Below are 57,671 nucleotides of genomic sequence, written 5' to 3' on the forward strand. Positions count from 1 at the left end.
TCTGAAGAATGTAAATATCTCAGTTGGTCACGGCAAGACGGTTGCGGTTGTGGGGGAGTCCGGATCGGGCAAGTCGACGACGGCGCGGGCGATTACCGGGCTGTTACCGCCGCTTGAGGGGGAGATCCTCTACAAGGGGGAGGCTCTGCCAGCGAAGCTGAAGGACCGGAGCAAGGATCAGCTGCGCAAGCTGCAGATGATTTACCAACTGCCGGATGTTGCGATGAACCCGCGTCAGACGATTGGCGAGATTATCGGTCGTCCACTGACGTTTTATTTCAACATGGGTCTTTCGGAGCGCAACGCGCGAGTGAAGGAGCTGCTGCAGCTGATTGATCTGCCGGAGGACTATATCACACGTTTCCCGCAGGAGCTTTCCGGTGGTCAGAAGCAGCGTGTCTGTATTGCGCGGGCTTTGGCGGCGGAGCCTGAGCTTGTGATCTGTGACGAGGTGACCTCTGCGCTTGATCCGCTGGTTGCGGAAGAGATTCTTGCTTTGCTGGATCGTCTGCAGCGGGAGCTTGGAGTTGCCTATCTCTTTATCACGCATGATCTGGCGACGGTGGAGAACATTGCCGACGAGGTTGTTGTAATGCAGCTGGGGGAGGTTAAGGACTCCGGAGCGAAGGTGGATATGTTCAAGCCGCCACACCACCCCTACACCGATCTGCTGCTGTCGTCGAAGCCGGAGATGCGCACGGACTGGCTTGATGATCTGTTGGCTGCACGTGAACGTGGGGATGCCGTCTCGGGCAAGGATCTCGGCATCGAACACTAGGGGGGCTGGGCTCCCAACCAAAAGACCAGATCCTGCCCGAAAACGAGGGGACGGATCTAAAAACAAAAAGCCCCGCGATCCAGCCGGAAAGCGGGGCTTTTATTATGCGTGAGATCTACCTCAGGTAAGGGCGGTGGCCTGCCAGGGCGCAAAATTTTGCCACAAATAAACTACAACTGACCTGTCGTAGTTCAGGGTATTGTCCAGGCAATATTTTTACCATTGAGGCTTTAACATGCGCCAGAGAGTTTCACTTTTTCCTGTTGTTATTACGATCGCCCTTTTGTTGGGGGCGTGCAGTGATATGTCTAAAACCCAGCAACGTGTTTTGAGTGGTGGTGCTATTGGCGCAGGTGTTGGTGTCGCCGGAACTGCTCTGACAGGGGGCTGTGTTACCTGTGGTGCTGTCATCGGCGGGGCTGTGGGGGCAGGTGCGGGATATCTCGTCGATCTCCATAACAAATAAGCAGGATAAATCTCTGCGCATTCCGGCAGGCAGGCCTGCTGGAATGCGACAGTAGCAACTTATTGGTAAAATTTAAGGCTTCCTGATTAGTACAGGAGCCTTTTTTATCTGCTGTTACTCACTTGACGAAAGGGGGTTTCCGCCTTCAGTTTCAGGTTGAGGCGTTGAATCTCCTGCATATACAATGCGCAGCGATTTTCAAAATCATCTCCTCCCTTTTCACAGAGCTGAAAGAATTCTTCGACAAACTGGTCTCTTATTTTCATAACCTGAAAATAATTGAGTTTACGCATGACTCATCTCCCAAATTTTTAATGAAGAAGAGATGAGGATTGCATTGCTGTTACAATTTCAGCTTGTGAAAATTTGACCTTGCTCAAATGAAGTTCTGTTGAAATGGCTGATACAGGGAGAAGATGAGCGCCCACAGCGAATTGTGGCAATATGAAATTGTTTTTAAAGTTTGAAGGAAGATGTGTTTGGGGAGAATGGCGGAAGGTCAGGGATTCGAACCCTGGAAGGGCTCGCACCCTTGCCGGTTTTCAAGACCGGTGCATTCAACCGCTCTGCCAACCTTCCGCATGCGAATGACATTTCGTCATTCGTCTGTTGAAACAGTTAGATCGCGTCCGACTGTTTCGCCGGGCATTGAATTATCTTTATTCACTTCGCCTGTCAAATGCTTAGATTATAAAAAGCTATTATTTTTGATGGAAAGGCCAGAAGGGGGGGATTTTATAACCTTGAAATTTATTTCTCTGCTGGTTTCTCGGCAGTTTTTTTCTGCCGCTTGTTACCAGTACGCTTGATCATTTCAGTAATCTCGACACAAAGTCGGTCGTCTTTGATCATGACTTCTCCGCGGGCAATCATTTGGTCATTGATGCTGATGTCAATGGTATCACCAATGTATTTGTCCAGTTCAACAACCGCACCTCGACCCATTTTCAACAGCTGACTTACCGGCATTTGGGCCGTGCCGAGTATTGCGGAAACTTCCAGCCCGACGCCATGAATTGCGGGGGGATCGATGTCTGAGCGATTTTTAGCAACATCATCGACAGAATTTTTCGGGGTTTCTTCGCCAGGCATAAAGCGAGCTCTCTAACTATGTGATCTGAAACGTTTTACAGGATACGCCTGCTTCTAGAAGTTAGCTATCAAAATAATTCGCAAGTTTCACGCGGGTCTCTTTGTCCATCTCGACAAAGGCACCGGCAAGTATTTGTTTTTCCTCGTCAACGCGCACGATGATAGCGCTGCATTGGAAGTCTAATGTGGCATCATTAAGTTGCAAATGGAACTCAATGCTTGGCCTGTCACCGCGTAAAAGAGGTCCACGGTAACCTGTAACGGCAAAACCACTCGAGCTCCAGTTCTCAAGCACATAGGTATAGCCATCAAGCGTAATATGACCTATCAAGCCAAATTCACGTCCTTCACGCCTGACTTCCGGTTTTCCGAAGAGCTTATCCAGCAGGGTTTTGAGCATGCTGAGGTTGATCCTTAAAAGTAAGCGGTAGAGACTTTATTCAATCATCAGTCCTAAAGTCCCACAAAAGAGAAAACAAGTTGTTAACTGTATGTTTGTTTTTCGCCCTTATCATCAGTTGTTGATAGAGTTTAGGGTTGCTGTGACATTATGACTGTAAAGACAACAAACAAATGGATGGCTGCTCTGTTCTGTGCGCTGATTTCAAGTGTGTCAGTAATAGTCGTTCCTGCAACCGCCTATGCCCAGTCAGCTTATATGACGCCCAACAGCATTGTCAGGAAGCCGCTCCTGAAGCCGGGCCTCAATTCGTCTCTTCCCAAAAATGAACCCTATTTGGGGAGCCGGCTCATTTATAAATCTGCGGATACGCTGGACAAACTTTTTACCAATGATGCCGGTCTCAGTCGGGCATGTCAGCGCGGGCGGTTTCTTCAGGTCAAGGAGATGCAGTATATAGCGGTTGTTGATGGGCGAAAGTATGGTGCGGCGCTTTATCGCCCGAATATGATTCATGATCCCAAAAAACTGGCAGACAAGGACCGGATTTATCTGTTCAAGTCCCAGGGGACATCGAACTGCCAGGTTTTTCACAAGCTGATATAATTTTGACACAATCTTTTGGGATTGCTTTGGGTAATTCATGATGGAGTTTACCTGACACAATCGTCTAAGGTTGGGCCGTCAAAGATTTCTTGTCAGTAACTTCCTGCGATTCGGAGCCTGTTTTGTTTCCATCCCTGCGTCATGTTATCCGCCCTGCTCTCTCAGGCGGAGTTTTTATCGCTTTGGCCGTTTCGACAGCGGTTTTTGCTGAAGGGGTATCTGCCGTAGTGCCTGTCTCCGAATCTGTTCAGACACAGTCATTCGACCAGTGGCTCAGCGAGTTCAAACGTGAAGCCAGAACAAAAGGCATATCGGACAAGACGCTTGAGGAAAGTTTCCAGGGCGTTCAGCCAATCCCTAAAATTATTGAATATGATCGTCGGCAGCCGGAATTTACACGGACATTCTGGTCATACCTTGATCGGGCAGTCGATCCGACCCGGATAAAAAAAGCCCAGGAACTGGAACAGAAACATCGAGTACTGCTGGATCAAATCAGCCAGAAATACGGTGTTCAAAAACGATTCCTGTTGGCATTTTGGGGGCTCGAAAGCAATTTTGGCGAACACACAGGCGGATTTTCTGTCATCGCAGCAAATGCGACCCTGGCCTATGATACTCGCAGAAGTGATTTTTTCCGTACCCAGTTGCTTGAAGCTTTGAAAATTGTTCAGGGGGGGCATATCTCGGCAGAAAAAATGACGGGGTCCTGGGCTGGAGCGATGGGGCATCTGCAATTTATTCCCTCGACCTATACCATGTACGCTGTTGATGAGAACGGGGACGGACGGCAGGATATCTGGCAAAGTTTACCTGATGTTTTTGGCTCGGCTGCAAATTATCTGGGACAAATAGGCTGGACGGATAAATACACCTGGGGCAGGGAGGTGCGAATTCCCTCTGATTTTAACTGGGATCTTGCGGGGCTGGAAACAAATTTACCCCTGGCAGAATGGCAGATTCAGGGGGTGAGAAGTATCGATGGAACCAATTTGCCAGATGCCATGATTGAAGCCTCTTTGATTCTTCCTGCGGGACACAAGGGGCCAGCATTCCTAGTGTACAGCAACTATAGAAAAATACTGAACTGGAACCGGTCAATACTATACGCCATAGCCGTTGGGCATCTTTCGGATAGAATTGCAGGAGCTGGCCCCTTGCAAACTGTTCGTCAGCAGGATGAGCGGGCCTTGCACCGAACTGAAGTCGAAGAAATTCAAAGCTTATTGGTAAAACAGGGATTCGATGTCGGTGAACCAGATGGTATTGTCGGGCAAAAAACCCGGGAGGGGATACGGGCATACCAGAAAAAGGTTGGTCTTCCCGGGGATGGCTATCCAGATGAAGACCTGTTAAACAGGCTTCGGGCTTCATGACAGTTGGACGGTTTAAAAAACAACTCAACTATGCCAGACTGATGGAAATGTCAGGCTGGTCTGAATGGAAGTGATGAAAACTGACAAAAGAATTGCAGTGTTACGGGGGGCTCAATGCGCTTTGCTAAATTACATATCATAAGTGGCTTTTTTATTGCTCTGGCAGTAGGCCTTGCAGGGTGTGCTGAGATTGAGCTGGCGTCACATGCAACAAAACAGCTTGGTAAACCTGATACGGTCAAACCAGTCGGGCGCTACAAGGTCGGATCGCCGTATCAGGTGAAAAATCTCTGGTACTATCCGGCGGTGGATTATGACTACAGCGAGACAGGGATTGCTTCCTGGTATGGCCCCGGATTTGACGGCAAGCTGACAGCTAATGGAGAGCAGTACGACCAAGAAGCCCTGACAGCGGCGCATCGCACCTTGCCAATGCCGTCATTAATCCGGGTAACAAACCTTGGTAACGGGCGTTCGATCAAACTCAGGGTTAATGATCGGGGACCTTTTTCCAACAGCCGTATTCTTGATGTTTCCCGTCGTGCAGCTCAACTGTTAGGTTTTGAGCTGGCTGGGACCGCAAAGGTTCGGGTTGAAATCCTTGAAGAAGAAAGCCGCCAACTGGCTGCTCTTTCCCAGGATAAAGATCTTACTGCCTATAAAACAGAGATCGCTTCAAGTGACACATCAACGCGCGGCGCACCGACAGAGGCTGTTGTCGCGGAACCACTTGACGCGCCAGCTGCGGGAGGAACCGTTGCACAGCAGCCCCAATCTCCTCCTCCACCTCAGATAAAAGCAGAGCCAGTTGCTTATAATCCCGCCTATAACCCTGATGGAGTTGTTACACAAATTCCGGTCGCTGAGACCGGAATTTTTGTTCAGGCGGGGTCTTTCTTGCAGATGCATAATGCGGACCGTCTCCGTGTGAAGCTTTCTTCGCTTGGAACGGCACAGGTTGCCAATGCGGCAGTTAATCAGCAGACTTTTTACCGGGTAAGGCTGGGACCACTGACAACGGTGGATGAAGCGGACAAGCTGCTTCAGGTCTTGCATGATAACGGCTATACAGATGCTCGGGTTGTGGTCGAATAATAATAACCATTGATATCAGCCCTATTCACGGCATATTTTCTCATTATTGATGATCTGGAGATTGATTCTCTATAGGTCGGACTTTCAAAATATCAGGTGCTAACTGTGCTCATGAAAAACAGAACAAATTTCCACAAAATAAATTTTCGTCGCGCGATGAAGTCTCTGTTGCTGGGGTCGGCCTGCTTGCTTGCTGCAATCCAGCCGGGACAGGCACTGGACACCCTGGCACGAGAAGCTTATCTGATTGATTACACAACAAAAACAGTGCTGCTTGATAAAAATGGTGACCAGTCGATGCCACCGGCTTCGATGAGTAAGATCATGACGGCATATATGGTTTTTGAACGTCTGAAAGATGGCCGATTATCCCTGGACGACAAGCTTGCTGTCAGCGAAAAAGCCTGGCGCAAGGGCGGTTCGAAAATGTTTGTTGAAGTCGGCAACCAGGTTTCGATCCATGATCTTTTGCGTGGAATTATTGTTCAGTCCGGTAACGATGCCTGTATCGTTGTTGCTGAAGGACTTGGGGGATCAGAAGAGAATTTTGCCGCAGAGATGACAACAAAAGGCAGAGAGATCGGCCTGGAAAACAGTAGTTTTGTGAATGCCACCGGCTGGCCTGATCCAAACCAAAGAATGACTGCCAAGGATCTAGCAACACTCGCTGACCGGATTATTACCGACTTTCCCGAATATTATGATGTCTATTCCGAAAAATCTTTTACTTGGGCGGGGATAACCCAGGGCAATCGCAATCCCCTTCTTTATAAAAACATCGGATCGGACGGGCTGAAAACAGGTCACACTGAAGAAGCCGGATACGGATTGACGGCATCTGCTGTACAGGGCGATCGACGGATCATTCTTGTGGTAAACGGCTTGTCCAGTTTAAAGGAAAGAGCAGAAGAGTCCGAACGGCTCGTTTCCTGGGCATTTCGCGAGTTTGATAATTTTAACCTGTTTAAGGCAGGTGAAGTGGTCGAGACTGCTGATGTCTGGCTGGGTAAAGAAGAAAGCATTGACCTGGTGCCGCAGGAAGACCTTTTGCTCACTCTGCCACGGAATGCCAAAAACAGTATGAAGGCAACTGTCAATTATCTTGGCCCTATCCAAACGCCGATTGAAAAAGGCGAGCGTCTCGCGACACTCCGCATTGAAGCAGCTGATATTGAACCCGTTGAAATTCCTTTGGTTGCGGCAAACTCTGTGGAAAGACAGGGCGGTTTTGGCCGGATTATGTCGGCCTTGAATTATCTGGTATTTGGCAAGTCATAGGGATGCAACAGGGGATTTTTATCTCGCTTGAAGGCGGTGAGGGCGCGGGGAAAAGCACCCAGTTGCGCAGTCTGTCCAATCGTTTGCGGGATGCCGGTATTAAAAACATCTGCACACGTGAACCCGGCGGTACAGCGGGAGCCGAGGAAATCAGGAACCTTTTGGTCCGGGGCGATGCGGCCCGCTGGACCCCGAAAACTGAAGCTCTTTTGATGTATGCTGCGCGACAGGAGCATGTCGAGGAGGTGATAAAACCCGCTCTCAAAAAAGGGGTGTGGGTACTTTGTGACAGGTTTGCTGATTCCTCCATGGCGTATCAGGGGATTGGGCATGGTCTGGGAGTTGACAAGATTGCTGCCTTGAATCACTGGGTTCTTGGGGATTTTCGACCTGATCTGACGCTTGTTCTGGATCTGCCGGTATCGGTTGGCTTGTCGAGAACACAGGGGCATTCGGTCGGGGAAAACCGCTTTGAGGGGATGGACACGGCGTTTCACGAAAGAATGCGTCAGGGCTTTCTCTCGATTGCCAAGGCAAATTCAGAACGCTGTATTGTGATTGATGCAACGGCTTCAGCGGACGTGGTGGCGGAGAATATCTGGAAGGCGGTCATCGCCAAAACAACAAAACCTGATCCTGAAGCGGGGAGTTGATCTGTGGCTAAATCCACCAAACCTCGTGCAGAAGAACTCGGTCCATCCCCGCTTCATCCCCGTAACAGCAATGAATTTTTCGGCCACAGTGGGGCAGAAGAGGTGTTGTTGCAGGCCTATAGTTCAGGCCGCCTGCCCCATGCCTGGATGCTGACTGGTCCTCGGGGTATTGGCAAAGCTACACTGGCATACCGTTTCGCCCGCTTTTTAATGAATGAGAATCCTGACGGGGGAGGTGGTGGACTTTTTGGAGAAAATATAGCCCCGACCTCTCTTGTTGTAAGTGCAGAGAATCCCGTATCACGGAGAGTGGCCGCAGGATCTCATGGTGATCTGGTCACGCTGGAGCTCAGTCCGGATGACAAAGGGAAGATGCGCTCTAACATTCCTGTCGAGGATGTGCGCAAGATTGTCAACTTTACCCATAAAACCTCTATCGAAGGGGGCTGGCGCGTCGTTATTGTCGATGCCGTTGAGGAAATGAATAACAGCGCGGCCAATGCCTTGCTCAAAGTTCTCGAAGAGCCGCCTGAAAAAACCGTTCTGCTTTTGATCAGCCATCTGCCAGGCCAGATCCTGCAAACGATCCATTCCCGCTGTTGTCACCTGCCGCTTACTGTTCTGGACGAAAAGCAGGTTGTCGCTCTGTTACAGGAGAAAGCGCCGGAAGTTTCTGACGCAGACGCTCTACAACTTGCCCGACTTGCCGAAGGAAGTGTCGGGAAGGCTCTGGATCTGTGGCAGAGCGGGGGGCTGGATTTTTATCGCGAGATGATCGAACTACTGGGGACATTGCCGCGGCTTGATATTGCACGTCTTTATGCTTTTGCAGATAAACTGTCTGTTGCTGACCCTCTGGCTTTCAAAACAGGGATGGAGCTTTTTCTCTGGTGGCTGGCTCGATTGATCAAACTTGCTGGTAAGGGCAAGGTTGCCGAGATGGTGCTGCCCGGCGAAGGAAAACTGGTTGCATCATTAATTGAAAGGCATGGTCTTGCGCAATGGCTCGGCCTGTGGGAGAAGTGCTCGACAAATTATGCCCGTGCCACACGTGCTAATCTGGACAAGAAGCAAGTGGTTGTGACAACCTTTATGGAGCTCCAATCCCGGCTGTCCTGATAACTCCTGTGCGGCCGGCTGTGCTGGTATCAGGAGTTTTTGATGAGCGGATCTGACAAAGGGGCCTTCTATATTACGACCCCCATCTATTATGTGAATGACAAGCCACATATTGGTCACGCTTACACAACGCTTGCCTGTGATGTTTTGGCGCGTTTCAAACGGCTGGACGGTTTTGATGTGAACTTCCTGACCGGGACAGATGAACATGGCCAGAAGGTTGAAGCCTCTGCCGAGAAAGCAGGGATTGATCCGCAGCTTTTCACCGATCGTGTCTCGCAGAATTTCCGTGATCTGACTGAAATCTGTAATTACTCGAATGATGACTTTATTCGAACAACAGAAGAGCGTCATAAAATTGCTTGTCAAAAACTGTGGCAGGTTCTTGAAGATAAAGGTTTTATCTATCTTGGAAGCTATGCAGGCTGGTATGCAGTCCGGGATGAGGCATTCTATACCGAGACTGAATTAACAAAATCTGCTGAAGGCAAGTTCATCGCGCCAACTGGCGCAGAGGTTGAGTGGGTCGAAGAGCCGTCCTATTTTTTCAAGCTGTCTGCTTTTGAAGAACCCTTGCTCAAACTTTACCAGGAACAACCTGATTTTATCGGCCCCGACAGCCGACGTAATGAAGTCATCAGCTTTGTTAAAGGCGGGTTGCGGGATCTGTCAGTCAGCCGAACGACCTTCAAGTGGGGCATTTCAGTTCCAGGTAACGATGAGCACATCATGTATGTCTGGCTTGATGCCCTGACAAATTATCTGACAGCTGTGGGCTATCCGGATGAAGATGTTGTTTCTTACAAGAAGTTCTGGCCCGCAGATCTTCACATGGTCGGAAAAGATATTGTACGCTTTCATGCTGTTTACTGGCCTGCGTTTCTGATGGCGGCTGACCTGCCGCTGCCGAAGAGGGTTTTTGCTCATGGCTGGTGGACCAATGAAGGGCAGAAGATCTCCAAATCCCTTGGCAACACGATTGATCCTTTGGCCCTGATTGAACAGTTCGGGCTGGATCAGGTACGATACTTTATGTTGCGCGAGGTTCCGTTTGGGAAGGATGGAGACTATTCGACCCGGGCTATGATCTCCCGCGTGAACGGTGATCTCGCCAACGATATTGGTAATCTTGCCCAGCGGGTCCTTTCCATGGTTTTCAAAAACTGTGACGGGAAAATTCCGGAACATGGCACCTTTTCTGCAGAAGATCAGGAGCTTCTCGCAAAAGCGGGGGGACTGCTGGAAAAGATGCGGAACGATTTTGACAAACAGAGTTTCCATCGGGGGCTTGAGTCTGTTTGGGAAGTCATCTCGACTGCGAATAAATATGTTGATGAACAGGCTCCCTGGACTCTGCGCAAAACCGATCCTCCCCGTATGGGAACAGTCCTGTATGTCCTGAGTGAAGTCATTCGACAGATTGCTGTCTTGCTCCAGCCAGTGATGCCTCAGTCTATGGAAAAGATGCTTGGTCAGTTAAGCTTGTCTGCGGATCAACGCGGATTTCAGACATTGGGAACTCCGCTGGTTTCAGGTACAGAGATAAGCAAGCCTGAGGGCGTTTTCCCTAGGTATGTGGAAGAAGAGTGATGATTGTCGATTCTCATTGCCATCTTGATTATTTTCTTCGGGATGGAGATCTGGAAGAAACCCTGGATCGAGCCCGCAATGCCGGGATCGGATGTATGGTGACTATTGGCACCAAAATCTCAACGTTTGAGACGATTCAATCCATTGCTGAAGCACATGATGACATCTATTGCACTGTTGGGGTTCATCCGCACGAAGCCGGTACCGAAGGCCTATCCTCACCTGATATTCTGATTGAAAAAGCACAACATGCCAAGGTCATCGGGCTTGGGGAAAGTGGCCTTGATTATTACTATGATCATGCTCCACGTGCGGAACAGGCGATAAGCTTTCGGGCTCATATTGCTGCGGCGAGAGAGACCGGATTACCCCTGGTGGTCCACACCCGTGATGCTGATGATGACACTGTCTCAATCATGCGTGATGAATATGAAAAAGGGGCATATCCGGCTTTGATACACTGCTTTACTGCAGGTCCGGATTTAGCCAGGGCAGCGCTGGAAATGGGCTTCTATATTTCCCTTTCCGGGGTGATTACTTTCAAGTCGGCCGAAGAAATTCGGCAAACTGTTGCGGAAGCTCCTCTTGACAGGCTCTTGATAGAAACCGACAGTCCCTATTTGGCGCCCATTCCTTTCCGGGGAAAGCGGAACGAACCAGCTTACGTTCGTCACACGGCTGAAGCATTGGCTAATGTGAAGAATGTAAGCTTGTCACAAATACATACTGCGACGACAGATAATTTTTATCGTCTGTTTTCAAAGGCAAAACGACCAACGACTGACTGATCTTATGAAAATCACAATGCTTGGCTGTGGCGGTTCCGGAGGCGTTCCGATCTGTTCCGGAACACCCGGAGGGAACTGGGGCAACTGCAATCCGAATAATCCCAAAAATCGGCGACGTCGTGTTTCAATTTTGGTTGAACACGAGGGGACAACTATTCTGGTTGATACAGGCCCAGATCTGAGAGTCCAGTTGCTGGATTCTGGTGTGGAATGTATTGACGCTGTTCTCTATACCCACGACCATGCGGACCATACTCACGGACTGGATGAACTCCGCTATCTTGCCTATAAGGCTGGGGGGCCGATAGAAACCTACATGGATGAGGCTGACAGGAATACAATTATTAAACGCTTCCCCTATGCTTTCACGTCTTCCTGTGACCCGGAAAGCAGCTATACACCCATGATGAACGACCAATTGATTGAGGGGCCGTTTTCAGTTGGGGCAATCGATATTACCCCGTTTTATCAGGACCACGGGTCTGTACAATCGCTTGGGTTCCGTTTCGGTGATTTTGCCTATTCAACTGATGTTGTTGACCTTGATGAGCGAGCATTTGAAACCTTAGCTGGTATCAAATACTGGATTGTCGGTTGCCTGCGATATGAGCCGCATCCATCCCATGCACATTTTGAAAAAACCCTGAGCTGGATCGAGCGGCTTAAACCCGAGCGGGCTGTCTTAACGCATCTTAATCAGCAGGTAGACTATGATGATCTGCTTTCAAAATGTCCTGAAGGTGTTGAACCGGGATATGATGGTTTGATTATTGAGTGCTAAGGTTTTTCTCGTTTCTGAGTAACCAAAAAGTACTTTAGCACCTTTATTCCTTGATCTTACTCGAACCAGAAACCATCCGGTTTATAAACCCCGAAAAGTGACCCGGGTTCCCAGTTATAAAAACCTTCCAGTGGCAGGTTTTTAAGGTTTGCAGATAAAACCACTGGCTGGGGGATTTCTGCGACCAAGCCAATGGAAAAAGTTTCTTCTGAGTTGATTTCCAGAATGCGGTTCCAGATAGCTTTCTTTTCAGCAGTGCTGTGTGACTTAAGCCACAAGACATAGAGATTGCTTAGCTCTAGAGCCTCGGGCATGTCGACCTCTTCTCCGGCATTGCCTTTGGTTTCGACAAACTGTCCCCATTTGGGCCACTGGAATGACTGCTGCATTCGTGGCGTAAATTCTTCTGGTGAAGAATGAGACGTGAGCAGGGCATTCTGATTACCAAACCAGAGCGACAAGATTGTTTCGCCTGCAAAAATTCTGTTTCTCAGAACCTCGCGTTGGGACGGTTTGGGGAATATTTTTATCCCGATTTTGAGCCAGGAATCGTGGATAAGCTCCAGAGTATCGATTTCTTCGCTGCTCTCTCCTGCAGTCTCAACAATGATCTGCATCGGGCGGCCATCGGGAAGAAGGCGCAGCCCCTCATCATTGCGAGTGGTCAGGCCGATTTCATCAAGGAGAAGATTAGCCTGCTTTAGATCATAACTGGTCCAACGTTTAAAATAGTCTTCCTTGTAGAGGCTGCTGTCAGGCAAAACATTATTGTTCCCCTCAAGCCCGAGGCCGTAAAAAAGAACCTGGTTCAGTTCACGTCGATTTACGGCAAGTGAGAGCGCATGGCGAAAACGTTTGTCCCGATTAAGCGCCCGCCACTCAGGATCATTTACATTCAGGTTAGGGTAAAGAGCATAGTGAGAACCGCGAACAGTCTTCCATAACCTGACGAGATAATTGTTCTGTTTTTCACCGCGTTTGAGAAAGGTGTAGTCAGAAAAACTGAGTTCTCTGGCCTGAATATTGGCATCACCTGCGCCTACTTTGGCCGGTATCAACCCGCCCCCAGCGACAGAGAGTATCATTTCATCTGCATAGGGGAGTTGTTGTCCCAGTTCATCAACCCGGTGATAAAAAGGATTGCGCACACCGATAAAGCGCGTGGAAGGTGGCTTGACTGTATTGACCCACGGCTGCAGTGAAGGAAGTTTCGGGTTGGTGTATTTATACTGACTGGCACGGCGGTTGTGCAGCTGAACCCAGTTGCGCGCATCAGCTTTCTGGACTTTCTTTTCCAGTTCGTCCGCTGGATTATAACGCACATGGAACTGCTTCATATAATGAGCAGGCTGGTAGATAAAAATTGGGGCCGTTGAAGCCAGTTGGGATAGGAAAAAAGGATTTGGGACAGGCCAGCTGTAACGGACTGTAACTTCGTCAATGATTTCTACGGTTGGCAGGTGGCCGTCAATCATGAGTTCTGCCGGAGGACCAAAGGGCTGCAACTCGGCATTATTGGCAACATCTTCCCAGTAGTAGCGGAAATCTTCCGAGGTAAAGGGGGCGCCATCAGACCATCTATGCCCCTTGCGAAGCGTCATTGTGAAGACCCGGCCGTCCTCTACCTCCATTTTCTCGAGGATATCGGGCGTAAACTCCAGCTCAGGGGTGTAGCCAACTAAACGGGCATAGCCATAAACAACGAACAGGCGGACATCTTTGGCTTTCCCAATCAGGCTGTTGATGGTGCCTCCATGTTTGCCGGGTTCCCAGGAGTGACTTTGCTTTACAACAAAAGGAGCTAGAGGCAGTCGCTCGATTACCGGGGGGAGTTTCCCACTGGCAACCTGATCAAGCAAACTGGGTGTTTCCTGGAAGACAAGAGAAGACAAATCAGCAACAGGTGACTGGTAGCTGTCAGCCCGAGCGGTCACATGGTAAAACAGAGCCGCTATACTGGCGGCTGCAAGAAAGAATTTTTGCAGCCCTGATCTTGATTTCATTCTGCCCTCATTGTCTTGACTGACTCCGCCCAGGTGGCGGGCGGGTTATCTTGATCCAAATCGCCACCCCCGAAGCTTTTGTTATTATATCAGAAAACCTTGATGGTTACCTTAGATCATCTATCAAACGATAGAGCGGATCAAGGCTGCTTGCACCAAGCTTGATGGATCGGTCAGGGGACCAGCCTTCAAACTCGTCTGGATTATCAGCCGTATCCTTGAAAGGCATTTCCAGTGTCATCGACAGGCAGTCATGTGTCTCGGCTGTATTGTTCCCGCACATGGTAAGGTTCCCCTGCCCAGGGGCGTTTTGGGGGTAGCCATGAGTCGTCTGGAAATCAGGATTGGCTTCCCTGTAATAGGCCTTGAAGCGGTCGAGAAGATTCAGAAGACGATCATCAAAAGATGGGATTCCATGGGTACCAGCAATGAAGTTGTGTGGAATTGCCTCATCGCCATGGATGTCAAACAGGAAATCAACCCCGGTTTCCATCATGCGTTTGCGGACATAGTAGACTTCCGGGCTCTTTTCCGGTGAGGGGGCCTGCCATTCCCGATTGAGGTTGGCGCCGCTTGCGTTGACACGAAGGTTCCCGCGTCGGCTGCCATCCGGGTTCATATTGGGAACGATATAAAAGACTGCTTTTTTCAGTAACTCCCGGGCGACGGGGTCATTCTCATCCAGCAAGCGATCCAGAAATCCTTCCATCCAGTATTCTGTCATACTTTCACCAGGATGCTGGCGAGCAATGATCCAGCATGCTTTTTTATCTCCGTCACTCTCACCGACAGTTAGAAGATCTATGTCCTGTCCATCAATCGTTTTTCCCAGAATTTCCAGAGAGGCAAGACTTGAATGTTGGGCATCAGCGATAAGGTCGGCATGCCGTTCCATGGAATAGGGGGCAAAATAGGCAAAATAAATTGAATTATAGGCCGGGGTGATTTCGATGTTCAGGATCTGCCCGTCAAAGCTTGTGTTGGGAACACGAAACCAGGTTTCCCGATCATAGGACGCAACCGCTTGATATCCTTCCCAACCTGCCGGGTAAGCGGCGCCACCCGCATTGAGAATTTTCAAATGGCAACTCTGGTCTTGTGCCCCGGTTAATCTGAAATAAAACCATTGATAAAAATGGGAGTTGCTGTCGGCTTCAATTTCCAGCTGGATATCTGTTGAGGTGTCACAGGCAAGGCAACGGATGTTACCAGCATCAAAATTACTGGAAATTCGGATCATGAAACAGGTCACTCATTTGTTGAAAATCGAAATGAGCTACAGCATACCCTAACAAGATCAGTCGGCAAGAACTCTTGTTTCAAAGCGTTGCAACCGAAAAAAGGAGAGGGGAATCTGGTTGGGGTAAATGGAAATAAATTCATTTAAATCAAATGGATGAAAATAAGTAGTTATACCAAGATGATCTTTTAAATGAGTGATGTATTATTGTTAACAGTACGTTAATATATGCTATCGTTTAGCTACCAAGGGTAGTTTTTCGGATGAGCTACAAGTTTGATGTATCAGTAACAGGTAAGAGCAGAAGAAAAATAAGGATAGTTTTCTTTCTGTAAGGCTATGTTTTTAAATCTTATTTGTTGCTTTTGAAGCTGTAATGGGAATGTGTTCTTTTTGTTTCTGCCAAAGAAAACGGTAACAGAGCCGTGTCAGGTTGTGCTACTATTTTCAACTAACCGTGGATGCGCTTGGAACACTATTGTTTTGGTCTGGTTGTCATTTGGCTCGTGTTCTACTGATGTCAAAACCTTCTATGGAGGATCTAATGCAGGGTTTAAAATTTATTCTGGTCGCTGGTGTAGCATCCGTTACTCTCTCGGCTTGTGCTGATTTATACAAAGATGCTTCGAATGCAGAACCTACTGGTTCTTCTTTTACCCGTGAACTCTACAAGGGATATGTCGGCCTTGCTGGCGATGAACGTGCTGAGCAGGACTGGACTGATTCGGATCTTTTTGCCAACAAGGCTCTTGCTGCTGCTGACGGCAACGCCGTTGCACCCGAAGAACTTGCTAACTGGGATCTGGATGCTGCCTTTGTTGATGAACTGGGTTCCGCTCGGGGACGCTTGATGAATGCACTGAACAACGGCGCCGCAGATCAGGCTCCTTCGTCTGCTGCAACTGCGCAGGTGATGTTTGACTGCTGGATTCAGGAACAGGAAGAAAACATCCAGCCGGATCATATTGCTGGCTGCCGCGATGGCTTCCTTGCCGCAATGGAAAAAGTAGATGCAGCTCTGGCTCCGAAAGCTGCTGCTCCTGCGCCAGCCCCGGCTCCAGTTGCGATGCCTGACCCATATTTCATCTATTTTGATTTCAATTCTGCCGATCTGACCGACGATGCACAGGTTGAGGTTTCCGTGGTTGCTGCGACAATCCAGAAACTTTCTCCTTCGAAGGTCATTGTCGCTGGTCATGCTGATACATCAGGTGATGCAGATTACAACCAGACACTGGCTGGAAAACGTGCTGCTGCCGTTGCTGCGGCCCTGGCAGGGCACGGTGTCTCTGCTGATCACATCCAGAGCCATGTTCTTGGTGAGAATGCTCCGGCTGTAAATACCGGCGACGGTGTTGCCGAGGTTAAAAACCGCCGCGTGGTTGTTACCCTCGTCAAATAACGGGAAGATCAACTGATCCTGGATCAGTAACCATTTCAAGGCGGTATCGACAGGGTGTCGGCACCGCCTTGAATCTTTAAAAACGAGAATCTTTAAAAAATGATTTTGAGGCTGCGTGGTGTGCTGATGACTGCTGCGTAAGGGAGATCGAAATGAAGAAAATTCTGATCATTATTGGGGGGCTTGTCGTTCTTGTTATTGCGGCACTGTTAATCGTCCCGATGTTTATCTCGCTGGAAGATCAAAAGCCTCTTATTGCTGAAAAAGTAAAAGAAGCAACTGGTCGGGATCTGGTGATAGGTGGAGAAATTTCTCTCAGCCTGTTCCCGAGTGTGGCGATTGAAGTAAATGATGTTTCCCTGTCCAACTATGCACAGGGACAAAACAAGGAAATGGTTTCTCTGGACCAAATGGCACTGGAACTCCAGGTAATGCCTCTCTTGTCAAAAGAAGTCGTGATTGACCGTTTTGTTCTGGTAAAGCCCGTCATTAATCTTGAGGTCGACAAGGCTGGAAAACCTAACTGGGTATTCGAGCAGGCTGCCGCGCCATCTGCTCCGGCAACGGATAGCGGAACAACACCGGGCGACAGTGATGAGGGGATGGCTCTCGCTGGTCTTTCCCTTGGCGATGTTCGTATTGTTGATGGAGAGCTGCACTATGTCGATCTTGCCTCAGGTGCTTCAGAAGATCTGAGTGCGATCAATCTGGAAATTGCCCTTAAAGCCCTGGACCAGCCTCTGGCTCTGGATGGCAAGCTTGACTGGAAAGCACAAACCATTGCCCTTACAGCGGGCATAGCCAATCTGCAAAGCCTGATGAATGGTGGCAGTTCGGATCTTGAAGCCCAGATTGCTTCTGCTCCAGTCAATTTTGATTTCCGGGGCGTTGCTGCTCAGGGGGCGGAGTTTGCACTCGCAGGTGCACTTAATCTGGACGTGCCATCTGTTGTTGGCTTGACCAGCTGGGTTGGTGTGCCATTGGAGCGTCAAAGCGAAGATACTTTTGAAAAGCTGTCGGTTAAGGGCGATCTTGATCTGAAAGGTGCTGTTATCGCTTTTGATAATGTTGCCATTAATTTTGACGCCCTGTCTGCTGAAGGCGGCTTACGTATTGATGGTTCTGGTGCAAAGCCGGATATTCGCGCCTCGCTGTCCACTGGCGTGTTGGATGTTACCCCTTATCTTCCGGCGGAAACTGAAAATACCGGAAGTTCTGCGGATGCTGCTTCGACAACGGCAAGCCAACCGCCAGCAACTTCAGAAAATCAGGGCTGGAGTAACGAGCCGATTGATTTTTCAGGACTTCAGGCTGTTAATGCAGACCTGTCTCTTAAATCAGAAGGCGTGGTAATCCGAAAAATCACGATCGGAGCCAGCGATCTGGGCATTCTGCTAAAGGATGGCAAGTTGACAGCAGATCTGAATGAATTGTCGCTGTACGAAGGGATGGCAAAAGGCAAAGTCGTGCTCAATGCTGCATCATCCACCCCAACAAGCCAGGTGAATTTTGTTCTCTCAGGTGTACAGGCTGAACCTTTATTACGTGACAGTGCTGATTTTGAAAAACTTCTTGGCACGTTGAATTCAACCGCAAACCTGACCACCCAGGGTGCCAGTGAGATGCAGTTGGTATCGAACCTGAACGGTACAGGGGATTTTCTGTTCAAGGATGGGGCAGTCAAGGGGATCAACATTGCCGGTTTGATCAGAAATATTTCTCTGGATGCTTTGAATAAATCCTTTGATGATGCTGAACAGACAGATTTTGCCGAGTTGTCAGGTACCTATAAAATTACCAACGGTGTCGTTGATAATCAGGACCTGAGCATGATTGCGCCTCTATTCCGTCTCAGTGGTAAAGGAACTGTCCCGCTGCCTCCGAAAACGGTTAATTACCGTGTTGAGCCAAAACTTGTCGGTGATATCGAAGGTCAGGGGGGCGATAGCAACGCTGCAGGATTGGCCGTACCGCTTCTCATAACAGGCTCCTGGAGCGACCCCAAAATTGCACCAGACCTTGCCGGAGCTCTAACTGACCAACTTTCTGATCCGTCAAAATTGATTGAAGGCGTGACCGGTGGAGAAGGCGGAGTTGAGCTGCCAAAAATCCCCTTGGGTGATGGTGGTGAATCCATTGCTCCGGAAGTCCTGGAAAAGCCAAAAGAAGTGCTGAAAGGTCTCTTTGGTAACTAGACAGAACTTGTCTCAAATTTAGGCCGGCGTTCCTTTGGAGTGTCGGCCTTTCTTTTTGGGTAGTTCTATCAATCTTAAACAGCTGGATCGTTATCCTGTTGAGCAAGTGATCTTTGCAAAACAGGTTCAAATGAGTACAAACAGTTTGAACTGATACGGGTAACTCGATAATGACCGACGACTTTATTCCAGCCGAGCTTGACTGGCGGGATGATCGCACGCCAGTATCCAAAAAATTCAATGATGTTTATTTTTCACTGGCGAATGGTCTGGAGGAAAGTCGTTTTGTTTTCCTTGGCGGCATTGGCGGGGCGAGAATTTGGGAGGATAAGTCCCATTTTGTCATTGCAGAAACCGGATTTGGTACGGGGCTGAACTTCCTGGCCAGCTGGCAGGCATGGCGTAAAACCGCAGGTCCGAACCAAAGACTTCAGTTTATTTCCATTGAAGGCTATCCACTGGATCGGACGCAGCTTGAACAGGCTCATTCTCATTGGCAGGAACTTGCTCCCTTCAGTAAGGCCTTGTTGGGGCTTTATCCAGAGATCGTTCCTGGATTCCACCATCTGCAGTTTGAGGGAGGGAGGGTTTCTCTCTTGCTCCTGTTTGGAGGAGCGAAAGAGATACTTCCCCAATTCCATGGCAAGGTTGATGCGTGGTATCTGGACGGTTTTTCACCCAAAAAGAACCCTGAGCTCTGGAATGATGAGCTTTACCGGTTGGTGGCCCGTACTTCAAAACCGGGAACACGTTTAGCGACCTTTACAGCAGCCGGACATGTTCGCCGAGGCCTGGCTGAAACCGGGTTTGTTATGGAGAAGGTCAAGGGCTTCGCCCACAAGCGCGAGCGACTGATCGGTGTCTATCCTGAGAAGGCAGTGATAGCAGGAAAGAGAAGCTCCACACCCTGGTTTAATCTTCCCGGGCCTAATCCACTTTCGAAGACTGTAGCGGTGATTGGCGGAGGGATTGCCGGGAATACGCTTGCTTATCATTTGGCGAAAGCCGGGATGAAAGTAACTCTCTTTGATAAACAGACCGCGTTGGCTCAGGGAGCTTCTGGCAACCCGGCAGCGATCTTTGAGCCGAAACTGATGCGGCCCGGAACTGTTTTGGGGCAGTATCTGACGTCGGCCTATCTCTATGCCTGCCGATTTTATCAGACGCTTGAACAGGAGACCGGAGAAAGATTATGGCACCATCAGTGTGGAGCACTCAGCCTTGTTCCTGATGAGAAAGAATTGCTGCGCAAGCAGTCTTTTGGACATAAGAATGAATTGCCAAAGAAATATTTTTCTCTGGTTTCTGCTGCTGAGGCCTCAAAGCTTGCCGGAATAGAAATCACCAGCCCGGCTCTGTGGTATCCCGAAGCGGGCTGCCTGGACACCGTAGCACTCGCACGGGCCTTGACGGCGAATGTGACTGTCAGATTGGGTGAAGAAGTCATCGGTTTGAAGCAGGCCGAGAATGAGGAACAAAACACAGGAAAGTGGCTTGTTGAGTTGGGAGGAAAGAACCCGCTAAAGAACAGGGAGCTGGAGTTTGATGCTGTTGTTCTGGCCAATGCTTTTGAGGCCCGAAAATTTACCTGCGCCCGGGAGCTGCAGATCTACATGAACCGGGGGCAGGTGACCGTTAGTCCTTCGGTAAAGTACAGTTCTGATATCAAGTGTATTATCAGCGGATCGGGTTATATAACGCCCTTGATCGAAGGGCGACATATTCTGGGGGCAAGTTTTGAGCGGCTTGAAACCTTTGCTGAAGCTGAAGACCGCAGGGTCCTTTTAGAGAAGCATGAGGAGAATCTTGCCATGATCAACGAGATGGTACCCGATTTTGCAGCAGCGGTGGATGGCGGAAAGCTTCAGGGCAGAACCGCGGTGCGGGCAACAACGATGGATCGTTTTCCCTTTGTCGGCCCCTTGCCGGTCTATGAGGATTACCTGAGATCTTACGTTGGTCTGAAAAATGGGCCCGCGGGGAGAAACTGGCCAGATCCTGTTTATTACCCCGACCTCTACGTCTCTGCTGGATATGGTTCCCGGGGGTTTGTCACTGCACCGATGATGGCGGATTACCTAACGGGACTGATCTGTAGCGGTACTTCACCGATTCCAGAGGGCTTTATGGCAGCTGTACATCCGGGACGTTGTACAATTCGTGATCTCAAACGCGGCAAAATCTAGTTACAGCACTGTTATCTGTTCAATATTATCCCTGAAACGTTCCGCCCAGGCTGTATCGGTCACCGGGGTGCAAGAGCCTTGCATAGGTGACCGTTTTGCCGCCAGACCAGGTTCGCCGACGTAGTAACAGGCAGGGGCTTTGCGCAGGGATGCCCAGTAAGATGGCCTGGTCTGCTTCTGGTGCTATTGCTGTAATTGTGTGTTCGGCGTTACTTAAGGGAGCTACCTTGATCAGGTAGTCATAGGGGGTGATGTCCTGAAAATCCTGCTCGAGATAATCCGGGGCAACGGCCGGGTTTACGTAACGGTCTTCAAGCTGGATCGGGGTGCCGTTTTCAAGGTGGAGAATAGTGGAGTGAAATACCATGCTCCCTAACTCTACTTCCAGCATGCCAGCAATGTAGGCCGTAGCTTTTTCGTCTGTCATCAGGATTTGCTTGCTGGAATATTTGCCATTCCGGGAGCGGACCTCTTCGGCAATACTGCGCAGAGACAAAACAGCGGATTGTGGCTTGGGTTCCGCAACAAAAGTTCCAGCCCCCTGCACCCGCATTAACCAGCCGTCAGCCGTCAGCTCCCGCAGGGCACGGTGAATAGTCATCCGTGACATATCCAGACTAACCGTCAGCTCGTTTTCAGAAGGTATCTGAAATCCGGGTTTCCAGTCTCCGGACTGAATATGACCGATGATTAGATCCTTGACCTTCTGGTAAAGGGGGACTTTTTTTTCTTCGCTCCCAATGGTCATAGTGGTGTTCCCACGCTTTAAGTTGCGTTTATATTCTTTATTTCGGGTATTTAATGCATAGGAAGACAGTGTATTTCCAGCAATATTTCAAAAAACTGCCAAAAATACACTGTATCTTTTCATTCTATACCAAAATCAAGCAACATAAAATTATCCAGAGTGGAACTCCAAGGGTCAAGGTGCCCTTTATGCAGTCAGACTTGGCAGGTAATCTACCTTTGTCAGGCTGTTGAGTTCACCATTCCAGATCAGGTCCGAAGCCAGTTCGAGGTCGCCCGAGAAATAACGGTCTTTTTCGAAGAAAGGGACATCTTTACGGATGCGGGCCATAACACCTTCGAGAACCGCCGAGGTTTTCAACGGCTTGTGGAAATCAATTCCTTGGGCAGCTGAAAGCAACTCTACTGCCAGAACACCTGCTGTATTCTGGGCCATATCAGACAGTCTGCGCGCGGCAAAGGTTGCCATGGAGACATGATCTTCCTGGTTGGCAGAGGTCGGCAGGCTGTCAACACAAGCAGGATGTGCCAGTGACTTGTTCTCAGAGGCCAGAGCTGCAGCGGTGACCTGGGCAATCATAAATCCGGAATTCAAACCACTTCCCGCGACGAGGAACGGAGGAAGACCAGACATGGAGCTGTCCATCAGCAGGGCGATACGGCGTTCGGAAAGCGCCCCGATTTCGGCGATGGCCAGGGCCAGAACATCGGATGCCATGGCAATCGGTTCGGCATGGAAATTTCCACCGGAAAGAATATCGCCTTCGAGTGAAAACACGAGCGGGTTGTCAGAGACAGCGTTGGCTTCACGTTCAAAAATAGTTGCGGCAAAGCGCATGTGATCCAGGCAGGCACCGAGAACCTGTGGCTGGCAGCGCAGGGAGTAGGGATCCTGAACCTTGTCACAATCGGCGTGGCTCTGTTTGATCGGGCTGTTCGAGAGAATATCTCTGAAGACAGCGGCAATGTCGGTTTGGCCGACCTGTCCGCGGGCTTCCTGAATACGCGGATCAAAAGGCACATGGGACCCTTTGGCGGCTTCAACACTCAAGGCACCTGCCAGAGTTGCTGCTGTCATCAGGTTTTCGGTCCGGAAGAGACCAAGAAGAGCCAAGGCAGTTGATACCTGTGTCCCATTGAGAAGAGCGAGACCTTCCTTGGGGCCAAGGACCATTGGTTTGAGGCCGATTTTTGCCAGTCCTTCGGTTGCGGGAAGGATTTCTCCTTTGTAACGCACTTTTCCCGACCCGATGATCGGGGCCGACATATGGGCCAGTGGGGCCAGATCACCAGATGCTCCAACGGATCCTTTTGAAGGGATACAGGGGTAGAGGCCTTCGTTATAGAAGGCGATCAGATAATCAAGGACCTCCTGACGGATGCCCGAAAAACCTTGAGCCAGTGAGGTTACTTTTAACGCCAGAATCAACTTTACGGCTTCGTCGTCCAGCAAGGGACCCATGCCTGTACAGTGAGAAAGAACCAGATTGCTTTGCAATTCTTCCAGCTGGGCGTCGTCAATTCGGGTCTGGGCCAAGCGACCAAAACCGGTGTTGATGCCATAGACCGTGCGACCATCACGCAGGACGGCACTTACGGTTTCCGTTGAGGCATCCATCTTTTCCTTGCAAGAGGGATCAAGCTGGATCTGTACCTGATCAAAGGTCACGGAACGCAGAAGAGAAAGGGTCAGGTGACGGGGTTTCAGGACCAGTGTTTTCATTTCCCTGACTCCATTGGCAGGTTGAGGTTGTGTTCGCGGGCGCAGTCTTTGGCAATCTGATAGCCAGCATCGGCATGACGCATGACGCCAGTAGCCGGATCATTCCAGAGGACACGTCCAACCCGTTTGTCAGCTTCTTCTGTTCCATCGCAGCAGACTACCATGCCGGAGTGCTGCGAGAAGCCCATGCCGACACCCCCACCGTGATGCAGGGAAACCCAGGTTGCGCCGCTGGCTGTATTGAGCATGGCATTAAGCAAGGGCCAATCGGACACGGCATCAGAGCCGTCCATCATGCTTTCAGTTTCCCGATTTGGACTGGCGACGGATCCTGAATCCAGGTGATCACGCCCGATGACAACCGGGGCAGAAAGCTCGCCATTTCGAACCATCTCGTTGAAAGCGAGACCAAGTTTGTGGCGCTGTCCCAGGCCGACCCAGCAGATACGGGCAGGAAGTCCCTGGAAGTGGATGCGTTCGCGCGCCATGTCGAGCCAGTTGTGCAGGTGCGGATCATCAGGGATGAGTTCCTTGACCTTCTGGTCGGTTTTGTAGATGTCTTCCGGATCGCCGGAAAGCGCAGCCCAGCGGAAGGGCCCGACACCACGACAGAAGAGCGGGCGGATATAGGCCGGAACGAAGCCAGGGAAATCAAAGGCATTTTCCACACCTTCTTCGAGCGCCATCTGGCGGATATTGTTTCCGTAATCGACTGTAGGGATGCCCTGAACGTGGAAGTCGAGCATGGCGCGGACCTGTATCGCCATGGATTTTTTTGCTGCAGAGGTCGTACCTTTCGGGTCTTTGACCGAACGCTCGCAGTATTCTGCCCAGCTCCAGCCAAGTGGCAGATATCCGTTTAGAGGATCGTGTGCCGAAGTCTGGTCGGTTACGATATCAGGTTTGATGCCACGTTTGACCAGTTCCGGGAAGATTTCTGCTGCGTTGCCCAAAAGACCAACAGAGATGGCTTTTTTGTTGGCAACGGCCTCGTTGATCATCTCAAGAGCTTCATCGAGGTTTGCTGTCTTCTTGTCGAGGTATCCTGTACGCAGTCGCATGTCTATGCGGCTTTCCTGGCATTCAACGGCGAGCATGGAAGCACCGGCCATTGTTGCTGCCAGAGGCTGGGCGCCGCCCATCCCACCAAGACCACCAGTCAGGATCCAGCGACCAGCCAGATCACCACCAAAGTGCTGACGTCCGGCTTCGACAAAGGTTTCATAGGTTCCCTGAACAATGCCCTGGCTGCCGATATAGATCCAGGACCCTGCAGTCATCTGGCCGTACATCATCAAGCCAGCTTTATCGAGCTTGTTGAAATGCTCCCAGTTGGCCCAGTTGGGAACCAGGTTGGAGTTGGCAATCAGAACGCGCGGGGCATTTTCGTGGGTTTGAAAAACGCCGACAGGTTTTCCGGACTGTACCAGGAGTGTTTGATCATCCTGAAGATTTTGCAGGCTTTCGACAATTTTGTCATAACATTCCCAGTTTCGCGCAGCACGTCCGATACCGCCGTAGACAACCAGATCTTCCGGGCGTTCAGCAACATCAGGGTCCAGATTGTTCATCAGCATACGAAGCGGGGCTTCGCTCAACCAGCTCTGGCAAGAGAGTTCTGTGCCGTGAGGGGCGCGGATGGTGCGCGTATTTTTTTTCATGATTCCAGCTCCACATTATGTCTGTACAAATTAACTTGTATATACATCTTGTCAAGAGGGTGAAATTAGCTGGTGTTTTGGGGGATAGTGTGAAAACTGTTATGGCAGTTAAGTCGCTGTAATAATCACTATTTATCAAGACCGGGGTTGGCGTGATTCAAAAATCCGAAGAGAGAGAAAAACAGAGAATCGCATTTGTCTCAGCTGTCGGCTGGGCAGGCGCCCGGATTACAGCTTTGCCCGTTGATGCCTCGGCCCGATCCTATTACAGACTGTCCCGGACAAGCGGTCCTGAGCAGGGTGCAAAAACGGAACCAGAAACCCGGATACTGATGGACGCGCCGCCGGGTATTGCTGAGCCTGTAGAGGTTTTTGCCCAGGTTGCCCGTCACCTGATGGCTTGCGGCATTTCCACACCCGTTATTTATAACGAAGATATTGCGCAGGGTTTTTTGCTGCTGGAAGATTTTGGTGATCAGACCTATGCCAGACTGCTGCAAACAGGTGTTGATGAAACGGGTCTCTACGAACTGGCTGTTGATGTGCTTGCTGCCATGCATTCAGCACCGGAAATTACCGGGATCACCATGCCACCTTACGATTTGGACTTCCTGATAAAAGAAGCCCTGATCATGGCAGACTGGTATTTGCCTGCCGTTATGGGGAAGGGGCTGTCTGCGGAAGCTCGACAGGCTTATGTAAATGCCTGGAAGGAAGTTATTGAGAAGCCCGCTGCTTTGCCGGATACACTGGTCCTTCGCGACTTCCATGTTGATAATCTGATGATCCTCGAGGGGCGTTCGGGCGTAAAGGCCTGTGGGCTTCTGGATTTTCAGACTGCACGGATCGGCGCGCCGCCCTATGACTTGATGTCGCTGGTTGAGGATGCCCGCCGGGATATCGGCACGGATTTACGAGAGCAGATGATTGCCCGCTATTTTACGCTTATGAACCGTGACTACTCCAGTGAGGAGAGCCGCCAGAATTTTATGTGCTGGTATCGCATTTTGGCTGCACAGCGCCACGCCAAGGTCGCTGGTCTGTTTTCCAGGCTCTATGCCCGGGACGCCAAAGCTGGATATCTTAAACATTTACCAAGGGTTCTGCGATTGCTGACCGAGGCATTGTCTGATGAGGCTCTTGAGCCGGTGCGGCGCTGGCTTTCTCAATACTGTCCAGACTATCAGAGGGAATATGGCCGTCCGGACAGCCAGATGATTGTAAAGGCTGCAGTTCAAACCGAAAAGCTGGGGTTGATGCTTGAGTGAGGTTTGGGAAGTCTGCGCTGAACAGTAGAAAAGGCGCGAAGTTTGTGGAGAAAATATGCCGTCGCTTATATCAGTTCAATCCCAGGTCTGTTTTGGTCATGTCGGAAATTCGGCAGCAACTTTTCCGCTGCAACTTCTGGGGATTGATGTGCATGCTGTGCCGACGACCTTGTTGTCCAATCATCCGGCGCATCAGAGTGTTTATGGGCGAGAGGTTGAACCCGAGTTGCTGGAGGGGCTTTTAAAAGGCCTGGCCGAGCGCGGAGCGTTTGCCAGCAGTTCTGGATTTTTGAGCGGCTATCTGACCTCCGTGGCAAATGGCGAGGTTCTGGCCAGGGCCCTGAGAGAGTATAAAAAGAAAAACCCTTCCGGCATCTATATTCTTGATCCGGTTATGGGGGATCACGGGAAGGGGCTCTTTGTCAGGGAGGGGATACCTGGTCTGATTGCGGATCAACTGCTTCCCCTGGCGGATATCATCACCCCGAACAGTTTTGAGTTTGAAATCCTGGTCGGTAAAAAAGCGGCAGATTACAGGGAAACAATCTCCCTTGCCCGATCATTGATGATTGCCAAGGCGATTAACTGCGTTGTTGTCACTTCCGCTAACGGATCAGTTGAGACCGGCAAAAGCACAGAAAGCACTCTGCAGGAGAAAACAGCAGTGCTTGTGATCAAAAAGGATAAAGCCTGGTTGCTTGAAACGCCCTTTTTCGGGCAGCATTTCTCCGGCACAGGAGATCTCTTTACGTCAATTCTGGTCGGTTGGCTTTTGAAAGGGGAGGCCGTTGAGGTTGCTGCTCAACGGGCAGTAACTGCAGTATATGCTATTATCAGGCAGGCAATTATGGCGGGTTCACCTGAATTGAATTTAACAACAAATTATAAGTGTATATTAAAAGTTGACTCTGAATTCACACTTATTAATATGTGATTTTATTATTCTCTAACTCTGAAAACCTGATTCATAAGAGTTAAGTGAAAATTTCAATTGAAAGTTATATTTTAATTTCTCTGTGCAAATATATTATTTAATATAGCTATTTCAATAAGATAAGTTATTTCCTACATTTTTCTCTTGATAGAATCATTGAGTGGTTATCGTCTTTATGCTAAATATACATAAATAAAATGTATATAAATAATTTTTCTCATTCCCTCTTGTATTTTTCTGAAAACGTGTCATTTATTTACCAGTGTCACGATGTGATATAAAAATAATAACATCATATTTTTGTGTTAAATGTGTAAGAGGGTACTATGGATCACTTTCCGATTTTCCTGTCCCTGAAGGGGCAGAAGGTCATTCTGGTTGGCGGCGGAGAGCTCGCGACCAGAAAATTGCGCCTGCTGAGAAAAGCAGAAGCAGCTGTTACTGTGATTGCTCCCTCCGCTTGCACAGAAATTCATGAGCTGGTCGAGCAGGGCGCTGTCGGATATCAGGAACGCAAGTTCCGGAGCGATGATCTGGATGGTGCGTCTCTGGTTTTTGCCGCGACAGATATTGAAGAGGTCGATGCAGCTGTCAGTCAGGCAGCGCGACAGCGTGGTATCAAGGTGAATGCGGTTGATCGGCCAGAACTGTCAGATTTTATCATGCCGGCGATTGTTGATCGCTCTCCAATCGTGATTGGAATATCCAGCGGTGGTTCCGCGCCAATTTTGGCACGTAATTTACGTGAACAGATTGAGGGGTTGTTGCCGCCTGCGCTGGGACGCCTTGCCTCTTTTGCGGACAGCTTTCGTGGTGCGGTAAAAGGTACAATCACCCGCGGCGGCGATCGTCGCAGGTTCTGGGAGAACTTCTTTGACGGTCCGGTAGCAGAATCAGTTCTTGCTGGTCGGGAAGTTTTCGCCCGGGAACGGATGCTTGGGCTGATCAACTTGAACTGGAAAGAAAAGAACGCAGCAGGGCACGTGGCAATTGTTGGCGCTGGTCCTGGTGATCCGGATCTTCTGACTTTTCGTGCCATGCGCTTTATGCAGCAGGCCGATGTGGTGGTTTATGATCGTTTGATCAGTGATGAGATCCTGGATTATGTCCGCCGCGATGCCGACAGGATCTATGTGGGCAAAGGGCCGGGGAACCACAGTAAAACCCAGGAAGAAATCAACGACATTCTGGTGCAGGAAGCCAGTAAAGGTCTGCGTGTGGTCAGATTAAAGGGCGGCGATCCCTTTGTCTTTGGCCGGGGCGGAGAAGAAATGGAAGTTCTGCAGGCCGCAGGGATCGAAGTCGACATCGTGCCGGGCATTACAGCGGCTATTGGCTGTGCTGCTGCTGCGGCTGTGCCTTTGACCCATCGCGATCATGCCTCGATGGTGACATTTGTTGCGGGGCAGAATGGTGATGGCATTGCCGAAGCAGACTGGAGCGGGTTGGCAAACTCCCGACAGACACTGGTTTTCTATATGGGGATTTCCAAGGCAAACAACATTTCGGCCAAACTGATGCTTAACGGTCTTTCCGGTGACACCCCTGTTGCTGTCATTGAAAACGGGACACGTCCGGATCAACGGGTTCTCCCCGGAAAACTGTCTGGCTTGAGTGATCTGGTTGAAAACAGTGTGATTACAGGTCCAGCGCTGATTGTCATTGGTTCTGTGGCTGCTTTCGCCCGGCAACAGGATCTGGGGCAGTTTGCTGTCGAACATTTTGAAAATAACAAGACTTCCTCCAGTGAGAGAGAAGCGGCTGTCGCCGGGATCTAAACCGGGGCGTCGAGGAGAGAAACACAATGGCACTACAGATTATAACCGCAAATCGTCTGCTGGATGGAGAAGTGGTCTATTTGGGCGAGAATGCCGAGTGGATTGAAAACCTGTCCGGCGCAAAGACTGTTGATGATGCTGATGGCGAAGCAAACCTTCTGGCTGCGGCAAAGGAAGCAGAAGCCACGCAGAAGATTGTGGGCGCCTATCTGATGAAGGTTGCACGAGACGCAGCGGGTATCCAGACACTATCCGTCAAGGAAGAGATCAGGGCCAAGGGGCCTACAGTCCGTTATGACCTGGGCAAACAGGCGCGGTAAGGAGCAGAAAACATGTATCGCTATGATGAATTTGATTCCGACTTCGTACAGCAGCGCGTCGAACAGTTTCGTGACCAGGTCGAGCGCCGGATTGCCGGAGATCTGACCGAGGACGAATTTAAACCCCTGCGTCTGATGAACGGGCTGTATCTGCAGCTGCATGCCTACATGCTGCGTGTTGCCATTCCCTATGGCACTTTCAATGCTGCCCAGATGCGCAAGATGGCCCATATCGCCCGCAAGTATGACAAGGGTTATGCCCATTTCACAACGCGGCAGAATGTGCAGTATAACTGGCCTGTGCTGAAGGACATCCCGACCATTCTCGAAGAACTGGCCGCGGTGGAGATGCACGCGATCCAGACCAGCGGGAACTGCATCAGAAACACGACCTCTGATCAGTATGCCGGTGCTGCCGCCGATGAAATCGAAGACCCCAGGGTCTATTGCGAAATCATTCGCCAGTGGTCGTCGCTGCACCCTGAATTCACCTTTCTGCCCCGCAAGTTCAAAGTTGCGGTAACAGGGGCGACCACAGACCGCGCGGCAATCCGGGTTCATGATATCGGCCTGGCAATCAAGAAGAACGCTGAAGGTGAAGTAGGTTTTGAGGTTCACGTCGGCGGCGGACAGGGGCGTACCCCGATGATCGCCAAGGCGGTGCGTGACTTCCTGCCCAAGGAACATCTACTGAGCTATCTGGAAGCTATCCTGCGGGTTTATAACCAGCTTGGCCGTCGTGATAACAAGTACAAGGCACGTATTAAAATTCTGGTTCATGAAACCGGTATTGAAGAGCTGCGTGGTCTGATTGAAGCCGAGTGGGAACGGATCAAGGATAGCGCGCTGAAACTTCCTCTGGATGAAGTTGATAGGATCAATGACTACTTCGCGGCGCCTGCCTGGGAAAAACTTGATGCAACGTCACGTCTGTTTGAAGTCAAGCGCTTCGAAGACCGGGGCTTTGCCAACTGGGTCAAGGCCAATGTCGTGGCGCATCGTCAGGCGGGCTATGCCATTGCCAATATTTCGCTGAAGCCGGAAGGTGAAGCACCGGGTGATATCACCGACAGCCAGATGGAAGTTGTTGCGGATCTTGCCGAGAAGTACAGCTTTGATGAAATCCGTGCCACCCATGAGCAGAATCTGGTTCTGCCCCATGTAAAGCTGGATGATCTGTTCGAGGTATACAGCATTTTGAACACAGCAGGTCTGGCAACAGCCAATCTTGGGCTGATTTCAGACATGATTGCCTGCCCCGGACTGGATTATTGCGCACTGGCGAATGCCCGCTCCATTCCCGTGGCTCAGGCAATCAGCAAGCGGTTTTCCGATATTGAACGCCAGTTTGATATTGGTGAACTCAAATTGAAAATTTCGGGTTGCATCAACGCCTGCGGACATCACCACGTTGGCCACATCGGTATTCTCGGTGTGGATCGCAAGGGCGAGGAATACTATCAGATCACGCTGGGTGGCAATGCGAATGAGAACGCCGCAATCGGCAAGATCGTTGGCCCGTCCTTCTCCTACGACAGCATCGTCGATGCCGTTGAGACTGTGGTGAACACCTACCTCGAGATCCGCAATGGCAAAGAGGAAAGCTTCCTCGAGGCTTATAACCGGGTTGGTCTGGCACCGTTCAAGGAGAGGTTATATGCCTAGTGCTTCTGCAGTGTTGCCTCTGGAGCCCAATGCGAAAGAACGGCTTGAGACAACCAGATCTCGCGCAACTGAGTTGCTTGAATCTGTAAAAGGTCTTTCAACGCATGATGCGCTGGTTCGCCTGATCGAGGATGAGTTCAAGGGGGAGGTTGCCCTGGTTTCCTCTTTCGGGACGGAATCCGCCATTCTGTTGCATTTGGTCGCGCAGGTTAACCCCTCAACGCCTGTCATCTTTATGGATACCGGCAAGCTGTTTGGCGAGACACAAAGATATCGTCGGCAGCTGACAGAGTTCCTGGGGTTGACAGATGTGCGACAGGTTTTGCCTGACCCGGAAAGGCTGGCGGGGAAAGACCCGGATGGTATTCTCTGGACCAAAGATACAGATATGTGTTGCTGGGTGCGCAAGGTCGAGCCAATGAACTGGGCCCTTGATGGTCTTTCCGCCTGGATTTCTGGCCGCAAGCGTTTTCAGTCTGTCACCCGTGCCCGGCTTGAAATGGTCGAGGCGGAAGGGACGCGGATCAAGATCAATCCGCTGGCCTATTGGGACCGGGACGAGATTACGTCTTACTTCGAGCGTCACAATCTGCCGCGTCACCCGTTGGAAGCTGATGGCTATCCATCCGTTGGCTGTATGCCTTGTACGGATAAGGTGGCTCCGGGAGATGATCCGCGCAGTGGTCGCTGGAAAAATCAGGAAAAGACCGAGTGTGGTATTCACTTCATCGGTGATACTGCTGGCCGGGCTGCGCAGCAATAAATAGACAGGCCTTTGGGCTGAAATATACGGTGACCGCTGAGCGGTCACGAAATGAAAGAAGAGGGTGATATGCCGCTCATTAAAGATGGACTTCAGGTCACAGACAGCTGGATTTTTCTGACTGATGAAGAAGCCTTGCCAGATACAGGCGATGTGTTGGTTTCTTTGGCCCGGTGGCAGGCAGAAAAAGACAAAATCCTTTCGGCAGGACGGTTTGTTGCCGTGCGGCTGGAAAGTGACCAGTCGCCGGAACTGCTTGAACAGGATCTGCGACATCTTTCGCTGGTCGCCCTGAATTTTCCATCCTTTGGCGATGGCCGGGCCTATTCCTATGCCCGGATCTTGCGGGAACGTTATGATTTCAAAGGCGAGGTAAGGGCTGTTGGTAACGTCCTGTTTGACCAGATACAGCTGATGCGGCGCTGTGGGTTTGATGCTTTTGAAGTGACCAGCGAAACCGCATTGAAGTCCTTGAGCCGGAATAAGTCTGCTGATGTGAAGGTTTACTACCAGCCGACAGCAGATGGTGAAAAGACGGCTTCCTCTTTGCGTCGCAGATTGCTTGATAGCCATAAAGAACTGGGCTACGGCAAGGCTTCTTGAAACAGCCGCTGGAAAGAACCGATGCTGAAGTATGACATACAGGGCATCAATAGGAGTGTGTTATGACCTATGTCGTCACGGATAATTGCATTAAATGCAAGTACATGGACTGTGTTGAGGTTTGCCCGGTTGACTGTTTCTATGAAGGGGAAAATACCCTCGTCATTCATCCAGATGAATGTATTGACTGCGGTGTTTGTGAGCCGGAATGTCCGGCAGAGGCGATTTTGCCTGACACAGATCCAGAAGCAGAAAAATGGCTGGAGATGAACACAAAGTTTGCCGAGATTTGGCCAAACATCACAGAGAAGGGCGAAGCGCCTGCTGATGCTGATGAGTTTAATGGCGTAAGCGGGAAGTACGAAAAGTTCTTTAGTGAAAAACCCGGTGGGAAATAAATCAGATCCTGGGATTATAATTGTCTATTTCTACTATCAAAAAGGCAGACTGGTGATCTCCAGGCTGCCTTTTTAGTTTTGAAATAATCCTTCTTGATCAGGTTATATTAGAGTTTGCTTTACTCTTTCAGGGTATCTCTGAGCTATAGAAATACTTATGCCTTTTATTAGGCTGTATCGTAATGACCGTCGCTAGAGAGCTAAAACATGACTCGGAAATCATTACCCATGCTGTTTTTGATGACTTCATTTGGAAGTATATCACTGTCCACTCTAGCGGTCGCGGATTGCAAGAAACCAAGCTATACGCCCCCGGTGTGTACCAAACAATATATCGAGATCCAGTTTTCTGATTCTGAAGATTACGACAATTGCAAACGCGAGGTGAACTATTATCTGGAAAATCTGGATAACTGGTCAAAATGTATTGCGGAAGAAGTGCGGCTTAAGGGGGACGAGGCGATACAGAGATTTCAATGCAAGGCGGACGGTCGGGTTAACTGTGACGCCACACGGGGGTAAAGGGACCTGATTCTTTTCACGGCGAGCTTTACCGCACTTTGTCCAATGAAACCCACTATTCAGCTGGATGTTGTTTTTACTGTGATGATATAACGCGCAGATGATAGCTCTGCCAATCGACTCTTTACTTCCTGAAATTGCTGCTTCCCTACAGCAACGGCACACTCTTGTATTACAGGCCCCTCCAGGTGCTGGTAAAACCACAGGTGTGCCGCTTGCACTTTTGAATGGTGGTTGGCTTAGGGGGAAGAAGATCATCGTCCTGGAGCCGAGGCGGCTTGCTGCGCGTTCTGCCGCTGTCAGGATGGCTGACCTTCTCGGTGAAAAAGTTGGCGATACAGTTGGTTATCGAATACGGCATGAAAGCAGAGTTGGCCCCAGAACCCGGATTGAGGTTGTTACTGAAGGGGTCTTGACGCGGCAGCTTCAGAACGATCCTGAATTGACGGATATCGGGCTTGTGATCTTTGACGAGTTTCATGAACGGAGTCTGCAGGCCGATCTGGGTCTGGCGCTCTGTCTGGAAGTTCAGGCAGCTCTGCGCGATGATTTGCGGCTGCTGGTTATGTCGGCAACACTGGATGGGCAGAAAGTATCCCGGGTTATGGGGGATGCTCCAATCCTGACCAGTGAAGGCAGAAGTTTTCCTGTCCAGCTGGTATATGGAGAGGAGACGCAACGCCGTTCAATTGCCGGGGCTGTAGCAGGCAAAATTGTTGAAGTACTTCCACAAGAAAAAGGCAGTTTTCTGGTTTTCCTCCCTGGAGTGGGAGAAATCAATGCTGTGGCCGAACTATTGAGGCAAGAAGGACTTCCTGCTGATGTAGATCTCTTTCCCTTGTTTGGGGATTTGTCCCTGGAGGATCAGCGTCGTGCCATAGCGCCTTCGCCAGCGGGGCGCAGAAAAATAGTCCTGGCAACTGCGATTGCTGAAACCAGTCTGACGATTGACGGGGTCCGGGTTATCATCGACTGCGGATACATGCGCAGTCCAAGATTTGATCCCTCAAGCGCGATGTCACGACTTGAAACACTGCGGGTATCTAAAGCTTCTGCAGACCAAAGGGCCGGACGGGCCGGACGTATTGAACCCGGTGTGTGTTATCGTCTGTGGCCTGAATCTCAAAACGGTTCCCTAGCCCAGCAAAGCACAGCTGAAATACTGGAAGCCGACCTCTGTTCTCTTGTGCTTGAGCTGTTGAACTGGGGTGCTTCAGGGCCGGAGACACTAAACTGGTGTGATGCACCACCACGAGCCGCCTGGTTCCAGGCGACCGAGTTGCTTCAGAGGCTGGGGGCGATTGATCAGGGAGGCAGGATTACGACGCAGGGCAAGGAGATGGCGATTCTGCCCCTTCATCCTCGCTTCGCTCATATGCTCCTTCGGGCCAAGGCCTTGGGGCAGGGGTGGCTGGCGTGCCTTCTGGCGGCGTTACTGGATGAGAGAGATATTTTCAAAACTGTAAATTCGGGAACAGCGGTTGATCTTGCTCTGCGTCTTGAAGTGCTGCTCGGTATTGATCAGGGAAAGGGATTTCAGATCGATCGTTCTCGCCTGAAAAGAGTTCGGATTTCTGCCGGGCAATATGCCCGCCTGATTGGTGTGAAGGAAAACAGTCCGGCAAAGCTATCGATGACTGGGGCAATTTTATCGCTTGCTTATCCAGACCGGATTGCCCAGCTGCGTCCTGATTCATCGGGGCGGTATAAGCTCTCTGGGGGAAAAGGGGCGATACTTGACGAGTTGGACCGACTGGCGACAGAACCCTACCTCACGATAGCCCAACTCGGCGGCATGGGGGCAAATGCTAAAGTCTATCTGGCAGCAGCTTTGAGCGAAGGGCAGATCCGCGATTTGCATTATGAGAATATTGTCCGTGAGCGGTCGGTTCGGTGGAACGAGCAGCAGACACAGCTGCAGGGAGAGCAGAGAGAGAAGCTGGGGGCATTGGTGCTTTCTTCCCAGCGGACAAAAGAGATCGAACCTGATGTCGCGGTGACAGAGTTGCTGGCCAGAATCAGGCGGCAAGGTCTGTCCTTGCTTGAGCCGGGAGATTCTTTTACCCAGCTTTGCCAGAGAATGGCCTCTCTTCGTCATTTTGAAGGGGAAGATCTTTGGCCTGACTGGCGAGAAACCAGCCTCATTGCCGAACTGGAACAGTGGCTTGCACCATATCTTGAAAATATCACGTCCCTTTCTCAGCTGGTAAAGCTCGGCTTGAAACAGATCCTGCTGTCCCGGTTATCGTGGCAGGAAACACAGTATCTGGAGCGAGAGGTTCCCGAGCGCTACAGGGTGCCAAGTGGGCAGACACACCGGATTAATTATGACAATCCGGAAATGCCAAGACTTGAGGTTCGCCTCCAGGAAATGTTCGGGCTGTCAGAAACACCTTCAATTCTTGGGAAAAAAGTGCCTCTGGTTTTACATCTTCTGTCGCCAGCCCGTCGTCCTCTTCAGGTAACAAGTGATTTGACCGGATTCTGGCAGAATTCTTACCATGAAGTGAAAAAGGATATGAAGGGACGCTATCCCCGGCACTATTGGCCGGATGACCCCCTGGAGGCCGAAGCGACAACCAGAATTAAAAAGCATATGAATAAAAAGGAATAGGTGGTCGGTTTGGTCAGAGCAGTATTTGATTTCTGGTCGAAAATATCTTATTCCTTGCTATTGAATTTGGAGATTTGTGGATTTCATGCATCCCACGACACGACAAAAAGAAATACTGAGAGCCGTGCGGAGCAGAGGGCTTTGCACTATTCTTGAACTCGCTGAACAGTTTTCTGTTTCGGATGAGACCATCCGCCGGGATGTAAAGCCGATGGTATCATCCGGATTGATTGAAAAAGTCCATGGCGGCATTATCGTGCCAGACGAGGAGCACGAGGCCCCTTTTCAGCGGCGAATGATTGAAAACCAGGAAGCTAAGAAAAAGATTGGCCAGGCTCTGTCAAAAATCATTCACGACGGGGATTCTCTGATCTTTGATACAGGGAGCACAACTGCTTTTGCTGCTCATGCTTTAAGAGAGCACTCCAATCTTCTAGTAGTTACCAATTCTGTAGAAACCGCGCGGGCTTTGGCTACCCGGAATGGCAATCGTGTTTATATCGCAGGCGGAGAATTACGCGCGGATGATGCTGCAGCTTTTGGCCCGTCAGCAATTTCTTTCGTCGAGCAATTCGATGTGAAGTATGCCGTATTGTCTCTTGGTGGAATTGATCCTGTTCGTGGGTTGATGGTTGATCATCTAGCAGAAGCCGAGTTCTCACGCACGGTAATGGCCCAGGCACAAAAAACCATTGTTGTGGCTGATAAAAGCAAGTTCAATCGCGCCAGATTGGTAAAGATTGGCCCGTTAGAGGGAATTGACTTGCTTATCACAGATGCTGAACCAGACGAAGCATTGTCTCGTTGTTTACGAGAAGCAGAGGTCAAGGTTATTATAGCCCGCTAGCAAACAGTCTCGACGATGATGGTTGAGCAAAGAGGTTAGTTTTTTCGTACCGATAACCTCTCAGAAACATCCCAGGATTCTGTTTTTCTTTTCCTTTTCTATACCCTGCGCGACTGAATTGTCGTGTTGTTATGGCTTGTCTCCAGTGATTACCACAATCTTTGCGGGCGTGGTCCTTGTTGTAATGGTTTTGTTGGATATATGTTGACTTTCGTGGGTATATGTTGATATCGTTTCTACCATGGAAACATGGTGCGATATAATGACAAAAACAAAATAATCCTCAGGGAGGAAATATCTATGAACAGGACATCCCGTTTTGCTGTTGCCTTGTTAGGTAGCCTTGCACTTTCTACGCTCAACGTTGCCACGTCTCAGGCTGATGTAGAATCCAACGATCCGATCAAGTTGACGTTACACGACTGGACCGGTCAGCTTTTGACGACAAAAATCATGGGCAGTGTTCTCCAGAACACCGGATATAATGTCGAATACGTTCAGGCCGATTACATTGCTCAGTTTGCCGGATTGAAAAATGGCGATTTGCACGTTGCGATGGAGATCTGGGAGACCACCGGGCGAGAAGCTATGGATGAAGCTGTGGCTTCAGGCACGGTGGAAAATCTTGGCGAAACCGGCATGGAGGCGATCGAGGAATGGTGGTATCCCTCTTACATGAAGGATGTCTGTCCCGGTTTGCCGGATTGGCAGGCCCTGAACGATTGCGCAGAAATTTTTGCAACGCCAGAAACAGCGCCGAAAGGACGGTATCTGGGAGGACCTGTTACCTGGGGTGGCTTTGATGACGAGCGGGTTGAAGCTCTGGAGTTGGATTTCGAGGTTGTACACGCGGGGACAGATGCTGCTCTTTTCGCCGAGCTGGAATCAGCCTACCAGCGTAAAGCGCCGGTTTTGCTGTGGGTTTATGCGCCACATTGGGCCCCGGCAAAATTTGAGGGTGAATGGGTCGAATTTCCTAAATATACCAGTGAATGTTATTCAGATCCTTCCTGGGGATCCAATCCTGATCTGGCCTATGACTGTGGCAAACCAACCGGTCCGATTTGGAAAGTGGCCTGGACTGGTGTGAAAGACAAATGGCCCGGAGCCTATAAAGCCATTCAGGGGTTCTCTATCTCGAATGATGAAATGTCTAACATGATTATTGAGGTCGATCTTAATGGCAAGGACATCGACGCCGTCGTGTCCAGCTGGGTTGATGCCAATAAAGACCGCTGGCAGGGCTGGAGCGGACAATAGAGTGATGCAGGGAACAGCTCAACACCGTTCTGATTGATGCTGTTCCCTTTTGAATCATAAACAAGACACGTTTCGGTAATTAAATGGATCCTCTCGATGGCTTCTTCCGTCAAGCTGGCCTGCAAAGGCGTGTGGAAAATATTTGGTCATAATGCTGAATCATTCCTCAAAACACATAACAATGCACCGGGTTCGGAGGATCTGAAATCCGCCGGACTGATTGGTGGTGTTCGCGATGCAAATATTGAAATCTACTCCGGTGAAATATTTGTCATTATGGGGCTGTCCGGTTCGGGTAAATCGACATTGGTGCGTTGTCTTTCACGTCTGATTGAACCGACAGGTGGAGAGATCTTACTGGAAGGACAGGATCTTCTGAAGGCAAGTGACAAGGAGATGATTGAGATCCGACGTCACAAGATGGGCATGGTTTTTCAGAATTTTGCTTTGCTCCCCCATCTGACCGTCTTGGGAAATGTGGCTTTTCCTCTCGAGGTTCAGGGGGTCCCCTTAAAAAAACGTGAAGCACAGGCGCGCAGTGTTATTGAACTGGTTGGCTTGAAAGGAAGGGAGAATAATTTCCCGCGGGAGCTATCGGGCGGACAACAGCAACGGGTCGGGATCGCGAGATCCCTTGCAGTTGAACCAGAACTCTGGTTTCTGGACGAGCCTTTTTCCGCGTTGGATCCTTTGATCCGGCGGGAAATGCAAGACGAATTTATCCGGCTGCAGAATGTCCTGAACAAGACGATTGTTTTTATCACACATGATTTTGACGAAGCCATTCGCCTGGCTGATCGCATAGCAATCATGAAAGACGGCAAGATTATCCAGATCGGAACCCCGGCTGAACTGGTGATGAACCCGGCAACCGACTATGTAGCCGAGTTTACCCGTCATATTCCCCGTGCCAAGGTTTTGACAGCAGGACTGGTGAAGGAAAGCTTTAACGAGCTAGTCCAGACCGCCGGAAACATCCAGCTTAATGCGGTAATTGCCGATATTGCAGACAAAGTCGAGCAATCAAGCAAACCCTTTGCTGTTGTTGATGCCGAAGGTAAACCGGTTGGACTTATCAGCCGGAAGCGCGTCCTGGATGTCCTGGTTGGCCGCGAGGTAACAGCATGATCCTTGCTGCCCGGAATTTTAAACCAGAGATCCGGAATTTTATCGGTATCAAAGGGTTTTGGTTGAGTGCTTTTGTCATATCCGTCTTCTTCTATATAGAAGGCAAGGGACTGTTCCCCAAATGGATGTTTTCCCTGCCACGGAAATGGCAGTGGCCTATTAAAGACTATGTCTCCGACTTCATGATCTGGTTGACAGAAGACGCGAGTTTCGGATTTTTTACTTTCAAGGAAATGACCAGGGGGCTTGCCGGACTTCTGGAATGGCCCCTTTCTTTTGCAACGAGCCTGCTGTCATCAGGATTTTTGGAGGGACAGGGGAGCCAGGCTGTTCAGGTCCTTCCTTCACTTTCCTGGATATCGGTTGTCACTGTTGTCATTGCCATGGGCTATTACGCAAGGGACTGGAAACTGGCAGCATTGGTTGGGGGCTGTTTTCTGTATCTTGCCGTGTTCGGACAGTGGGACAGTGCAATGATAACCCTGGCCTCAATTGCTATTGCAGTCCCTTTTGGTGTTGCAGCAGGCTTGCTCGTCGGTATTGCGGGGTATCGCTGGCCAGCATTTGAACGAAGCATCTCTCCTTTATTAGATTTGATGCAGACAGTTCCTGTTTTTGCCTACCTTGTACCTATCCTTTTTCTGTTCGGTTTTGGTCCTGTTGCCGCAATGATTGCAACAGTTATCTATTCCATGCCGCCAATGATCCGAATATCGATTATGTCCCTTAAAGGGGTTCCGAGCGAGATCCTCGATTTTGGTAATATGGCAGGCTGTACCAAACGTCAGCTGATGTGGAAGGTTCTGGTTCCCTCGGCCATGCCAGGGCTGATGGTCGGTGTGAATCAGGTCATCATGCTTTCGCTCAATATGGTCATCATTGCTTCGATGATTGGTGCAGGGGGGCTGGGGTATGACGTGCTTTCCTCTTTGCGCCGTCTTGATCTGGGGGGCGGACTGGAAGCCGGAATTGCCATTGTGGTTTTGGCAATAGCTCTTGATCGACTTAGCCAGGCCTTCTCGCAACGAGGCAGCCCGACCTATCATGAAAGCAAGGGGAGCTTTGTCCAAAACCATCCCTGGTTAACCACTGTGGCTATCGTAACGGCCGGAACATTTGTTCTGGGAATGTTTGTACCTTCTATTCAAAGCTATCCGGAAAGTCTCGAGATCGGGATCGGGGAATCTCTGGCCGAAGCCGTCAAGTGGATTAACATTACCTTTTTTGATGCTCTGGAAAGCTACAAGACGGTTGTTCTGGTTTATTTCATGGTGCCGGTAAAACTGGTTCTGCTGAAGATGCCCTGGGCCTGGAGCATCTTCTTGCTAAGTGTTCTGTCATGGCAACTTGGCGGTATTCGTCTGGTTTTGCTGACCCTTTGTCTCAGCCTGTTCATTGTTGTGACCGGGATGTGGGAAAAAGCCATGATAACGGTCTATCTTTGCGGCGTTTCGGTTGTTATCGCAACTCTGTTTGGAGTTCCTCTGGGCATTCTTGCGGCTGAAAACGAACGTCTTGGACGGATTGTTCAGGTAATTATTGATACCCTGCAAACCCTCCCCAGCTTTGTATATCTGATCCCGGTTGTCATGCTTTTCAGGGTCGGCGATTTTTCTGCCATGGTTGCGGTGGTTCTCTATGCCATAGCACCTGCCGTTCGCTATGCCGTTCATGGGATAAGACAAATCCCTCCTGCTCTGATCGAGGCAGGTATCACCTCTGGTTGTACCAAACGTCAGTTGTTATGGAAAATCAAGTTGCCTTTGGCCCTGCCGGAAATTCTGCTGGGACTTAACCAAACCATTATGTTAGCGCTGTCGATGCTGGTTATTACAGCGCTGGTCGGGACACGGGATCTTGGTCAGGAAGTTTATATTGCCCTGACCAAGGCTGATACCGGACGCGGAATTGTTGCGGGTCTGGCGATTGCCTTCATCGCCATCATCGCTGACCGGATGATTGCTGCGGGATCTGCAAAAGCCAGAAAACGCCTGGGACTGGGATAAAATACTATGACCAATAGCATGGATAAAATACGCCGTTTGCCCTGTTGGAGAGGACCGGTAGACCCCAAGCCACTTGGCGGTGGAATAACCAATCACAATTATGTCGTCGAGGACCAGAGCGGGAAGTATGTCGTTCGCTTTGGTGAGGATATTCCTGTCCACCACGTCATGCGTTTTAACGAACTGGCTGCCAGTCAAGCCGCTTTTGAAGCCGGGATTTCTCCGGAAGTGGTCTTTACCTCACAGGGCATCCTGGTGATGCGGTTTATTGATGGCATCTGTTTTGACGAAGAGGCCGTTCGACAGCAGCATAATCTTGAACGGATCTTGCCTCTACTCAAACGGGTACATCGGGAGCTGCCCAATAATTTTCGCGGACCTGCGCTGGTATTTTGGGTGTTTCATGTCATCCGGGATTATGTTGCGACCCTAAGAGGGGCAAAACACCAGCCTCATGGGGCCGATGAGCTGGGATGGTTACTTGAGGTGGCTGCCGAACTTGAAACGGCAGTGGGGCAGATTGATCTGGTTTTTGGCCATAATGACCTTCTTGCAGCCAACTTTATGGACGACGGAAAACGTCTCTGGCTCATCGACTGGGATTATGCGGGATATAATTCGCCCCTGTTTGACCTTGGTGGTCTGGTCTCGAATTCGGGCCTGGGAGGCGACAGTGAAAACTGGCTGCTTGAAAATTATTTCGAACAGCCAGTAACCGATGAGCTTTACCGGAAATATGCGGCAATGAAATGTGCATCGCTCTTAAGGGAAACCCTCTGGAGCATGGTTTCCGAGGTTCATTCAGATATCGATTTTGATTTTCGACAATACACCAGCAACAACCTGGTGAAATTCAAACAGCAGCTTCTTGCCTTCCAAAAAGTGAGTAAATAAAATGACCGAGCTTCTATCTGATGCCAAAATTGTCATTATCGGGGGAGGGATCGTCGGGGCATCGACGGCCTATCACCTTGGAAAAATGGGATATAGCGATACCGTTTTGATTGAACGGGGCAAGTTAACCTCTGGAACGACATTCCATGCCGCCGGGCTTGTGGGCCAGTTGCGATCAAATGCCAATATCACCCAGTTGCTTGGTTATTCTGTCGATCTCTATAAAACCCTTGAAGCCGAAACGGGGCAGGCGACCGGTTGGAAAATGAATGGCGGATTGCGCTTGGCCTGTAATCAGGAACGTTGGACAGAGGTCAAACGTCAGGCAACCACAGCCCATTCCTTTGGACTGGACATGCAGCTTCTTACCCCAAAGGAAGCGCAGGATCTTTGGCCAATGATGAATGTTGATGATGTTGTCGGGGCAGCATTTCTACCGACAGACGGACAGGCAAACCCTTCAGACATTACCCTCTCTCTGGCCAAGGGGGCCAGAATGAAGGGGGTAACAATAATGGAAGACACAGAGGTTCTTGAGGTTCTGGTTGAGGACGGAAAGATAACCGGGGTTCTGACGAATAAAGGCCGTATTGCCTGTGAGAAGGTCGTAAACTGTTGCGGGCAATGGGCGCGGCAGGAGGCAAAAAAAGTCGGAGTTAACGTGCCGCTGGTATCTGTTGAACATCAGTACATGATTACCGAAAAAATCGAGGGTATCACATCTGATCTACCTACGTTGAGAGACCCGGATCGCCTGACCTATTATAAAGAGGATGTTGGTGGATTGGTTATGGGGGGCTATGAGCCGAACGGCATTCCTTGGGCGGTTAAAGGGTTCCCCGAGAAATTTCACTTCTCTTTGCTGGATTCAAACTGGGATCATTTTGAACAGTTGATGGAGCTGGCTTTGGGGCGAGTTCCCGCTCTGGAGACCGCGGGCGTTCGAGAGCTGATTAACGGTCCTGAAAGTTTTACCCCGGATGGAAATTTCATTCTTGGCGAGGCTCCCGAGCTGAAGAACTATTTTGTCGGTGCCGGATTTAATGCCTTTGGTATTGCTGCAGGTGGCGGTGCGGGTATGGCCCTGGCGGAATGGGTGGTGAACGGAGAGCCTCCCTATGATCTCTGGCCTGCAGATATTCGTCGGTTTGGGCAGGCCCACTTCGATACGGACTGGGTCCGGAAGCGGACGCTGGAAGCCTATGGTAAACACTACACCATGGCCTGGCCGTTCGAAGAGCACAAAACCGGTCGGCCGAACCGTCGCTCGCCTCTATACGAACGTTTGAAAGAACAGGGGGCCTGTTTTGGTGAAAAACTGGGTTGGGAAAGACCAAACTGGTTTGCTAAAAAAGGACAGGAACCCAAGGATATATACAGTTTTGAACGGCAAAATTGGTTTAACAATGTCGGTGAAGAGCACAAGGCAACACGCGAAGCTGTAACGGTTTTTGACCAGTCTTCCTTTGCCAAATTCAAACTCATCGGCCCGGACGCCGAGAAGGCCTTATCCTGGATTTGTGCCAATGATGTCAGCAAAAAAACGGGAAGTCTGACTTATACCCAGATGCTCAATGACCGAGGTGGTGTTGAGTGTGATCTCACAGTTGTTCGCCTGGCGAAAGACGCGTTTTATATTGTCACGGGAACCGGGTATGCGACCCATGATTTTGACTGGATAAAACGCAATATACCAGAAGGTCTGAATGCTCACCTGGTGGACGTGACTTCCGGCTTTGCTGTACTTTCAGTTATGGGGCCCGATGCCCGAAAGCTGTTGCAGAAAATCACTGAAGATAAACTGGATAATGACAATTTTCCTTTTGGATCCATACGGACCATTGGTATTGCCGGAGCGCCGGTCACAGCATTGCGAGTGACCTATGTCGGGGAATTGGGGTGGGAGCTCCATATTCCAACAGAGTTTGCAGCCTCGGTTTTTGAGGCCTTGAGCAAGGCTGGTGAGGAAGTTGGCCTGCGTAATGCAGGCTATCGCGCGATTGAAAGCTTGCGACTTGAAAAGGGCTATCGTGCCTGGGCGTCAGACATTGGGCCTGATCATACTCCGATAGAAGCGGGGATGTCCTGGGCCTGCAAGTTGAAGAGCGATATAGCGTTCAAGGGACGCAGTGCCCTGGAAACTCAGATTAAAAACGGCGTTAAAAAGCGGTTGTGCTGCTTTACTGTGGATGACCCGAATGTAGTCTTGCTTGGTCGGGAAACGATCTATCGTAATGGGCAACGTGTGGGATGGCTGACTTCTGCCGGCTATGGTTTCACCATTGAGAAGAATATTGGTTATGGCTATGTCCGCTGTAGGGACGGTGTCGATATGGCATATCTGAAGTCTGGTTCTTATCAGCTGGAAGTCGGGACCGAGCTGTTTGACTGCGCTATACAGTTCAAAGCTCTTTACGATCCGGAAATGCAGAAAATTAAACAGTAATCCCTGACGGTTTTTGCCAGGGGCGCAATCTGGCGCTGAAAGGTACATTCATATCAGTGTTTGATCCGTATTTTTTGGTGCCAGATGAGATTTCCCGGATGATTATTTATTGGTGTTCCCGCAGATTTTGTCATACAAATCTGCGATCGGATTTGTCTGTCCGGTCTATAAACAATATGCGTACAAAACGTAACGCCTTCCAATTCAAACGGAGAATAACCGTGAGCTATAAAATCGAGAATATGAAAGGGAACTGGAATTATCCAACCACCGTCCGTTTTGGTGTTGGCCGGATCCAGGAAATTGCCGCTGTCTGTAAAGGCCTTGGTATGAAAAACCCGCTTCTGATTACTGATCCGGGCCTCGCTGCCCTGCCAATGGTCACAGATATCGTCGCCCGCTGTAAGGCAGACGGTCTTGGCTGTGGTGTGTTCAGTGAAATCAAACCAAACCCGATTGGTAAAAATGTTGATGATGGTGTTGCCTTTTACAAGGCAGGCAAGCACGACGGTGTGATTGCTTTTGGTGGCGGTAGTGGCCTTGATGCAGCGAAAGCTGTTGCTCTGATGGTTGGCCAGGATCGTCCGCTTTGGGATTTTGAAGATGTTGGTGATAACTGGGCACGGGCTGATGCTTCCAAGATCGCGCCGATTATCGCTGTCCCGACAACTTCAGGCACAGGTTCAGAAGTTGGCCGGGCCTCGGTCATCACTCAGGAAGAAACTCACCTGAAGAAAATTATCTTCCATCCTAAAATGATGCCTTCTGTGGTGATTGATGATCCGGAGCTGACCGTTGGCCTTCCTGCCAAACTGACTGCTGCAACAGGCATGGACGCGTTGTCACATAATCTTGAGGCTTTCTGTGCGCCAGGGTATCACCCAATGGCAGACGGCATTGCGGTTGAGGGTATTCGGCTGATCCAGAAGTCACTGGTACAGGCTGTCCAGAATGGAAGCGACCTGGTTGCGCGTTCTGATATGATGATTGCCTCAAGCATGGGTGCAACGGCCTTTCAGAAAGGTCTTGGCGGTATGCATGCTCTGGCGCATCCCCTGGGCGGGATTTACGATGCCCACCATGGGATGCTTAATGCCGTATTGATGCCTTACGTTTTGATTGCAAACCGCTCTGTTATTGAAGAGCGTGCAGGTTATCTAGCGCGTTGCCTTGATCTTGAGACAGCAACTTTTGATGCTTTCCTGAATTGGGTTCTTGATCTGCGCTCTACCCTGCAGATTCCAAATACACTCAAAGAAATCGGGATTGATCTTGACCGTGCAGATGAAATTGGCGTTCTTGCTACTCAGGACCCTTCTGCTGGTGGAAATCCTATCCAGTTCACTGCTGCAGAATATGCAACGATCCTGTGCAAGGCGGTACAGGGTGATCTAAGCTAAAATATTATAGCCTAGAGCAATGTAAGAGAAACCGGCTTCATTGATTTGAAGCCGGTTTTTTATGTTCTGTTTTTTGCAGTCAGGTATTTATCAATCCCCTCGGCGACGTGAACACCCATAGAAAAACAGCCTTGTAGCAGATAACCGCCAGTTGGTGCCTCCCAGTCCAGCATTTCTCCAGCAAGAAAAACACCAGGCAGTGCGTTTAGCATAAGCTGTTCATCACATTCTGTGAAAGGAACGCCACCTGCTGTTGAGATGGCTCGGTCAAGGGGGCGAGGTCTTGCCAGTTTTATGGGAAGCCGTTTGATTTTCTGCGCCAGTAATGCGGGCGAATTAAACTCTTCTTTTGTCGTAAGTGCCTTGAGGAGAGCAAGAGCGGGGGGAGAAATCTTTAAACTCTGTTTCAAAGCTGCAGCTATAGAGTTGGAAATATTGCGCTCCAAAAGTTTCTGTGTGATCCCCTCCAAAGACAGCAAAGGTTTTAGATCGATTGTTATCTGGGCAATTTTTTCTTCTTCAATCCGGGTTCTTATCTCTTTGCTCAATGCATAGATTGCCCCACCCTCAAGGCCATAAGACGCAATCATTATCTCCCCTTTTACATGAGAATCTCCGAGGTAGGCTTCGATATTTTTTAGAGGCTTACCAAAGTAATCTGGTGAAAAGGAGGAGGGCCAGTCTGTTTCAAAACCACAGTTGGTTGCTTTGAGTGGATTAACTCTGATGTTGTGCGATTTGAGAATTTCTACCCAAGATCCATCTGATCCCATTCTTGGCCAGCTGCCGCCGCCAAGAGCAAGGATTACAGCATCGTGGCTGAATTGCTCTACAGAGCCATCTGGTATGGCAACAGAGATGCTTTGCCCGGGACCAAAACCCAACCATCTATGGCGCAACTTCAATATAACGCCGCGGGTTACAAGATCATTGATCCAGGCTCTGAGCAATTCAGTTGCTTTGAATTTGACAGGGAAAATTCGACCACTGGTTCCGACAAATGTGTCTTGACCCAGTTTTTTACAAAAATCCTGCAGCATTCCCGGAGAATAATTCTTGATAATCTGCTCAAAAAAAACGGCATGCTCGCCATATTTTTTCACAAAGTCTTCAAGAGGCTCGCTATGTGTCAGGTTAAGGCCCCCACGACCCGCCAGCTGAAATTTACGGGCGAGTGAAGGTTTTGCTTCGTATAATGTTACCTGATATCCCTGTGACAAAAGCTGATCTGCTGCCATCAGTCCAGCCGGACCACCGCCAATAATCGCGACGTTTCGGGAATTTTTGGTCACTTTTTCTCTCCTGCGAATAAGGCGTTATAGCCTTATGGCGTATCAATGACCAGTTTCTAATATGATGTGAAGATCTTTTTGCCGACAGGTTGTTGCCAGGGAGATCCAGCTATTCAGGCTTGTCTTTCAGTGCCTTGAGAACTTTTTCTGCAAAAGCTCCCTGATCGTGGCGGTCTCTGAGGAAAAGCTCTACGGTTTTTCGGGCAGATTTCTTGTCATAGGGAACCTGTCCGTTCATACGCAGCTCAACCTCCTTGAGCACTTCGGGATCAAGTTTACTACGAAGTTTTTTCAGGTCCTGAATAACCTTGTCCCTGATCTGTTCATCGGACATCTGTTTCTGCTTTCGGTGTGATTACAGAGATATAAAATTATGTATCTTTGCATTCTGCCACGGAATAGTCACAACTACCGCATATTTTTCTTTTTATCTGATAAGATAATCGAGTCAGTATCGTTCTATCTTGGTTATCATGATAAATCTGTGGTCCTTATCAACTTGTTTCAGCTCTCTGGATTTCTAGGATTTTACTTGAACAGAGAAGCCGGTAATTTAAAGTTGCCATCATGTTTTGTTAATGTATATCAAGCCCTGTGTCTGTTTACTGCTCAGTTAATAGACTTGAAGTAAAACGTTAAATAAATGGATAGAAATCTAGATGTCTCTTGGTCTGCGTGAAACCCGCCGTCGTCGTTCCCAAACTTTTCGCTGGACTTTGCTCAAGTGGCTTATTGCCCTGATAATGATCGGGGCTGCTGGATGGTATTCCTATTTGATCGGTAATGATCTTGCAAACAAGGAAGTCAGCAAGCTTCAGAACAAAAACAGAGAGCTTGATCAAACTGTTCAGGAGTTAATGGGGCTGCGTGATCAGCTTAATCTTGAGCTCGAAGAAACAAAGCAGGTTTCCGCGGAACTGGAGAGCCGTTATCAGAATGATGTCCCGACCGGGGAAATTAAAATTCTGGTAAATGAAATTAATAACAAGCTTGAAAATGGTGTTTCATTAGACCGGATCAAATTTCTGATCAGCACAGCGGCCAAAACTCAAAGCTGTGATAATGACCCGATTGAAAAGCGTTTCTTTGTCAACACACCCTTTTATACAGGGGCTCATGACAATATCGATTATGCGCGGGGCAGTGTGACAATAACCGCTCAGGGTGAATCTGCTTATAGTTCTGATGGTAAAGTTGAGGCCTGGTATGATCCGGCGAAGCCGATTGATGTTATTTTCACACTTCTTGGCGGAGAGCAGGTGAAGATTTCCGGGGAATTACCCTTACATAAATCTGTCGTCGTCAATGGTTCGGAATATCGCTTTACACTCAAAGCCGGTGCACGTGGTTTTATGCAGGCTATCGGCGACCGTTGTGATTATCCGTAAATGCTTTGATGACATTCTCTTCGAGGAACAGCAATAATGCTGCGCGAGGCGTTTGAATATTTTTTTACGGATTGTCGTAAAGATTTCAAACGTCTTGGTTATCTTCACGAAGCCATCGCCATTGAGGCCCGTTACAGGAGATGTCACAAAAGCTGGCATGAGCATCTGTCCAAAACAAAGCTGGAGATTCGAAAAGCCGTTGAGGCGACAGATGGACGTGAGCGGGTGGTTGTTCTGGGGGCAGGGGCTGCCCATGATATTCCTTTGGAATATCTCCTGAAAGAATTCACGCAGGTTGTTCTCGTCGATGTTGTTTTTCTTAAGCCCCTGAGGAAACTTGCACAAAAAACATCTAATTTGAATCTTGTTGAAGAGGATGTTACGGGGCTCGCCAACAGAATTACTCCGTTAAAGCCAGGTGTGAAACGGGATCAGTTTCCTCTGCCCCGTCCTCCTGAAGAGCTTCTCATTCCTACGGATCTGGTTATTTCTTGTAATCTTTTATCTCAGCTCCCCATTCAAATCAGAAACCATCTTGTCGGGGGTATAGAGAACCAGGAAAACCCGACCCTGGACAGCTATTGCCGCAAGATCATTGTCAGCCACCTTGATTGGATACAACGTTTTAATAGCTCACTGTTGCTTGTGACGGATCTGGAGCGTCTTCTTTCTCCTGTAAATAGACAGGAGGGCCCGGTTATCCGTGACAATGCTCTTTATGGTGTCGAGCTGATCTCGCAAGGGGAGCAGTGGATCTGGGACATTGCTCCCAGACCGGAAATTGATCCAAAGTATGATTTAAAGCATTTGGTTGGCAGTTTCTTTTTTGCCCGGGGGCAAAGTATTGGATTTTCACAAGGTGAGTAAATAAACAACTCAAGCATTAATCGACGTGTTGATAATGCCTGATGCTTAACCAATACTTAACAAGATCCTCGTTAGAGTAATGTGAATTATTTTTTCTGGTACCAGTGGGGCTATCTCTATGGATCTCTGTTCTTTTAAACGGACAATATTTCTTGGTTCCGCGCTGCTGGCACTAACCGGTTGCTCGGTTATTAATGATATTTCCCTGGCTTTCAAGGATATGACTCAAAAGAATTCTCCTTCTGAGGAGGGGAGCACTGCAACTTCCATTGAAGATGAAGTCGATCCTGCGACCGCAGAGGTGTATAATATTGCAGAAGAAACCTATAAAAGAGGTGATGTAAGGACTGCAATTGGGCTTTATCAGCGCGCTTTTGAGCTGGACCCCTCCAACCCGAGACCAATGATCCGGATAGGAGAGATTCTGATCAGGCAAGGTGAACATCTGGCTGCGGGGCAGGCTTATCGCCAGGCGCTTGTTGTTGAGCCCAAGAATACAGAAGCCAAGCGTGGCCTTGGAGTCTCTTTTCTCAGTCGGGGGCAGGTTGATCTCGCGATTGAACAGTTCTCAGAAGGACTGGCAATCAAAAAAGACAGCAAGCTCCTGAATGTCATGGGCGTTGCCTATGATAAAAAAGAAGAGCGACAGACTGCCCAGAAATACTATAGAGAAGGTTTGGAAATAGATCCGGATAACCTGACGTTGCGCAGCAATCTCGGGCTGTCACTTGCACATGCAGGACAGCATAACGAGGCGATAACCCTGCTCTATGCTGTTTCAAAAGAACCGAGAGCGACGATTGCACACCGTCAGATGCTTGCAATGGCCTATACCCTCGCCGGGGATCTCGAGGCTGCAGAACAGACGTCGCGTATTGATATGGATGATGCTGATGTCGCTCAGCGCATGCGTTATTTTAACAGCCTGAACCCTTCAGAAAATACCAGTAAAAAACACCCGACACTGGCCGTTACCGTTGAGACGATTGAGCCTGAACCTCTTCCAAATTGATTTGAAATATTGAGCAGATTCATGAAAACTACCTGAAGGCCTCCCTTTAGGTAGTTTTTTTCACATTCCGCTCAATCCGTCAATTGTCCGCATGACAGCAGGGCCAAGCAGAACGATCATAAGAGGTGGCAGGATGAATATGATCATGGGGACGGTCATGATTGCAGGCAGTCTCGCTGCTTTCTCTTCAGCTTTTAGCAATCTTTCCTGTCGAAGTTCAGAGCTCATCACCCGTAATGACTGGGCGAGAGGGGTTCCATATCTTTCTGCCTGAATCAAAGCATTTACAAGGCTGCGCATCATAGGAATATCAATTCTAAGAGCCAGATTCATCAAGGCTTTTTGCCTTTCTTGAAGAAAACCTAACTCCAGAGATGTCAGACTAAGTTCATCCGAAAGTTCCGGTGCCGCGGTAATCATTTCACGGGCAACACGATTAAAAGCTGCATCAAGGCTCAAGCCTGCTTCGGTACAGATAACCATAAGATCCAGTGCGTCGGGGAGAGCTTTTTTGACCAACTCCCGACGCTTCATAATCGCGTTTTTTAAAAGAATATCGGGTATCTTGGCGCCGATGAAAGTAACCGAAATTAAGGCAAAGCTGTTTCCAAGGGGTGGAAAATCAACCGCCTTGACTACATAAATATAAAAATAGGCCAAAGCTGCACTGGAAAGAGGCGCAATCAACTTAAAAAACAGGTGTCGATAAAGTGCTTCCGGGGTTCGTCTTCCTGCCTGGGAGAGATGAAATGCGTACTTGCTGGCCTGTTCATTTTTTAACAGCTTAAAAAATTCGACTACCTTTTTCATATAGGTGGACGAATTTTCATTCCCTCGCTTGCGTTGAGTGGGGGTTAGATAATCCCCGCGCATAGCTTTACGCAGTTCTGATAACTCTTTTGCTTTTTTACTGCTTGGATCTTTCTCGATCAAAGAAAACCAGAGCGCGAGAAATATTGCAAGGACTGAAAGGGTCGCCCCGAGAACGATGAACTCGTCTTCTGTAAATCCGGCAGGTATGAAATCAGACAGGTTCATATCTCGAATTTCACCATTTTATACATAATACCACTGCCCAGTGCGATCATGAATAGGCCGAAAGCGACAGCGGCTTGCCCTCTAGGGTCTGTAAATAGTTCAAGCGCATAGGAAGGGGTCATGAGATAAATAATGACAAACATGATAAAAGGCAGGGAGCCAATAATATAAGCAGAGGCTCTGGCTTCTGAAGAAAGTGCCTTGATTTTCAGTTTCATCTGTTTTCTTTTTCGAAGAATATCTGAAAGATTGGCGAGAGTTTCCGCCAGGTTTCCCCCAGTTTCAGTCTGAATTGAGAGTGCGACAGTAAAGAACTGGAATTCTTGCAGACCAATTCGATATTGAGCCCGCTCAAGCTCCTGAGGAAGCTTTCCACCTAATTTCACACCATCGGTAACAGCTGCCAATTCAAATCCAACCGGGGCAGAGATTTCGTCTCCTGCGTTTTTGATCGCTTCGGTTATGGGCAGCCCTGCTCTCAGGCCACGAACCATCAGATCAATGGCATCCGGGAAAAGCTCCAGAAATTTGTTCTGTCGTCGGTTTTTCATGACGTAGAGTACGAAGTGAGGAAAACCAAAACCGATAGCGAAACCTAACAATATACTGACGATAAGGGGGCGAGATGAAAAAACGTTTATAATGGCAATTGCAGAAATACTTAGCAAAATTGAGATAAGTAACAACCGCCCCAGATTGGGCTCAAGACCGGCCTTCTGCATTTTTGCCCTTAGCAATTCAGGCCGGGGTGTTAGTTGCTGGACAATCTTGTCCAGGGTCGGGTTGCCGCTTCCGCCCATATTCCGTCTGATACTGATATTCGAAGCTGCTGTTGAGCGTCCGTCAGCTGCCTTGTGGATCACTCTTTCCAGCCTGGTTTTTGAAATATCACTGGATGGATTCAGTATAAAAAAAAGAATAACCAGGAGAATAAACATCACCCCGGACAGCAATGTAAGGAGTGTGATATCAGATACCTGTCCAGTAAGAATCTGTGTCAACAACTCGTTCATCCCATGGCTTCCATCAGATGTTTACCAAGATTGTAATACTCTGCTTTGGGCATGAAGTAAGGACGCAATCCGGTAGAGGCAAATTCCCCATAAAGATTACCATTTTCGTCTTCGCCTTTGAACTCGAAGGTAAAAAGGTCCTGGGTTGTAACAATATCCCCTTCCATGCCGATGATTTCGGTGATGTGGGTAATTCGGCGCATGCCATCCCGCATACGCGATACCTGGATAACCATATCCAGAGCGTCAGAAATCTGGGTGCGTACTGCCTTGGCCGGAAGATTGATACCTGCAAGACCAATCATGTTTTCGAGACGGGTTAAAGCCTCGCGAGGCCTGTTCGCATGGATGGTGCCCAAGGAACCATCGTGGCCTGTATTCATTGCCTGAAGCATGTCAACAGCTTCAGATCCACGGATCTCGCCAAGGATAATCCGGTCGGGCCGCATACGCAGTGAGTTCTTAACCAGATCGCGCATGGTTATTGCGCCTTCTCCCTCCAGATTTGGAGGACGTGTTTCCAGACGGACAACATGTGGCTGTTGGAGTTGAAGTTCGGCGGCATCTTCAATCGTGACAATGCGTTCTCCATGGTCAATCAGCTGAGAAAGCGCATTGAGGAGAGTGGTTTTCCCTGAGCCGGTTCCGCCTGAAATCAAGATATTCAATCTGGATCGAGCGGCGATTTTCATTACGGTTGCCATGCTCGGGGATATATTGTTCTGCTTCCGCATTATATCCAGTGTGATACTTTTGGCGGAAAATTTCCGGATGGAAATCGAAGAGCCATCAATAGCCAGGGGCGGGATGATAATATTGACACGACTTCCATCTGCGAGACGTGCGTCACAAAGGGGGGTCGTTTCATCTACTCTGCGGCCAACATGGGCAACAATACGGCGTGCAATGTTCATGACATGGTCGTTATCACGAAATTTTACATCAGTAAGTTGAAGCTTCCCGCCTTTTTCTATGTAAACCTGATAAGGGCCATTGACCATGATATCGGTAATACCTTCATCGGCCAGAAGCGGTTCAAGGGGGCCGAGACCAAGCATATCTGCCAGGATCAATTCTATTACAGCCGCTTTTTCCGGTGCGTTGAGGGTAATCTTATCCTCAAAAAGAATTTCACTGACAATCTCACCGAGCTGACTTGTCAGTTCATCCCGTGGTAAACGCGATGCGGCAGAAATATCCAGGCGGTCCATGACTTTGGGTTGGATAATTTTCTTTGCTTCTTCGACAGTATCAGAAGCTGAACTGGCCTGGACTTCATTGCGCTTCCCAGGTGCTTTCGGGCGTGTTGAAGGGTGGGGTCTTTGTTCGAAACTGGTAAGGGAAGGAATAGGAATTTGCTCGGCTTTTGCCGTGGCTTCATTCTTTGTCTGAGAGCTTGTGAGGTACCAGGAGATCAGTTCTGTAATCAAGGCTCTGCGTTGCAGAAGATTTAGAGGGCTTTTTTTACTCTCCAGCTCCTCTGTTACTATCTGTCCAATCTTCAGACTTAGCTCAGGACGGGACATTTCTGTTGCTGACTTTTGAGGGAGTGATGATAACAAAAGTTCTTTCAGTACCCCGTCCTGATCCTTGTTACTGTGATTGACCGTGTCGATCTCCTGTTCCATTTATTTACGTCCCACTCTTTTAAACCAGGTGGTCTTTTTATTTTTGGCGGCCATTTCAGGAGCAATTTCTTTAGCAAGAGCAGCGAGTGCCTTGGTCATTTTTGATTTTGCATCAATTGCAACGGCTGGTTTCCCGGTGTTAGCGGCTTTGATAGACAGTTTTGTGTCATCGGGGATGTTGGCAATGATCTTTGTGCCAAGAGCCTTTTCGAATTCAGCAGGGGGCATCGCTGTTAAAGGACCTCCTGTTTTATTCGCAACAATTAACAGCTTGCAGCTGGGGTTGATTGTTTTGATTGCACTTTGTGTTCTGATGCAGTCACGAAGACTGGGGAGACTGTAGTCTGTTACAAGAATAATAGTGCCGACTTCGGATAAAATACTTTTCCTCAGCTTTACCGCAGTACGAGGCAAGTCAATAATCAGCTGGCTATGTTCTCTGGCGAGGGCTTCCATTAAAATGGCAATGCCATCAGGAGAAAACGAAATATCTTCTGTCAGGTTCTCTTCAGTAGCCATTACCGCAAGATTGTCTGATAATTTGGCGGTCGTGCTGGAAATGAAGAGGCTATCCAGACGCTCGGGTTTTTCCAAAGCTTCCCGCAATCCCCGGGTTGGCTCAACGTCAAGAGCCAAAGCAATCGTGCCGAATTCAATATCCATATCAAGCAGGGCTGTTTTGCAGTTCAATTGATCGGATAATAGCCAGGCAAGATTTACTGCTATTGTGCTGGCCCCTACGCCACCGCGGGCACCAATAACAACTGTTTTATTGTTATTGCCGGTTACTTGAAGGCTATTTTCACGATCACGATTGGCCTCTTCCGCTCTTTCGGCTTTGTGGAACGCTGCTAACATCGTTTTTTCTGTAAGAGGTTTGAGCAGGTAGTCCGTGAGGCCGATTTCAATCATTTCACGGTAAAAGCCGATATCATTTATCGCACCGACTGCAATCGCCCTGGTTCCTTCGGGGAGAGCGGCAACCAGAGAGAAAATTGATGTTGCTGCAGAAAGTTCATCATTGCCGATATCAATGACGAGGTACCTTGGAGCAGGATTATCTGCAAGATAGGACATTGCGTCATGACATTCGCCGTCTCTTACTTCGGCTGGGTAGCCAAGTTGTCTTGAGACTGACAAGGTGACATCGTGGGTCTGTCCGTCGCCAACGAATGCTACCAGCTCAGGTGCTGAAACGGGCTCTGTATCCAGCTCGTTAAAAATATCATCAATTTTACTGGCTGGCATTGTTGTTGCTCTGCCCTCCAAGAGAAGTGCCACTGGTCGTTGCAAGATCAGAAGTCAGGGCTTTGACTTCACCTCTGCGATAGCGATCGATTCCGAGTGTGACGGCTGTTGAATCAGGAGAAGAAAGTGGCTTCGACCCGTCAAGGGCTTCCGGAGATATAACCATGCTTGCCAGGTTGGCCTCCTGGCTGCAGCCAAAAGTGCTCCTGTGGGGCCTCGCACCTTCAGGAGGCGTCGGGACATGGCAATCGGGGCCGACAATTACTTTTCTGTGTATTAGAATTGCGCTGTTATAACGAATAGGATCAAGGATGGCCACAGGCCTGCTGGTTGTGGAGCTGTTAAGGCCCATTTCTGTCAATGATCGGGAAATAATGGCAATCGCCTGTAGAGATTCAGGTGTTTTTTTACCTGTGGAATTATAAAGACCGTCAAGAACAAGCTCATCCGCGCTGGTAATGTTATAAGTTCTTACCACTTCCTGAAGCTCTTGTCTGAGGCGCGAGCTATTGATCTGGTCTTCGGCTGGAATTAAGAACCCTTCCGAGGCAATGTAACTGTAACTTTTGGCTCTTTGGGGGGAGGGTAGCGGACGCCATCGTCCGGTATCCATGAAATTTGTTCCTGCCTGGACGATTTGTTTTTCAGGAGAAATCGTTTGGTAGCCCTTTTCGGAAGCACAGGCGAACAGAAAGGCGATTGCCAAGGAGGAAAAAGAAAGCGGGATAACTGGTAGGTGAACTCTACTAAACATCGATCACTCCACAATAAAAGTGGGTTCTGAGTGAAACAGATTGCTGTCTGTACTATTTCCCCCACCGTTAGTCGGGGTTGTTGTTGAAGGTCCGGCAAGGCGAGATGGTGCTTCCGTTAACTTGTTTTCTTTTATATAGGGATCAGTTGGCAGGGAAATCGGCCTGTTGGATGGAGTCACCAGATAAGGTGTAACTACAATAACAAGTTCGCTTTCATTATTCTGAAACCGCTCGCTTTTAAATAAACGACCGAGAATCGGAATATCACCAAGGCCCGGGACCTTGCTGGTGACCTGGGTTTGATTGTTCAGAATCAGACCAGCGATAGCAAAACTTTGACCTGATCCCAGATCAACTGTCGTTTCGGCTCTGCGGGTAGAAAGTGCGGGGATTTCCAAATCCCCAAGAATGACGGCACCGTCTGATGACAGTTGGCTGACTTCTGGCCTTACCCTTAAAGAGATCCTGTTTTCCCCAATAATTGTCGGTGTAAAAGCCAGACTGACCCCAAATTCTTTGAATTCAATTGTGATTACCCGATTGCCTTCATCAATTTCCTGACCTACAGGGACTGGAAACTCCCCTCCAGCAAGGAAAGTCGCAGTTTCTCCCGAGACAGCTGTGAGGTTTGGTTCTGCAAGAATTGTCACCAGTTCGTCTTGGGCTAAAGCATCAATAAGAACATCAAGGTTGAAAAATTTTCCAATAGTGGAGGTGATACCAATAAAGTTTGGAGGGCTGGTTGCAAGATATGTCGAAGTTGTTGTTGTTAAAGGGATATTGGTTGTTCCGTCACCAAAACTGGTCTGTGACCAGTTGAAACCGAACTGTTCAATAACCTCGTTTCTTACTTCAGCAATCCTTACTCTAAGGTGTACCTGGTCGGATGCCGCAATGTTCATCTGTGAAATTATGCGTTCGGTTTCCTGGTCGATATAGCGTGTCGCAATACGTCGTGCGTTATCTAGGTCGACAAGGTTTTTAACCTCGCCGGTCAAAAGAATGCCACTTGTGATCGAGGTCAGCTCGATGTTGTTACCTGGAATGGCCTTTTCCAAAGCTTCACCAAGTGACGTCAGGTTGTGTGTGACTTTGACAGGAATACTGGCAATTACCTGGTCTGCGCCATCAACAGCAAAAAGTGATGTCGTTCCCGATTTCAGGCCGAAGACATAGACTAACCGGGCTGATTTCACATTGAGGTCTGCTACAGCAGGATTTGCGATAAAAATATTGGATGCGGCCCGGGGGAGTTTGATGAGTTTACCTTCGCCGATCTCTATTTCGATAGCTTCAGAGTCGGCTTCTATTGTCTGTACGCTTTGTTGCGATAAAACCGGAGTAGCTAGAAATCCGAAAAACAGAAGTGAAAAAATAAACAAGGTTTTCTTGATTGACTGAATCA

Annotated in this window: 50 protein-coding genes and 1 tRNA gene (2 of these 51 only partly in view); 34 read left to right on the forward strand and 17 right to left on the reverse strand. The window is 49.3% G+C overall.

What is annotated here, in order from left to right; all coding sequences use genetic code 11:
• Nucleotides 1–778: ABC transporter ATP-binding protein (locus B152_RS24115; RefSeq protein WP_020593544.1), on the forward strand; the 778-nt coding region annotated here is incomplete at its 5' end.
• Nucleotides 779–1,082: 304 nt separating this feature from the next.
• On the forward strand, nucleotides 1,083–1,244 hold the full coding sequence (locus tag B152_RS0116520; protein WP_211212231.1) for a hypothetical protein: 162 nt from the start codon (nucleotides 1,083–1,085) through the stop codon (nucleotides 1,242–1,244).
• A 489-nt stretch (nucleotides 1,245–1,733) separates the two neighbouring features.
• On the opposite strand, the gene B152_RS0116530 is transcribed toward B152_RS0116520, so the two are convergent.
• The 3 genes from B152_RS0116530 to B152_RS0116540 all read right to left on the reverse strand — a co-directional run bounded on the left by B152_RS0116530 (nucleotide 1,734) and on the right by B152_RS0116540 (nucleotide 2,736).
• Nucleotides 1,734–1,823 (reverse strand) — tRNA-Ser (locus B152_RS0116530).
• Between the two features lie 171 nt (nucleotides 1,824–1,994).
• Nucleotides 1,995–2,336 carry a FliM/FliN family flagellar motor switch protein gene (locus B152_RS24120; RefSeq protein WP_020593547.1) on the reverse strand — a complete coding sequence of 114 codons (342 nt, stop codon included), beginning with the start codon at nucleotides 2,334–2,336 and terminating at the stop codon, nucleotides 1,995–1,997.
• A 61-nt stretch (nucleotides 2,337–2,397) separates the two neighbouring features.
• Nucleotides 2,398–2,736, reverse strand: a complete 339-nt coding sequence (locus tag B152_RS0116540; protein WP_020593548.1) for a PilZ domain-containing protein — start codon at nucleotides 2,734–2,736, stop codon at nucleotides 2,398–2,400.
• 150 nt (nucleotides 2,737–2,886) lie between these two features.
• On the opposite strand from B152_RS0116540, the gene B152_RS0116545 reads away from it, so the two are divergent.
• The 9 genes from B152_RS0116545 (at nucleotide 2,887) to B152_RS0116585 (ending at nucleotide 12,022) form a co-directional block, all read left to right on the forward strand.
• Nucleotides 2,887–3,342: a hypothetical protein gene (locus tag B152_RS0116545; RefSeq protein WP_157231140.1), complete on the forward strand. Its 456-nt coding sequence runs from the start codon at nucleotides 2,887–2,889 to the stop codon at nucleotides 3,340–3,342.
• Between the two features lie 122 nt (nucleotides 3,343–3,464).
• Nucleotides 3,465–4,718 carry a lytic murein transglycosylase gene (locus B152_RS0116550; RefSeq protein ID WP_020593550.1) on the forward strand — a complete coding sequence of 418 codons (1,254 nt, stop codon included), beginning with the start codon at nucleotides 3,465–3,467 and terminating at the stop codon, nucleotides 4,716–4,718.
• A gap of 114 nt (nucleotides 4,719–4,832) precedes the next feature.
• Nucleotides 4,833–5,813, forward strand: a complete 981-nt coding sequence (locus tag B152_RS0116555; RefSeq protein WP_020593551.1) for a septal ring lytic transglycosylase RlpA family protein — start codon at nucleotides 4,833–4,835, stop codon at nucleotides 5,811–5,813.
• A gap of 111 nt (nucleotides 5,814–5,924) precedes the next feature.
• A complete protein-coding gene (locus B152_RS0116560) occupies nucleotides 5,925–7,091 on the forward strand; it encodes a D-alanyl-D-alanine carboxypeptidase family protein (protein ID WP_020593552.1) in 1,167 nt (388 codons plus the stop codon).
• 2 nt (nucleotides 7,092–7,093) lie between these two features.
• Nucleotides 7,094–7,744 (forward strand): dTMP kinase, encoded by a 651-nt coding sequence (gene tmk, locus B152_RS0116565; RefSeq protein ID WP_020593553.1) that lies wholly within the window; start codon nucleotides 7,094–7,096, stop codon nucleotides 7,742–7,744.
• Nucleotides 7,745–7,747: 3 nt separating this feature from the next.
• Nucleotides 7,748–8,863, forward strand: a complete 1,116-nt coding sequence (locus B152_RS0116570) for a DNA polymerase III subunit delta' (RefSeq protein ID WP_020593554.1) — start codon at nucleotides 7,748–7,750, stop codon at nucleotides 8,861–8,863.
• Nucleotides 8,864–8,902: 39 nt separating this feature from the next.
• On the forward strand, nucleotides 8,903–10,453 hold the full coding sequence (gene metG, locus B152_RS0116575; RefSeq protein ID WP_281168729.1) for a methionine--tRNA ligase: 1,551 nt from the start codon (nucleotides 8,903–8,905) through the stop codon (nucleotides 10,451–10,453).
• Nucleotides 10,453–11,241: a TatD family hydrolase gene (locus B152_RS0116580; RefSeq protein WP_020593556.1), complete on the forward strand. Its 789-nt coding sequence runs from the start codon at nucleotides 10,453–10,455 to the stop codon at nucleotides 11,239–11,241. The genes metG and B152_RS0116580 overlap by 1 nt, the downstream gene beginning before the upstream one ends.
• Before the next feature lie 4 nt (nucleotides 11,242–11,245).
• Nucleotides 11,246–12,022, forward strand: a complete 777-nt coding sequence (locus B152_RS0116585; protein WP_020593557.1) for an MBL fold metallo-hydrolase — start codon at nucleotides 11,246–11,248, stop codon at nucleotides 12,020–12,022.
• A gap of 56 nt (nucleotides 12,023–12,078) precedes the next feature.
• On the opposite strand, the gene B152_RS0116590 is transcribed toward B152_RS0116585, so the two are convergent.
• Nucleotides 12,079–14,025, reverse strand: coding sequence for an ABC transporter substrate-binding protein (locus tag B152_RS0116590; protein ID WP_020593558.1), 1,947 nt, complete (start codon nucleotides 14,023–14,025; stop codon nucleotides 12,079–12,081).
• A gap of 106 nt (nucleotides 14,026–14,131) precedes the next feature.
• Nucleotides 14,132–15,265: a M14 family metallopeptidase gene (locus tag B152_RS0116595; RefSeq protein WP_020593559.1), complete on the reverse strand. Its 1,134-nt coding sequence runs from the start codon at nucleotides 15,263–15,265 to the stop codon at nucleotides 14,132–14,134.
• 544 nt (nucleotides 15,266–15,809) lie between these two features.
• Here B152_RS0116595 and B152_RS0116600 point away from each other — a divergent pair.
• The 3 genes from B152_RS0116600 to mnmC all read left to right on the forward strand — a co-directional run bounded on the left by B152_RS0116600 (nucleotide 15,810) and on the right by mnmC (nucleotide 21,048).
• Nucleotides 15,810–16,667: an OmpA family protein gene (locus tag B152_RS0116600; protein ID WP_020593560.1), complete on the forward strand. Its 858-nt coding sequence runs from the start codon at nucleotides 15,810–15,812 to the stop codon at nucleotides 16,665–16,667.
• A gap of 152 nt (nucleotides 16,668–16,819) precedes the next feature.
• The gene (locus B152_RS24125; RefSeq protein ID WP_020593561.1) at nucleotides 16,820–18,862 is read left to right on the forward strand and encodes an AsmA family protein; all 2,043 of its coding nucleotides are present in this window, start codon (nucleotides 16,820–16,822) and stop codon (nucleotides 18,860–18,862) included.
• 170 nt (nucleotides 18,863–19,032) lie between these two features.
• The gene (mnmC, locus tag B152_RS0116610) at nucleotides 19,033–21,048 is read left to right on the forward strand and encodes a bifunctional tRNA (5-methylaminomethyl-2-thiouridine)(34)-methyltransferase MnmC2/FAD-dependent 5-carboxymethylaminomethyl-2-thiouridine(34) oxidoreductase MnmC1 (RefSeq protein WP_020593562.1); all 2,016 of its coding nucleotides are present in this window, start codon (nucleotides 19,033–19,035) and stop codon (nucleotides 21,046–21,048) included.
• Nucleotides 21,049–21,073: 25 nt separating this feature from the next.
• On the opposite strand, the gene hutC is transcribed toward mnmC, so the two are convergent.
• The 3 genes from hutC to hutU all read right to left on the reverse strand — a co-directional run bounded on the left by hutC (nucleotide 21,074) and on the right by hutU (nucleotide 25,179).
• Nucleotides 21,074–21,796, reverse strand: coding sequence for a histidine utilization transcriptional repressor HutC (gene hutC / locus B152_RS0116615; RefSeq protein WP_020593563.1), 723 nt, complete (start codon nucleotides 21,794–21,796; stop codon nucleotides 21,074–21,076).
• A gap of 186 nt (nucleotides 21,797–21,982) precedes the next feature.
• Nucleotides 21,983–23,518, reverse strand: a complete 1,536-nt coding sequence (gene hutH / locus B152_RS0116620) for a histidine ammonia-lyase (RefSeq protein ID WP_020593564.1) — start codon at nucleotides 23,516–23,518, stop codon at nucleotides 21,983–21,985.
• On the reverse strand, nucleotides 23,515–25,179 hold the full coding sequence (gene hutU, locus B152_RS0116625; RefSeq protein ID WP_020593565.1) for a urocanate hydratase: 1,665 nt from the start codon (nucleotides 25,177–25,179) through the stop codon (nucleotides 23,515–23,517). The genes hutH and hutU overlap by 4 nt, the downstream gene beginning before the upstream one ends.
• 152 nt (nucleotides 25,180–25,331) lie before the next feature.
• Between hutU and B152_RS24130 the strand changes: the two genes are divergently transcribed.
• The 17 genes from B152_RS24130 (at nucleotide 25,332) to B152_RS0116710 (ending at nucleotide 46,025) form a co-directional block, all read left to right on the forward strand.
• Nucleotides 25,332–26,447, forward strand: a complete 1,116-nt coding sequence (locus tag B152_RS24130; RefSeq protein WP_020593566.1) for an aminoglycoside phosphotransferase family protein — start codon at nucleotides 25,332–25,334, stop codon at nucleotides 26,445–26,447.
• A 55-nt stretch (nucleotides 26,448–26,502) separates the two neighbouring features.
• Complete coding sequence (gene pdxY, locus B152_RS24135; protein WP_020593567.1) at nucleotides 26,503–27,381, forward strand: pyridoxal kinase; 879 nt, start codon at nucleotides 26,503–26,505, stop codon at nucleotides 27,379–27,381.
• A gap of 326 nt (nucleotides 27,382–27,707) precedes the next feature.
• Nucleotides 27,708–29,159, forward strand: coding sequence for a siroheme synthase CysG (cysG, locus tag B152_RS0116640; protein ID WP_020593568.1), 1,452 nt, complete (start codon nucleotides 27,708–27,710; stop codon nucleotides 29,157–29,159).
• Nucleotides 29,160–29,185: 26 nt separating this feature from the next.
• Complete coding sequence (locus tag B152_RS0116645) at nucleotides 29,186–29,479, forward strand: DUF2849 domain-containing protein (protein WP_020593569.1); 294 nt, start codon at nucleotides 29,186–29,188, stop codon at nucleotides 29,477–29,479.
• Between the two features lie 12 nt (nucleotides 29,480–29,491).
• Complete coding sequence (locus B152_RS0116650) at nucleotides 29,492–31,144, forward strand: nitrite/sulfite reductase (RefSeq protein WP_020593570.1); 1,653 nt, start codon at nucleotides 29,492–29,494, stop codon at nucleotides 31,142–31,144.
• The gene (locus B152_RS0116655) at nucleotides 31,137–31,907 is read left to right on the forward strand and encodes a phosphoadenylyl-sulfate reductase (RefSeq protein ID WP_020593571.1); all 771 of its coding nucleotides are present in this window, start codon (nucleotides 31,137–31,139) and stop codon (nucleotides 31,905–31,907) included. Before B152_RS0116650 ends, B152_RS0116655 begins: the two co-directional genes overlap by 8 nt.
• 69 nt (nucleotides 31,908–31,976) lie before the next feature.
• Nucleotides 31,977–32,510 (forward strand): DUF934 domain-containing protein, encoded by a 534-nt coding sequence (locus B152_RS24140; protein ID WP_083921938.1) that lies wholly within the window; start codon nucleotides 31,977–31,979, stop codon nucleotides 32,508–32,510.
• A 62-nt stretch (nucleotides 32,511–32,572) separates the two neighbouring features.
• Complete coding sequence (gene fdxA, locus B152_RS0116665) at nucleotides 32,573–32,908, forward strand: ferredoxin FdxA (RefSeq protein ID WP_026261648.1); 336 nt, start codon at nucleotides 32,573–32,575, stop codon at nucleotides 32,906–32,908.
• A 207-nt stretch (nucleotides 32,909–33,115) separates the two neighbouring features.
• Nucleotides 33,116–33,430: a hypothetical protein gene (locus B152_RS0116670; RefSeq protein WP_157231142.1), complete on the forward strand. Its 315-nt coding sequence runs from the start codon at nucleotides 33,116–33,118 to the stop codon at nucleotides 33,428–33,430.
• Between the two features lie 100 nt (nucleotides 33,431–33,530).
• Nucleotides 33,531–36,044, forward strand: coding sequence for an ATP-dependent helicase HrpB (hrpB, locus tag B152_RS0116675; protein WP_020593575.1), 2,514 nt, complete (start codon nucleotides 33,531–33,533; stop codon nucleotides 36,042–36,044).
• A gap of 85 nt (nucleotides 36,045–36,129) precedes the next feature.
• Nucleotides 36,130–36,891, forward strand: a complete 762-nt coding sequence (locus B152_RS0116680) for a DeoR/GlpR family DNA-binding transcription regulator (RefSeq protein WP_026261649.1) — start codon at nucleotides 36,130–36,132, stop codon at nucleotides 36,889–36,891.
• 300 nt (nucleotides 36,892–37,191) lie between these two features.
• On the forward strand, nucleotides 37,192–38,151 hold the full coding sequence (locus B152_RS0116685) for an ABC transporter substrate-binding protein (RefSeq protein WP_020593577.1): 960 nt from the start codon (nucleotides 37,192–37,194) through the stop codon (nucleotides 38,149–38,151).
• Between the two features lie 96 nt (nucleotides 38,152–38,247).
• Nucleotides 38,248–39,279: a quaternary amine ABC transporter ATP-binding protein gene (locus B152_RS0116690; RefSeq protein WP_020593578.1), complete on the forward strand. Its 1,032-nt coding sequence runs from the start codon at nucleotides 38,248–38,250 to the stop codon at nucleotides 39,277–39,279.
• Nucleotides 39,276–41,285: an ABC transporter permease gene (locus tag B152_RS0116695; protein ID WP_020593579.1), complete on the forward strand. Its 2,010-nt coding sequence runs from the start codon at nucleotides 39,276–39,278 to the stop codon at nucleotides 41,283–41,285. The genes B152_RS0116690 and B152_RS0116695 overlap by 4 nt, the downstream gene beginning before the upstream one ends.
• A gap of 6 nt (nucleotides 41,286–41,291) precedes the next feature.
• Nucleotides 41,292–42,179, forward strand: a complete 888-nt coding sequence (locus tag B152_RS0116700; RefSeq protein WP_020593580.1) for a choline kinase family protein — start codon at nucleotides 41,292–41,294, stop codon at nucleotides 42,177–42,179.
• Nucleotide 42,180: 1 nt separating this feature from the next.
• On the forward strand, nucleotides 42,181–44,625 hold the full coding sequence (locus B152_RS0116705) for a GcvT family protein (protein ID WP_020593581.1): 2,445 nt from the start codon (nucleotides 42,181–42,183) through the stop codon (nucleotides 44,623–44,625).
• A gap of 221 nt (nucleotides 44,626–44,846) precedes the next feature.
• Nucleotides 44,847–46,025 (forward strand): iron-containing alcohol dehydrogenase, encoded by a 1,179-nt coding sequence (locus B152_RS0116710; protein ID WP_020593582.1) that lies wholly within the window; start codon nucleotides 44,847–44,849, stop codon nucleotides 46,023–46,025.
• Between the two features lie 59 nt (nucleotides 46,026–46,084).
• On the opposite strand, the gene B152_RS0116715 is transcribed toward B152_RS0116710, so the two are convergent.
• Complete coding sequence (locus B152_RS0116715) at nucleotides 46,085–47,317, reverse strand: TIGR03862 family flavoprotein (protein ID WP_020593583.1); 1,233 nt, start codon at nucleotides 47,315–47,317, stop codon at nucleotides 46,085–46,087.
• Between the two features lie 109 nt (nucleotides 47,318–47,426).
• Nucleotides 47,427–47,651, reverse strand: a complete 225-nt coding sequence (locus B152_RS0116720) for a hypothetical protein (RefSeq protein ID WP_020593584.1) — start codon at nucleotides 47,649–47,651, stop codon at nucleotides 47,427–47,429.
• 325 nt (nucleotides 47,652–47,976) lie between these two features.
• Between B152_RS0116720 and B152_RS0116730 the strand changes: the two genes are divergently transcribed.
• The 3 genes from B152_RS0116730 to B152_RS0116740 all read left to right on the forward strand — a co-directional run bounded on the left by B152_RS0116730 (nucleotide 47,977) and on the right by B152_RS0116740 (nucleotide 50,584).
• Entirely contained in the window at nucleotides 47,977–48,705 is a 729-nt protein-coding gene (locus B152_RS0116730) for a hypothetical protein (protein WP_020593586.1), read from the forward strand.
• A gap of 36 nt (nucleotides 48,706–48,741) precedes the next feature.
• Entirely contained in the window at nucleotides 48,742–49,572 is an 831-nt protein-coding gene (locus B152_RS0116735; RefSeq protein ID WP_020593587.1) for a hypothetical protein, read from the forward strand.
• 118 nt (nucleotides 49,573–49,690) lie between these two features.
• Nucleotides 49,691–50,584, forward strand: a complete 894-nt coding sequence (locus B152_RS0116740; protein ID WP_020593588.1) for a tetratricopeptide repeat protein — start codon at nucleotides 49,691–49,693, stop codon at nucleotides 50,582–50,584.
• A 60-nt stretch (nucleotides 50,585–50,644) separates the two neighbouring features.
• On the opposite strand, the gene B152_RS24145 is transcribed toward B152_RS0116740, so the two are convergent.
• Entirely contained in the window at nucleotides 50,645–51,622 is a 978-nt protein-coding gene (locus tag B152_RS24145; protein WP_020593589.1) for a type II secretion system F family protein, read from the reverse strand.
• On the reverse strand, nucleotides 51,619–52,635 hold the full coding sequence (locus B152_RS0116750) for a type II secretion system F family protein (protein ID WP_020593590.1): 1,017 nt from the start codon (nucleotides 52,633–52,635) through the stop codon (nucleotides 51,619–51,621). The genes B152_RS24145 and B152_RS0116750 overlap by 4 nt, the downstream gene beginning before the upstream one ends.
• Complete coding sequence (locus tag B152_RS24150; protein WP_020593591.1) at nucleotides 52,632–54,263, reverse strand: TadA family conjugal transfer-associated ATPase; 1,632 nt, start codon at nucleotides 54,261–54,263, stop codon at nucleotides 52,632–52,634. The genes B152_RS0116750 and B152_RS24150 overlap by 4 nt, the downstream gene beginning before the upstream one ends.
• The gene (locus tag B152_RS0116760; RefSeq protein WP_020593592.1) at nucleotides 54,264–55,511 is read right to left on the reverse strand and encodes a CpaE/TadZ family protein; all 1,248 of its coding nucleotides are present in this window, start codon (nucleotides 55,509–55,511) and stop codon (nucleotides 54,264–54,266) included.
• Nucleotides 55,498–56,265 carry a CpaD family pilus assembly lipoprotein gene (locus B152_RS0116765; protein WP_020593593.1) on the reverse strand — a complete coding sequence of 256 codons (768 nt, stop codon included), beginning with the start codon at nucleotides 56,263–56,265 and terminating at the stop codon, nucleotides 55,498–55,500. The genes B152_RS0116760 and B152_RS0116765 overlap by 14 nt, the downstream gene beginning before the upstream one ends.
• Before the next feature lie 3 nt (nucleotides 56,266–56,268).
• On the reverse strand, nucleotides 56,269–57,671 hold the 3' portion of the coding sequence (locus tag B152_RS24155; RefSeq protein WP_020593594.1) for a type II and III secretion system protein family protein. The gene runs 1 nt beyond the window's last position; the window shows 1,403 of its 1,404 coding nt (coding positions 2–1,404); only part of the start codon is in view: it crosses the right edge, with 2 bases visible at nucleotides 57,670–57,671; the stop codon is at nucleotides 56,269–56,271.
• On the reverse strand, nucleotides 57,669–57,671 hold the 3' end of the coding sequence (gene cpaB / locus B152_RS24160) for a Flp pilus assembly protein CpaB (protein ID WP_157231143.1). The gene runs 885 nt beyond the window's last position; 3 of the gene's 888 nt are visible here — the last part of the coding sequence; its start codon lies off the right edge, out of view — the gene reads right to left on this strand; the stop codon is at nucleotides 57,669–57,671. Before cpaB ends, B152_RS24155 begins: the two co-directional genes overlap by 4 nt.

The sequence above is a fragment of the Kiloniella laminariae DSM 19542 genome, from assembly GCF_000374005.1.
GTDB classification, from domain to species: domain Bacteria; phylum Pseudomonadota; class Alphaproteobacteria; order Kiloniellales; family Kiloniellaceae; genus Kiloniella; species Kiloniella laminariae.

Bases quoted from the DNA above. Each gene is read 5' to 3' on its own strand.
- B152_RS0116705 (WP_020593581.1), top strand. From the start codon at position 42,181: ATGACCGAGCTTCTATCTGATGCCAAAATTGTCATTATCGGGGGAGGG.
- B152_RS0116700 (WP_020593580.1), top strand. From the start codon at position 41,292: ATGACCAATAGCATGGATAAAATACGCCGTTTGCCCTGTTGGAGAGGA.
- B152_RS0116695 (WP_020593579.1), top strand. From the start codon at position 39,276: ATGATCCTTGCTGCCCGGAATTTTAAACCAGAGATCCGGAATTTTATC.
- B152_RS0116765 (WP_020593593.1), bottom strand. From the start codon at position 56,265: ATGTTTAGTAGAGTTCACCTACCAGTTATCCCGCTTTCTTTTTCCTCC.
- B152_RS0116545 (WP_157231140.1), top strand. From the start codon at position 2,887: ATGACTGTAAAGACAACAAACAAATGGATGGCTGCTCTGTTCTGTGCG.
- B152_RS0116555 (WP_020593551.1), top strand. From the start codon at position 4,833: ATGCGCTTTGCTAAATTACATATCATAAGTGGCTTTTTTATTGCTCTG.
- B152_RS0116540 (WP_020593548.1), bottom strand. From the start codon at position 2,736: ATGCTCAAAACCCTGCTGGATAAGCTCTTCGGAAAACCGGAAGTCAGG.
- B152_RS24145 (WP_020593589.1), bottom strand. From the start codon at position 51,622: ATGAACCTGTCTGATTTCATACCTGCCGGATTTACAGAAGACGAGTTC.
- B152_RS0116600 (WP_020593560.1), top strand. From the start codon at position 15,810: ATGCAGGGTTTAAAATTTATTCTGGTCGCTGGTGTAGCATCCGTTACT.
- fdxA (WP_026261648.1), top strand. From the start codon at position 32,573: ATGACCTATGTCGTCACGGATAATTGCATTAAATGCAAGTACATGGAC.
- B152_RS0116650 (WP_020593570.1), top strand. From the start codon at position 29,492: ATGTATCGCTATGATGAATTTGATTCCGACTTCGTACAGCAGCGCGTC.
- B152_RS0116680 (WP_026261649.1), top strand. From the start codon at position 36,130: ATGCATCCCACGACACGACAAAAAGAAATACTGAGAGCCGTGCGGAGC.
- tmk (WP_020593553.1), top strand. From the start codon at position 7,094: ATGCAACAGGGGATTTTTATCTCGCTTGAAGGCGGTGAGGGCGCGGGG.
- B152_RS0116655 (WP_020593571.1), top strand. From the start codon at position 31,137: ATGCCTAGTGCTTCTGCAGTGTTGCCTCTGGAGCCCAATGCGAAAGAA.
- B152_RS0116670 (WP_157231142.1), top strand. From the start codon at position 33,116: ATGACTCGGAAATCATTACCCATGCTGTTTTTGATGACTTCATTTGGA.
- pdxY (WP_020593567.1), top strand. From the start codon at position 26,503: ATGCCGTCGCTTATATCAGTTCAATCCCAGGTCTGTTTTGGTCATGTC.
- mnmC (WP_020593562.1), top strand. From the start codon at position 19,033: ATGACCGACGACTTTATTCCAGCCGAGCTTGACTGGCGGGATGATCGC.
- B152_RS0116750 (WP_020593590.1), bottom strand. From the start codon at position 52,635: ATGAACGAGTTGTTGACACAGATTCTTACTGGACAGGTATCTGATATC.
- B152_RS0116580 (WP_020593556.1), top strand. From the start codon at position 10,453: ATGATTGTCGATTCTCATTGCCATCTTGATTATTTTCTTCGGGATGGA.
- B152_RS0116740 (WP_020593588.1), top strand. From the start codon at position 49,691: ATGGATCTCTGTTCTTTTAAACGGACAATATTTCTTGGTTCCGCGCTG.
- B152_RS0116720 (WP_020593584.1), bottom strand. From the start codon at position 47,651: ATGTCCGATGAACAGATCAGGGACAAGGTTATTCAGGACCTGAAAAAA.
- hutU (WP_020593565.1), bottom strand. From the start codon at position 25,179: ATGAAAAAAAATACGCGCACCATCCGCGCCCCTCACGGCACAGAACTC.
- hutH (WP_020593564.1), bottom strand. From the start codon at position 23,518: ATGAAAACACTGGTCCTGAAACCCCGTCACCTGACCCTTTCTCTTCTG.
- B152_RS24150 (WP_020593591.1), bottom strand. From the start codon at position 54,263: ATGGAACAGGAGATCGACACGGTCAATCACAGTAACAAGGATCAGGAC.
- B152_RS0116760 (WP_020593592.1), bottom strand. From the start codon at position 55,511: ATGCCAGCCAGTAAAATTGATGATATTTTTAACGAGCTGGATACAGAG.
- B152_RS0116590 (WP_020593558.1), bottom strand. From the start codon at position 14,025: ATGAAATCAAGATCAGGGCTGCAAAAATTCTTTCTTGCAGCCGCCAGT.
- hrpB (WP_020593575.1), top strand. From the start codon at position 33,531: ATGATAGCTCTGCCAATCGACTCTTTACTTCCTGAAATTGCTGCTTCC.
- B152_RS24125 (WP_020593561.1), top strand. From the start codon at position 16,820: ATGAAGAAAATTCTGATCATTATTGGGGGGCTTGTCGTTCTTGTTATT.
- B152_RS0116645 (WP_020593569.1), top strand. From the start codon at position 29,186: ATGGCACTACAGATTATAACCGCAAATCGTCTGCTGGATGGAGAAGTG.
- B152_RS0116685 (WP_020593577.1), top strand. From the start codon at position 37,192: ATGAACAGGACATCCCGTTTTGCTGTTGCCTTGTTAGGTAGCCTTGCA.
- B152_RS24120 (WP_020593547.1), bottom strand. From the start codon at position 2,336: ATGCCTGGCGAAGAAACCCCGAAAAATTCTGTCGATGATGTTGCTAAA.
- B152_RS0116520 (WP_211212231.1), top strand. From the start codon at position 1,083: ATGTCTAAAACCCAGCAACGTGTTTTGAGTGGTGGTGCTATTGGCGCA.
- B152_RS0116585 (WP_020593557.1), top strand. From the start codon at position 11,246: ATGAAAATCACAATGCTTGGCTGTGGCGGTTCCGGAGGCGTTCCGATC.
- B152_RS0116730 (WP_020593586.1), top strand. From the start codon at position 47,977: ATGTCTCTTGGTCTGCGTGAAACCCGCCGTCGTCGTTCCCAAACTTTT.
- B152_RS0116690 (WP_020593578.1), top strand. From the start codon at position 38,248: ATGGCTTCTTCCGTCAAGCTGGCCTGCAAAGGCGTGTGGAAAATATTT.
- cysG (WP_020593568.1), top strand. From the start codon at position 27,708: ATGGATCACTTTCCGATTTTCCTGTCCCTGAAGGGGCAGAAGGTCATT.
- B152_RS0116735 (WP_020593587.1), top strand. From the start codon at position 48,742: ATGCTGCGCGAGGCGTTTGAATATTTTTTTACGGATTGTCGTAAAGAT.
- B152_RS0116560 (WP_020593552.1), top strand. From the start codon at position 5,925: ATGAAAAACAGAACAAATTTCCACAAAATAAATTTTCGTCGCGCGATG.
- B152_RS0116595 (WP_020593559.1), bottom strand. From the start codon at position 15,265: ATGATCCGAATTTCCAGTAATTTTGATGCTGGTAACATCCGTTGCCTT.
- B152_RS24140 (WP_083921938.1), top strand. From the start codon at position 31,977: ATGCCGCTCATTAAAGATGGACTTCAGGTCACAGACAGCTGGATTTTT.
- hutC (WP_020593563.1), bottom strand. From the start codon at position 21,796: ATGACCATTGGGAGCGAAGAAAAAAAAGTCCCCCTTTACCAGAAGGTC.